Here is a 56,080-nt window from a genome sequence, read left to right as displayed (position 1 = left end):
GTGATGCTGATCTTCTTCCTGCAGCCGATCGCCTTCGGTAGCTGGCTGCCACGCATCCCTGACGTACAGGCCAAACTTGAGCTTGGGCCCGCCGATCTCGCCATCGCGCTGCTCGGCATGCCAGTCGGCATCCTGATGACGCTGCCGTTTGCCGGGCGCTTCGTGTCGAAGGTCGGTGGACGTGCGACGATCATCTATGGTTTCGTGGTATTTCTGGCGGTCGTCTCGCTGCCGGTGTTTGCCGATAGCATCGAGATGTTGTTCGTGGCGCTGATGATTGTCGGCGTGGCACTGTCGACTCTTGAGCTTGGCCTCAATGTCGAGGCGGATCGTGCCGAAAAGACGACCAGACTGGTGATCATGAGCCGCTGCCACGGCTTCTGGAGCCTTGGGATCATGTTCGGCAGCCTGATCGGGGCGGGGGCCACGGCCATGCATCTCTCGGCGCAATGGTCGATCCCGATCGTGGCGCTGATCGTCCTGCCGCTGGCGTTGATCACCGCCGTGAAATTGCCGGCCGAGGAAAAGGCCGTTGCCGCTCCTTCCGCTGCGACACCGGCGGATACCCCGCGCAAGCTTCCAAGCCTTGCCTTGCTCGGCATCTGCGCCTTCACTTTCGGCATCACCATGACAGAGGGCGCGATTGCCGATTGGTCAGCGGTTTATCTCAAGGACGTGCTTTTGGCGGGCGGTGCGGCCACGGGGCTGGGCTACTCGGTGTTTGCGTGCCTGGTGGCGACCGGCCGTTTCGCCGGGGACACGATGAAGGCCCGGTTCGGCGCGGTGGCGATTGCGCGTGGCTGCGGCTGCGCGGCGCTGGTCGGGCTGCTGGTCGTGTTGCTGGCGCCAAGCACATTTATGGCACTGGTCGGATTTGGATGCATCGGGATCGGCGTCTCGGTCGGTTTTCCGCTTGCGGTGACCGCCTCGGCTGGTCTAACGGATCGACCTGCGGCGGCAAGCGTCGCCATCCTGTCGTTTATCGCCTTGCTCGGCTTCCTCGTCGGCCCGCCGTTGATCGGTTTCGTCGGCGAGTTCTGGGGGCTGCGGGCCGGGTTGGCGATCCTGCTGGTGCCGCTGGCGGCAAGCCTTGCGTTTACGGGCATGTTGACGCCACGGGCCGGTGCCGACAAGGCGAATATCTTGGCGGACGAAGCGGCCTGAACGCTGTGACGATTGGCTGTGGGTTTTGTTGATCGGCGGCAGTATCCGGCGGCGAATGTGCTACAGAGTGCTGTTGATTTCAGAAGGGATTTGGACTTGCAGGTTGGTATCGATATGGGATCGGCGTCGGGAGGCAATCCGGCCACGCTCGATATCGAGGAGCTGCTGGCGACCCGCCTTCTGGTGCAGGGCAATTCCGGCTCGGGCAAGTCGCATCTGCTGCGACGCCTGCTGGAACAATCCGCCCAGTGGGTGCAGCAGGTGATCATCGATCCCGAAGGCGACTTCGTGACGCTGAGTGACAAGTTCGGCCATGTTGTCGTCGATGGCGAGCGCACCGAGGCAGAGCTGGCCGGCATCGCCAACCGCATTCGCCAGCACCGGGTCTCCTGCGTGCTGACCCTTGAAGGTCTTGAGGTCGAGCAGCAGATGCGTGCTGCCGCAGCCTTCCTCAACGGCATGTTCGATGCCGATCGTGAGTTCTGGTATCCGGTTCTTGTTGTGGTCGATGAAGCGCAGATGTTTGCGCCGTCCGTCGCTGGCGAGGTTTCCGACGATGCCCGCAAGATGTCGCTCGGCGCGATGACCAACCTGATGTGCCGCGGCCGTAAGCGTGGACTGGCGGGCGTGATTGCCACCCAGCGTCTCGCCAAGCTTGCCAAGAACGTTGCGGCAGAGGCCTCCAACTTCCTGATGGGCCGCACCTTTCTCGATATCGACATGGCACGCGCTGCCGACCTTCTGGGCATGGACCGCCGCCAGGCCGAAATGTTCCGTGACCTGAAGCGCGGCAATTTCGTTGCGCTCGGCCCGGCCTTGTCGCGTCGTCCGCTGCCGATCCAGATCGGCAATGTCGAGACTTCGGCGCGCTCGTCGAGCCCGAAGCTGATGCCGCTGCCGGATTCGCCTCAGGATGTCGAAGACCTGATTTTCACACCGGATCCGGAAGAGTTCCAGCGGCCGTTGACGCGCCGCGCAGCACCGGCGCCACGCCCGACGACGGATATTCTGGCCGAGCTTGCCCGCTCGACGCCTGCCGCTTCCGCACCTCAGCCGCCCGAAGGCCGCGTTAGCCAGCCGGAGATGTCGGCGGAGGATCGCGAGGAAAGACTGTCGGCCGTGCTCCACGAGATCCTCGGAGATTCTGGCTCGGGCTTCCGCACGGATTCGGTGCTCTACCAGGAGTTCCTCGTTCGCCTGCGCATGCGCCGTGTGCCGGGATCGCCAATGTCGTTGCCGGAGTTTCGGCGCAGGGTGGCGGTGTCGCGCTCCGGCGTCGATGCGGCAACGGCCGAGACCGAAGTGTGGGCGACGGCGCTATCGCTGTCGTCAGGCGTCACCGATGATCTGCAGGGTGTGTTCCTGATGCTGGCCAAGGCTGCCGTCTGCGGCGAGCCATGCCCGTCCGATGCCCGTATCGCCCGGGCCTACGGCACGCACTCCGCACGTCGTGCCCGGCGTCTGCTCGGCTATTTCGAGGAGCACGGCACCGTCGTCGTGCACACGGATTTCTCCGGCAAGCGCATCGTCGCTTTCCCCGACATGAACTGCCAGACGGCGCCCGGTGATGCCAATGCGCCGGATGTGGAAGAGCTGCGCTCCGCCGCTGAATGATCGGCCTGCCGTTTTATATCTTCTGTCAGTGAGATGATTGTTGGACTGCAGCTTTCTTGGTGTGTTGCCTTCGCATGCACACGAAAGGGTTGCTGTTGTCACATGCCGTTCATCTCGGTGGTGGATAAGGCGCGCATGCCCTCAAGGGCGTACGCTTTGTCAAAAGGAGATGTCAGCCATGTCATACAAAATCCGTCGCCACGTGTCTCAGGCGCTTGCTGCAGCCTTGCTCGCAACCGTTGCCATTCAGCCTGTCGCTGCTGCTGATACGGCTGTGAAGCTGCTGGAACGCGGTGCCAGCCAGGAGCTGAGCGTGCCTGGCGGTGCCCGTCGTATCTCCGGCGACATCACCGAAGCCTATCGCGCTGCGATCGTCGATGGTCGCCCGAAAAACGTCATCCTTCTGATCGGCGACGGCATGGGTGATTCCGAAATCACCATCGCGCGCAACTATGCCGTCGGCGCCGGCCAGTATTTCAAGGGCATCGACGCTTTGCCGGTGACCGGCCAGTACACGCACTACTCGCTCGACAAGAAGACCGGCAAGCCGACCTATGTGACGGACTCGGCCGCATCGGGCACCGCCTGGGCAACCGGCGTGAAGAGCTATAACGGCGCGATCGGCGTCGATATCCGCGAAGAGGCGCACGAAACGCTGCTGGAAAAGGCCAAGGCTGCCGGTCTCGGCACCGGCAACGTATCGACCGCCGAACTTCAGGACGCGACGCCGGCGGTACAGATCGCCCATGTGACGCAACGCAAGTGCTACGGCCCGGAAGCAACGTCGGAAAAGTGCGCCAGCAATGCGCTCGAGAACGGCGGCAAGGGTTCAATCACCGAACAGCTGATCAACGCGCGTGCCGACGTAACGCTCGGTGGCGGTGCCAAGAGCTTCGGCGAGACGGCCAAGGCCGGCGATTGGAAGGGCAAGACGCTGCGGGCGCAGGCCGAGGAGCGCGGCTTCAAGCTGGTGTCCAACCTCGATGAGCTTCAGGCAGTGAAGGAAGCCGGCGACAGCGCCCCGGTGCTGGGTCTCTTCGCAGAAGGCAATATGCCGGTGCGTTGGGAAGGTCCGAAGGCCAGCCACTACGGCAATATCGAAAAGGAACCTGTGGTCTGCAAGCCGAACGAGAAGCGGACGGCCGCGACGCCGACCCTGGCGCAGATGACTTCCAAGGCGATCGAATTGTTGCGCACCAACGAGAAGGGCTTCTTCCTTCAGGTCGAAGGCGCGTCGATCGACAAGCAGGACCATGCGGCCAACCCATGCGGCCAGATCGGCGAGACTGTCGATCTCGACGAAGCCGTGCAGGCAGCGCTGGCGTTCGCGCAGGAAGCTGGCGATACACTCGTCATCGTCACTGCCGACCATGCTCATGCCAGCCAGATCGTCGATGCCGACACCAAGGCTCCTGGCCTGACGGAAGCGCTGATGACCAAGGACGGCTCCGTCATGGCGGTCAGCTACGGCAACTCCGACGATGCCGATGACCAGGGTCACACCGGCTCGCAGCTGCGTATCGCCGCCTACGGCCCGCGTGCGGCCAATGTCAGCGGCCTGACCGACCAGACCGACCTGTTCTACACGATCAGCGACGCGCTCGGCCTGAAGACCCAGAAGCTGGGCATGAAATAAGTCCGGGCAGGGCTTTTAAATCGAGCGGTCTTGCCGGTGCGGCCTTGGATTGTGATTGACATTCCAGTGGCTTCCCCCTAAACACCGCGCCAGCACGGGGCAGCAATGTCCCGTGTTTCATTTGACATGTCCCGTGGATCTTCCAGTTCGCGAAACCGGAAAATCCTGTCGGGCCTCCCAAAAAGGGGCCAAAGGAGGGCGTGTTTCCTTCGAGCAGTTTGGAAACAAACTGCCGTAACATTCTGAAAGGAAATACGATGAGCAAGCGCGAATCGTCCAAGTACAAAATTGACCGCCGTATGGGCGAGAACATCTGGGGTCGTCCTAAGTCCCCGGTGAACCGCCGCGAATACGGCCCGGGCCAGCACGGTCAGCGCCGCAAGGGCAAGCTTTCGGACTTCGGTGTGCAGCTGCGCGCCAAGCAGAAGCTCAAGGGTTACTACGGTGACCTGCGCGAGAAGCAGTTCCGCGCGATCTTCGCTGAAGCCGACCGCCGCAAGGGCGACACTTCGGAAAACCTCATCGGTCTTCTGGAATCCCGCCTGGATGCGATCGTTTACCGCGCCAAGTTCGTCCCGACCGTTTTCGCTGCACGCCAGTTCGTCAACCACGGCCACGTGACTGTGAACGGCGTCCGCGTCAACATCGGTTCTTACCGCTGCAAGGCTGGCGACGTCATCGAAGTTCGTCAGAAGTCGAAGCAGCTGGTTACGGTCCTCGAAGCCGTCAGCCTGGCTGAACGCGACGTTCCCGACTACATCGAAGTCGATCATCACAAGATGGTTGCGACCTTCGCTCGTGTACCGACTCTTGCTGACGTTCCTTTTGCCGTCATCATGGAACCGCATCTGGTGGTCGAATTCTATTCGCGTTAATCGCGAGGCGTTTTCGCATACGGAAAGGCCGCCTCTTGGGGCGGCTTTTTTGTTATCTGGAGAGAAGCAATGGTCGATTTGCAGGCAGTCCTAGACGACATCTACGCTGAACTTCAGCCGAGAATCGGCGAGGGAAGGGTGGCCGATTATATTCCCGAGCTTGCCAAGGTCGATCCGAAGCAGTTCGGGCTGACGATCGCCACCGTCGATGGCAAGGTCCACAGCGTTGGCGATACCGCCGTGCCATTCTCGATCCAGAGCATTTCCAAAATGTTCATGCTGACGCTAGCGCTCGGCAAGGTCGGCGAGCAGCTGTGGAAGCGCGTTGGACGTGAGCCTTCCGGCTCCGCCTTCAATTCGATCGTGCAGCTGGAGCAGGAATCCGGCATTCCGCGCAATCCGTTCATCAATGCCGGGGCCATTGCCGTGACCGACGTCGTCATGTCAGGTCATGCGCCGCGCGAGGCGATCGGGGAACTGTTGCGCTTCGTGCGCTATCTCGCCGACGATGATACGGTGACGATCGACGGCAAGGTGGCGAAGTCCGAGACACGGACGGGTTTCCGCAATTCGGCACTTGCCAATTTCATGAAATCCTACGGCAATCTCGATCATCCGGTCGAGCATGTGCTGGGTGTGTATTTCCACCAGTGCGCCCTGTCGATGACCACCGAGCAACTGGCCAAGGCCGGTCTGTTCCTGGCGGCGCGCGGCAGCAATCCGGTGGCCGGCCTCTCGGTTGTTTCACCGAAGCGGGCGCGGCGTATCAATGCGCTGATGCTGACCTGCGGCCATTACGACGGCTCCGGCGATTTCGCCTATCACGTCGGTCTTCCCGGCAAGAGCGGCGTCGGTGGCGGCATCTTCGCGGTGGCACCCGGCATTGCCTCGATGGCGGTCTGGTCGCCGGGGCTGAACAAGGTCGGCAATTCGCAACTCGGCGCCGTGGCGCTGGAGATGCTGGCGGCGCGTACGGGATGGTCGGTTTTCGGCGATTGACGCTGTGTTGCATCGCGGCTTTCTGCTAAGCAGAGCCGGGATATCGATTGGATGAGACATGAATATCGCTGCGAACATTTCCGGCAACATTGCCGACGAGCTGGAAGCGCCTGAGATCGAAGGCGGTATCGCGCATGCATTGTTTGCCGATGCGCCAAGCTCGGTCTCGTTCAACAAGCTGCGCAAGCGGCTGCTGCGGCAGATGCGCCAGGCGTTTGACGATTTCGGCATGCTGAAGGGCCAGAAGCGGTGGCTGATCGGCGTCTCGGGCGGCAAGGATTCCTACGGCTTGCTGGCGCTGCTGCTCGACCTGCAATGGCGCGGCCTGCTGCCGGTTGAACTCATCGCCTGCAACCTCGACCAGGGCCAGCCGAATTTTCCGAAGCATATCCTGCCTGAGTACCTGACGAAGGTCGGCGTCAGGCACCGGATCGAATATCGCGACACCTATTCGATCGTGAAGGAGAAGGTACCGGCTGGCGGAACCTACTGCTCTCTCTGTTCGCGCCTGCGCCGTGGCAATCTCTATCGGATCGCCCGCGAAGAAGGCTGCGATGCACTGGTGCTCGGGCACCACCGCGAAGATATCCTCGAAACCTTCTTCATGAACTTCTTCCATGGCGGCCGTCTGGCCTCGATGCCGGCGAAGCTGTTGAACGATGAGGGCGACCTGATGGTGCTGCGGCCGCTCGCCTACTGCGCCGAGGACGACATGGCGAAGTTCGCCGCTGCCATGCAGTTTCCGATCATCCCGTGCGACCTCTGCGGCTCGCAGGACGGCCTGCAGCGCAATGCGATGAAGGATATGCTTGCCGATATCGAACGGCGCATGCCGGGCCGCAAGGACACGATGCTCAGGGCGCTTTCGCATGTGAACCCGTCGCATCTGCTCGACCCCAAGCTTTTCGACTTCGCCGGCCTGATGGCGGGAGAGGCTGTCTCGAAGACTGGGTGATCGGCGTATTAAAACGCGCCGCGATCTTTCGGATTTGCTTTTTGCGCTTTAGGTTCTGGTCCTGACGCATGTCGTCATCGCAGAACTGCGACGCAGTTTTGCGCGACGTGCTCTGTGGCGCAAAGAAGGACAAAACCATGGCTTCCAAGATAGATGTAACGACGCTTGCCGATCTCCTGAGGCGTGCGGCGAAGGCAGAGATTTTGCCGCGATTCCGCCGGCTCGGCAGTGACGATGTGCGCGCCAAGAGTGAGGCAACCGATCTGGTGACCGAAGCGGATCTGCAAGCCGAGCGGATGATCAAGGCCGAGGTTGCAACGCTTTGGCCGGATGCGCTGTTCATCGGCGAAGAATCGGTAGCCGCCGACCCGGCGCTGCTCGACAAGCTCGAGGGTTCCGAGCTTTCGATCATCGTCGATCCAGTCGATGGCACCTTCAATTTCGCATCGGGTATTCCAGCCTTCGGCGTCATGGCCTCGGTCGTCGCCAATGGCGAGACGATGGCCGGTATCATCTACGATCCGATGGGCGATGATTGGGTGATGGCAGAGAAGGGCGCGGGCGCATGGCTGAAGCGGCCGAGCGGCGAGGCGGAGCGGCTGTCGGTGGCAAAGCCGGTGGCGCTTGACGAGATGGTCGGCATGGCCTCGACAGGCTTCCTGGCGAAGGACAAGCGGGTAGAGGTGCTTGCCAACCTCGCCAAGGTTCGCTTCATCTGCAACTACCGTTGCGCCGCGCACGAACATCGCGCCTTTGCCGGCGGCCATGTCCATTACCTGATGTACAATAAGCTGATGCCCTGGGATCACCTCGGCGGCACGCTGATCTGCGTCGAGGCTGGCGGCCACGCGGCGCGCTTCGATGGCTCACCCTACCTGCCGCACCACGTCGATGGCGGATTGCTGATCGCGCCCGACAAGGAGAGCTGGGAACTGCTGAGGCGCGAGGTGTTTACGGTCTGAGCCATTTGAAAGCCCGCCGAGTTCATCAACGCGGCGGGCTTGTTTATCAGAAGTGTCCGGCACCTGGATCGAGCTCGGGATCGTCGCCCGGGTGGGTGAAGAGCTTGCCGCCTTCGGCCCAGAGAGTGGCGATGATGCTGACCAGGCCGAACAGCGCAAAGCCGCCGAACAGTGGCTGTACCGTGCCGTTGAACAACTGGCCGACGGCGCCGCCGAGAATGGCGCCGAAGGTGGTGGAGACGAAGCCGGTGATCGAGGTGGCGGTGCCGGCGAGATTGCCCATCGGCTCCAGGCTGATGGCCGTGAAGTTGGTGGCGATGACGGCGAACATCATCAGGAGGATGGTGAAGAGCACGTATGCGAAGGCGAAATCGGGCTTGCCGCCCAGCGCCTTGAAGAAGCCGATGGCCGAGACGATGGTGAACAGGATCATCGCCACGTGCGAGATGCGGCGCATGCCGAACTTGCGGACGAAAAAGCCGTTGGCGAAGTTGGCAATGGCGATGCCGCCGGCGGTCGCCGCAAAGGCGATCGGCAGCCAGTCGCCGAGGCCGTAGACCTCACCGAAGACCTGCTGGACGGAGATCACATAGGCGCTGATGACAGCCGTGAACATGGTCAGGCCGATCATGTAGCCGCAGGTGATCTTGTTGGTCAGAACGGTCTTGAAGCCGGAGGCGACGTTACCGAAAGAAAGCGGAATGCGCTCTTCCTTCGGCAGCGATTCCTTGAGGCGAAGCGCTGCCCAGACGAAGAGAATGGCACCGACGATGCCAAGCAGGATGAAGATCCAGTGCCAGTTGGCATAGGTGATGATCAGCTGGCCGACGGACGGTGCAATGATCGGAACGATCATGAAGACGATCATGACATAAGACATGACACGGGCCATTTCGCGACCGCCGAAGCAGTCGCGGACGATCGCCATGGTGGTGATGCGGACAGCCGCACCGCCGAGGCCCTGGACGAAGCGCATGACCAGCAGCATCTCGAAGCTGCCGGTGGCAGCGGCTGCGAACATGGCCAGCACGTAGACAGCAAGGCCGCCGAGCAGGATGTTGCGGCGTCCGAAGGTGTCGGAGAGGCTGCCGAAGACGATCTGCGACACGCCGAAGCCGAGGAAGAAGACGGCGATGACCAACTGCGTATCATTGCCGTTGACGACGCCGAGCGATTGGCCGATCGCGGGCAGCGATGGCAGCATGCTGTCGATTGCCATCGCGACGCTTGCCGTCATGATGGCGATGGTGACGACGAATTCGAGGAAGCCCATGCCGATACGGCTTGACCCCTGGTTTTCGGTGTGCGGCTTATGTGGCGGCGTCATAGTCGTGTCCTGAAATGTGAGATCGTCTCAATCGGTCAAGCGTCTGCTCAAACTGCCGGGTTGTGCGGCTGAAACAGGCGCCCCTTTTCGGCAATCAGCACGAAGACCAGCCCGATGATCGATACGGTGAAATAGCCGGCAACCATCGGCAGCGCCGTTCCGTTGAAGGCCTGGCCAATGCCGGCGCCGATCAACGCACCGCCGACCGTGCTCATGAAACCGAGCACAGAGGACGCGGTTCCGGCTACGTGACCGAGCGGCTCCATGGCGAGCGAGTTGAAGTTCGAACCGATCCAGCCGAACTGGAACATCGCCAGACCGAAGAAGCCGATGAAGAACGGGAAGGGCATCGGGTGCGGGCCGAACACCAGCGCAATGAGCCAGATGGTGTTGATGGCGATGAAACCGAGCAGGGCACCATGCGACAGGCGACGCATGCCGAACTTGCCGACCAGACGCGAATTCAGGAAGGACGACATCGACATGAAGACGGCCACGCCGGCAAAGGCGAAGGGGAAGTATACGCCGAGATCGTAGATGCCGACATAGATCTGCTGCGCCGAGTTGATGAAGCCGAACAGCGAGCCGAAGATGAAGGTGCTGGCGATCGTGTAGCAAAGCGCGATGCGGTTGGTCAGGACCAGCTTGAAACCGCCGAGAATGGACGTGGCGGTGAACGGCCGGACGTTTTCCGGGCGCAAGGTTTCAGGCAGGCGGATATAGGCCCATCCGGCAATGATCGCAGCCATCACGGCAATGAACACGAAGATCAGGTGCCAGCTGCCGAACAGCATGATGATCTGGCCGCTGCCGGGCGCAATGACCGGCACGATCATGAACACCATCATGATCAGCGACATGACTTCCGCCATCTGGCGTCCGCCGTAGACATCACGAACGATGGAGATGGTGATGACGCGGGTGGCTGCAGAGCCGAGGCCCTGGACGAAACGCAGGATCAGCAGGCCCTCGAAGGTTGGCACCAGCGCGCTGCCAAGTGCCGAACATATGTAGATGCCGATGCCGATGAGCAGCGGTATGCGCCGGCCGAAGCGGTCGGACAGTGGACCGTAAAAGAGCTGGGCCATGCCGAAGCCGAGGAGATAGGTCGAAACGACGAACTGGCGGTGGTTTTCGCTTTCGACGTTGAGGCTGGCGCCAATCTGCTGCAGTGCTGGCAGCATGATATCGATGGCAAGCGAGTTGATCGCCATCAGGAAGGCGGCCAGCGCAATGAACTCACCCTTGCCCATGGGCACTCGGCCCGCGTGCGCAGCTTGTGATGAATCTGTCACAATCTAATTCCCAAAAACAGGCCAAGGCGCTGTTCAACACAGCGCCTCGGACTCAAAATACAGAGATGGAAACCGGGCGGACGCCCGGTGACCGGTCAGGTCAAGCGGCGCCGCGAACGGTTACGCCGTTTTCCTGCAGGTGCTGCTGCAACTCACCAGCCTGGAACATTTCCTTGATGATGTCGCAGCCGCCGATGAATTCACCCTTCACGTAGAGCTGGGGAATGGTCGGCCAATTCGAATAATCCTTGATGCCCTGGCGGATTTCGGAATCAGCGAGCACGTTGACGCTCTTGTAGTCGACACCGACGTAATCGAGAATCTGCACGACCTGGCCGGAGAACCCACACTGTGGAAACTGCGGCGTGCCCTTCATGAAGAGGACGACGTCGTTGGTCTTGATTTCGTTGTCGATGAATTCGTTGATACCGCTCATGGGACCTAATCCTTTCAACAGGCGAGTTAAAGGCCCGCCGTTTCAATCGTTAAGCTTAGATAGCATGTGACGAATGGAATTCCAGCAGGTGGGTTCAAAAAAAGGCAGGTCGCTGGTCGCGATGCCTGTTGTTGTTGCTTATCCGTTACGGATGAGACGGGCTTGCTTGTTTGCATGCGGTAAAAGCGTTGCAAAACTGGCTTGCCGAATCGTGTCGCACAGGTCCGGCCAAGAAAAATGCCCGGCTGAAAGGCCGGGCATATTGTGTCGCGATCACTCCGGCGCGGACGTTTGCAGCGCGAGTGCATGCAGGACGCCGCCCATGTTGCCCTTCAGAGCGTCGTAGACCATCTTGTGCTGCTGCACGCGGGTCTTGCCGCGGAAAGCTTCCGCGACGACTTCGGCAGCGTAGTGGTCACCATCGCCGGCCAGGTCGCGGATGACGACCTTGGCACCTGGGATGCCAGCCTTGATCATGTCTTCGATGTCACCGGGTTTCATAGCCATGATCGATTACTCCTTGCGCATCATTCGGCGGCCGCGAGCGTGCCGCGGCCTTCCATGAAATCAGGGAACCATGATTCATGGGCGTGGCGCAATTGCTGAATCGGCAGTGCCAGCAGATCATCGATGACCAGGCTTTCGCCCTCTACGGTGCCGAGACGGCGGAACGGAATGCCGGCACCTTCGGCATTGGCGCACACGAACGACGCAACGTCGGCGGGTACGGTGATCACGTAACGTGCCTGGTCTTCGCCGAACAGCAGCGCATGGGCCGGACCCTTGCCTTCGCCGAGATCGATCTTCAGGCCCTTGCCCGAGGACATCACCATTTCGGCGAGTGCCAGAGCAAGACCGCCCGACGAGATGTCGTGGCAGGCGGTTGCCTGGCCGTTGCGGATCACCGAGCGCACGAAGTCGCCGTTGCGGCGTTCGGCAAACAGATCGACTTCAGGGGCCGGGCCATCGGAAGAGCCGAGGATGTCGCGAAGATAGATCGACGAACCGAGATGGCTGCCGTCGGTGCCGATCATGATGACCTTGTCGCCATTGGCAGCACTGCCGATACGCGCCATCTTCTTCCAGTCGCCGAGCAGGCCGACGCCGGCGATGGTCGGGGTGGGCAGGATGGCGACGCCGTTGGTCTCGTTATAAAGCGAGACGTTGCCGGAGACGATCGGGAAATCAAGTGCACGGCAGGCTTCGCCGATGCCCTTCACGGCCTGCACCAGCTGGCCCATGATCTCGGGCTTCTCTGGATTGCCGAAGTTGAGGTTGTCGGTGGCGGCCAGCGGCTCGGCGCCTGTCGCGGTGATGTTGCGCCAGCATTCGGCCACAGCCTGCTTGCCACCTTCGAACGGATCGGCCTCGACATAGCGTGGCGTCACGTCGGACGAGAAGGCCAGCGCCTTGGTCGGGTGGGTTTCGACGCGAACGACGCCGGCGTCGCCGCCGGGCAGCTGCAAGGAGTTGCCCTGGATCAGCGTATCATACTGTTCGTAGACCCAGCGACGGCTTGATTCGTTCGGCGAGCCGACCAGCTTGAGCAGCGTCTGGCCGTAGTTTTCAGGCGCAGCAACGAGGTTGGCCGGCAGCGGTGCGCGCTTGTCGGCTTCGCGCCAGGGGCGGTCATACTCCGGTGCCTGGTCGCCGAGATCCTTGATGGGCAGGTTGGCGACTTCGACGCCTTGATGCACGCAACGGAAGCGCAGATCGTCGGTGGTCTTGCCGACGATTGCAAAATCGAGGCCCCACTTGACGAAGATTGCCTTGGCGACGGCTTCCTTGGCCGGTTCGAGGACCATGAGCATGCGCTCCTGGCTTTCGGACAGCATCATTTCATAGGCGGTCATCTCGTCTTCGCGCACAGGCACGGTGTCGAGGTCGAGCAGGATGCCGAGGTCGCCCTTGGCGCCCATTTCGACAGCAGAGCAGGTGAGGCCGGCAGCACCCATGTCCTGGATGGCGATGACGGCACCGGTCTGCATCAGCTCGAGGCAGGCTTCGAGCAGGCACTTTTCGGTGAAGGGGTCGCCGACCTGCACGGTCGGGCGCTTTTCTTCGATCGATCCGTCGAATTCCGCAGAGGCCATGGTCGCACCACCGACGCCGTCGCGACCGGTCTTGGCGCCGAGATAGACGACGGGAAGGCCGACGCCCTTGGCTTCGGAGAGGAAGATGCCGTCGGACTTGGCGAGACCTGCAGCAAAGGCGTTGACCAGGATGTTGCCGTTGTAGCGGGCGTCGAACTCGACTTCGCCGCCAACAGTCGGGACACCGAAGGAGTTGCCGTAGCCGCCGACGCCGGAGACGACGCCGGAAACGAGGTGGCGGGTCTTCGGGTGATCAGGGGCGCCGAAGCGCAGGGCGTTCATTGCGGCGATCGGGCGCGCACCCATGGTGAAGACGTCGCGCAGGATGCCGCCAACGCCTGTGGCAGCGCCCTGATAGGGCTCGATGTAGGACGGGTGGTTGTGGCTTTCCATCTTGAAGACGACAACGTCACCATCATCGATATCGACGACACCGGCATTTTCACCGGGGCCCTGGATGACGCGGGCGCCGGTGGTCGGCAGGGTGCGGAGCCATTTCTTCGAGGACTTGTAGGAGCAGTGCTCGTTCCACATGGCCGAGAAGATACCGAGTTCGGTAAATGTCGGCTCACGGCCGATCAGATCCAGTATCCGCTGGTATTCGTCCGGCTTCAGGCCGTGGGAGGCGATCAATTCTGGAGTGATCGGGCGGGTGTTGGAAATGGTCATGAGCTCTGCGAAGTCCCTGCCGTTGCGCGATTTCGGTGTCTTTAGCCTAAGTGAATGAAACGCGCGACAGGAAAATGCCCGCTGTTCACAGAGAGCGGGCATTCGACGATCATATAAGCAAAGCTAGAACTTGTAGCCGAGCTGGATGCCCGCACGGGTCATGCCGCTGTTCGGGCCGTCGCAGAGGTTGGCATGCGAGGAATGGGCGACTTGCGCCATGACATTCCAATGCTGATCGAAGCGGTAGCCGGCGCCGACATATTCATGAAACAGGAAACGACAGCCGAGCTCCGGCCCTTCATCGGTGTAGCCGAGATTGCCATTGTGCCAGACGCCGCCGAAGCCGGCTTCGGCGAAAATCTTCTCGTTGAAATTCACCGTCCAGGCAAAGCCGCCGAATATCTGCGTTGCTTCGCCAGAGGTGCCGATCGACGTGCCGATATTCAGCCGGGGCCGGGCAAGTTGCTGTTTCCAGTCCGTGGCGGCATCGTGGTCGAACGGATCGAAGAATACCGTCACCTCAGGAAAGACACCGTCTTCCTTGCTATGGCCACTCTGAATGGAGGCTGATGCGCCGAAGCGCAATTCATCGAAGATTTTGTCATCTGCATGGGCTGCGGTCGGCAGGAGCGATGCGTTTGAAATTACTGCCGCGATGATGGCACCGCGATACACAGATGCCGATTTCATAATGTTCATTGCCATGCGCTGCCCTTGGTAACGGCACAAATCACCGTTCGCTTATCAAGGGGTAGCATTCAATTTGAGTCGGTAAAGCAAACTGTTGTTCAAAACGTCAGAATTTAGAGACTGCTGCCAATCTGCAACAATCTCAGATCTCGCCGTCGTATCCGGCCCCGCCGCTTTCAAGCAGACGTCGCAAGGTCATCAGACCTGCAACGAGTTCGTCGCGGCTTTTTGGCGACGAGAAGGAGACCCGCACGCGGTGGTAGACCTTGTCGGTGCGGGCCGCCTTGAACTCGTCCTCGTCGTCGATCAGCACGCCATCCCTGAAGGCAGCGTTCTTGAACGTGCCTGAGAGCCACGGGTCGGGCAGCTTCAACCAGAGGAAGGGCACGTGCGGATGCGAGATGAAGTCGAAGCCCTGGAGCGTTTCACGCGCCAGGCGTTCGCGGCTGGCAAGTTCGGTGATGCTGGTCTCGCGGATCTCATGGGCCTGGCCACTCTCGACCAGACGGGCGCAGGTTTCCGCAAGGATGAAAGGCAGCCCGCCGGTGATCATCTTGTGAGTCACCTTGATACGTTGCGCAAAATGCGGCGGGCAGGCGACCCAGCCGCCGCGAATACCAGCGGCAACCGATTTCGACAGGCCGCTGATCAGGAAGGTGCGATCGGGGGCGAGCGAGGCGAGCAGCGGGTTTTCGTCGCCGGTCATACCGCCGTAGAGATCGTCCTCGATCAACCAGACGCCGTGGCGCCGTGCGATTTCGGCGACCCTGGCCCGGCGCTCGTGCGGCATGGTGGCCAGTGTCGGATTATGGGCCGTCGGCATCAGGAAGGCGAGTTTCGGGTGCTGCTGCTGGCAAAGCCGCTCGAAATCATCCGGGATGATGCCATCCTCATCCGAATCGACGGTGATCGTCCGGCGCCCAAGGATGCGGGCGCTGCGGCTGACCTGCGTGTAACTGAGATTCTCGAAAACGATCTTGTCGCCCGGCGACGATATCGCCGATATCACCGCGATGGCGGCCGCATGCGCGCCAAGCGTCGGCACGATGTTTTCGGCATCTGGCGCCCAGCCGTTGCGTGAAAGCCAGCGACGACCGGCCTGATACCAGTTTGCCGGAAAGACGCGCGAATAGGACGATATTTCCGAAAGGTGCTGTTCGCCGATATCGGCAAGGACCTGTCCGATCACCTTGCCCTGGCCGAGATCGGGCGCTGCCGTGGTGTCGAAGCGGATCTTGTTGGCGGGTGCATCGATTGTCCTGGTCCCGCCCAGGGCAATTGTCAGCGGGTCCGGTTGATTGCCGGGTGCGGTCTCGGCGCGATCCAGCACGTAGGTGCCGCGCCCGACTTCACCGGCGACAAGACCGCGTTCATGCACCAGCGCATAGGCGCGGCCGATTGTGCCGATTGTCACGCCGATGTCGTAAGCCAGATTGCGCTGCGGCGGCAGCTTGCTCCCAGCCGGTAATGCGCCGCTCGATATCGCGGTTTCGATATCATCGGCGAGACGGAGATAAACCGGGCCGGAGCCGCGCGTGAGATCAGGGAGCCAATTTGTCATGATGACAATTTTCTAGATTGTCACCCTTTGTCTGTCAAGACTATCAGGGAAATGCACACAATCAGCGATTGGATAGAGACGTGTCTGCCGTACCAGAAATCAGAGAAGACAATGCATTTCACCAGCTGACGGAGCAATTCCGGATTGCCTCAAAGCCGGCGGCGCGGTTGAGCACAATGAAGCGTCTTGGTCAGCTTTGGACAATGTTGATGATCTGGCAGCAGAAGCGCGCAGGTCGACGTGCGCTCCGCGATCTGACGGATAATGAACTGCTCGACATCGGCGTCAGCCGTGCCGAGGCCGGCAAGGAAATCGCCAAGTCGTTCTTCTGGGATTGAAGCGCAGGCAGGCAAAGAGCGGCTTAGCTGCAGCTCTTGTTGCCGCCGGCCCAGCGGATCACGTCCTGAGCGATGCGCGGCTTTGCGGGCGTGTCCATCATCGGACCGAAGGCGTCGAGCTTGGACGGATTGCCCTCGGCCTGGACGACCAGCAGCGGCCGGCTTTCCGGGCTGCCCTTGTGGACGACCAGAATGCGCGGGCGGCCGGAGAATGAGTTGAGCTCCGGTGCCAGCTTGTAGGCGGCAAACGTCGCATCGCCCGACTTGAACCAGCAATTGCTGGCAGCCACCGCGACGCGTTCCATGGTCGAGAGCGCGCTACGATCCTGCGTCGGGGCAGGCGTCTTCGATTGGCACGAGGCGGCCAGTGCCGCGGTAGCGGCAATGGCGAGAACATGTGTCAGGGACAGGCGAGGGCGCATCGATCTTGCTCCGGTGGACCAGATGAATGGCCTCTTACGCGTCTAAGGTTAAGCAGCGATTACGTCGAGCGCCGAAGCGAACAAGGCGCGGCCGTCGGAACCGCCGTGCGCGGCCTCGATGAGGTTCTCCGGATGTGGCATCATGCCGAGCACATTGCCGCCTTCGTTCATGACCGCAGCAATGTCGTTCATCGAGCCGTTCGGGTTTGTGCCCTCGGCGTAGCGGAACACCACCTGGCCGTTGCCCTCGATCTTTGCCAGCGTCTCTGTGTCGGCGAAATAGTTGCCGTCGTGATGGGCGATCGGGCAGCGGATGATCTGGCCTTTGGCATATGCCTTGGTGAAATCGGTCTCGGCGTTGACGACTTCGAGCTTGATCTCGCGGCAGACGAACTTCAGCGATGCATTGCGCATCAGCGCGCCCGGCAGAAGACCGGCTTCGACGAGGATCTGGAAGCCGTTGCAGACGCCCAGAACCTTCACGCCCTTGTTGGCCTTCTCGATGATCGCCTGCATGACGGGCATGCGAGCAGCGATCGCACCACAGCGCAGATAATCTCCGTAGGAGAAACCACCCGGGATGACGATCAGATCGACATCGGGAATATCGGTCTCCGTCTGCCAGATCGTCACCGGTGCCTGACCGGAGATCTTGGTGAGAGCAGCGATCATGTCACGATCGCGGTTAAGACCCGGAAGTTGAACGACGGCGGATTTCATGGGTGTGGTTCAAACCTTGCTTGTGCTTCTGCGAGTTCTCGAAGTTCGAGACGGTTTTCGATGCGTTCGAGGCGCTCGTCGATTTGGTGGATAAGCATATAAAGATTGCTGATATCGCCCTGGTGGGCGAGGAGCAGCAATCGTATCGAATTAACCTCATTTCGCAGATCGCGTGCCGCGGTATCTGCCTTGTCTGCGCGCTGGTGAAAGCGACGCAAGAGTTCGTGAATGAGCTCCTGCGTAATCTCAGCCAACGATGACCTCAAGCGCCTCAAGACGGTTACCAAAAAACTTCCTTTTCAGGAGCTCCGTCTTGGACCGCTCGTCTGCGAGCTCGCGGTTCATTTCCTTCATGAAGGAAACGATGTCCTGAAGCCCTTCCAGATTTTCTTCTAGCTTCTGATCGAGCTTTAGAAGATCGTCATAAAGTATCTGATTTGTCACCTCAGTCATCGGACAGTCTCCGCAACCGCTAGTCGAGAGAAATAGTATAATTCTCGATCACGGTATTTGCGAGGAGTTTTTCGCACATGGCCTTGATGTCACCTTCGGCCTTGGCCTTGTCGGTGCCTTCAATCTCGACGTCGAACACCTTGCCCTGGCGGACATGGCCGACACCTTCGAAGCCGAGGGCGCCGAGCGCGCCTTCGATTGCCTTGCCCTGCGGATCGAGAACGCCGTTTTTCAGCGTGACGGTTACACGAGCCTTGATCACTTTGTCTTCCCTGTCTTCTTAGCGAATGTCTTATTGGCCGAATATGTTACTTGACGAGCACCGGGCCGGTGCCGCGCACAGGCTCGTTCTCGTTGATGATGCCGAGGCGGCGCGCCACTTCCGAGTAGGCTTCGAGAAGCCCGCCGAGGTCGCGACGGAACCGGTCCTTGTCCATCTTCTCCTGGGTGTCGATGTCCCAGAGACGGCAGCTATCCGGCGAGATCTCGTCGGCCAGCACGATGCGCATCATGTCGCCTTCATAAAGGCGACCGCATTCGATCTTGAAATCGACGAGCTGGATGCCGACGCCGAGGAACAGGCCGGTCATGAAATCGTTGACGCGGATCGCCAGCGCCATGATGTCGTCGAGTTCTGCGGGGTTGGCCCAGCCGAAAGCGGTGATGTGCTCTTCTGAAACCATCGGGTCTTCGAGCGCGTCGGACTTGTAATAGAATTCGATGATCGAGCGCGGCAGGACCACGCCTTCGTCGATGCCCAGGCGCTTCGACAGCGAGCCGGCAGCGACGTTGCGCACGACGATCTCAAGCGGGATCATCTCGACTTCGCGGATCAACTGCTCGCGCATGTTGAGGCGGCGGATGAAGTGCGTCGGGATGCCGATCTTGTTCAGATGGTTGAAGATGAACTCGCAGATGCGGTTGTTCAGAACGCCCTTGCCATCAATGACTTCGTGCTTCTTCTTGTTGAAGGCGGTGGCATCGTCCTTGAAGAACTGGATCAGCGTGCCTGGCTCGGGTCCCTCATACAGAATCTTGGCCTTGCCCTCGTAAATACGGCGGCGACGGTTCATTGCGATTATTCTCTTGTCGTTGGCGCTCTTGGGATTAGCGCGAGTGGATCGATCTCGTGGCGTCCCCTTAAAGGAAAAGCGAGGGTTTCACAATCCGCCTGTCACTCCTTCCCCGGATTCCGGTCTCCGGATGGCCGCTAAGAGAATCGAAGGTTCTGAAGGGTCAGTTTACAGCGTTTTGAGCATTCGCGAAACGACCGGTCGTTGCTGCCCGCGTTTTGCAATGATTTATTTGGACGCCGATGCCTTGGCCGGCTTGCCCGAGATTGGGTGATGGCCCTGGGTCGCTGGAGCAACCTGGCGCCAGCTGGCGGCCCGCACGAAAGCCGGGATCTGCATGGCCGGCATGGGGCGGGCGAGCGCATAGCCCTGCAACACGTCGCATCCGAGATCACGGAGAATCCGGGCGTGTTCCATGGTTTCGACGCCTTCGGCTGTCACCATGATGCTGAGTGAGCGTCCGATATCGATGATCGAGCGCACCAGCTTGCGCTGCTCGGCTGATGTCGGCAGCATGCGGATCAGTTCGCGATCGATCTTCAATGTCTTGGGGCTGAGCCTCAGCAGGCTGACGATCGACGCGTGTCCGGTGCCGAAGTCGTCGATCTCGATATCGATGCCCAGCCGCCGGAATTGCCGTAGATTGGCAATGGCGGCGTCGTCGCAATCGTCGAGCGAAATCGATTCCAGCAGCTCGAAGGCGATCGTGCCGGGTACGATCTTCAGTGCCCGCAGTTTCTTGCCGAGGTTCGGATCATCCAGTCTCCGGGAGGAGACATTGACGGCGATCTTCGGAATGACGATACCTTCGCTCTCCCACTTGGCGCGATCGATCAGCGCCTGCTCGAGGATGACGCCGTCGATCGTGGCGACGACGTTGATGTCCTCGGCGATTGCCAGAAACCGATCCGGCGTCAGCAGGCCGTGTTCACGATGCTGCCAGCGGGCGAGGGTTTCTACGCCGGTGATATCGAGCGTGCGCGCATCGAACTGGGGTTGATAGAAGGGAACGAACTCGTTGCGCTCCAGGCCGATCAGGATATCATCGGCCAAGCGCTTGCTGGCGATCACCTGGCGGCGCGCGTCCTTGGAAAAGAATTCATGGCGGTTGCGGCCGCCGCTCTTGGCGCGGTAGAGCGCGATATCGGCATTGAGCAGAAGCTGCTTCCCATCGAGCATCGGGCCGCTGTCGGTGGCGATGCCGACGCTGGCTCCGAAGCGGCAATCATGATGCTCGAAGCGTATCGGTCGGCCAAGCTCACGAACGATCCGCTCGGCAAGGTTGGCTATCTTTTTCGGCGTGATCTCCACAGTGCAAAGCACAACGAATTCGTCGCCGCCGATACGGGCGACGAAATCGCCGGGCCGGACGTTTTCGGTCAGCACCGTTGCAGCATGCTTCAGCATGGCGTCACCGGCGCGGTGGCCCAGTGTGTCGTTGATCTGCTTGAACCGGTCCAGGTCGATATGCAGGACAGCGAGGGACTGGTCGGCATTGCGGGACTTCGCGGAATATTCCTCGAGTTTGCGATCGAGATAGCGTCGGTTCGGCAGCCCGGTCAGGAAATCGTGCAATGCCAGGTGTTCGATGCTTTCCTTGGCGGCTTCAAGCTCGATGTTGCGGGCTTCGGCGAGATCCTTCGCCCGTTGAAGCTCCGCATTCAGCATCACCTCTTCGGTGACGTCCCAGTTCGCACCGATCAGCTTGCGGTGGCCATTGCCGTCGATAAAGAAAGCCGCCTTGGCGCGAATGACACGTTCGGCGCCATCGCCGCGGATGATCCGGAATTCGTGGTGGAAACCGGTTTGTCGCGCGATATTCTCCGCCACCGTGGCATTGACCCGGTCGCGATCGTCAGGATGGAGAGCCTCGGTCCACACATCGGCAATGGCGGCCCGCACGGTATCCTTTATTCCATAGATGGTGAGCAGGCGCGCATCCCACTCGACGGTTCCCGCATCAAGGTCGGATTCGAACACGCCGATGCCTGAGATATCGAGCGCAAGGTCGAGACGCCGGGACATATGTGCAAGGCGTTCCTCCGCCTCCTTGCGTGCGGTAATATCGGTGTCTGTGCCGACGAGCCTCAACGGAACGCCGTCCGCGTCCCATTCGACGCAGGCGCCGCGGCACTCGATCCAGATCCAGTGACCGTTCTTGTGGCGCTCGCGATACTCGAAGATCTGGTAATTCTGATCGCCGGCGTTCTGGCGATCGATCGCCTTGCCCACGAACTCCCGATCGTCAGGATGGATCAGTGCAATCCAGGCGTCGTAGTCGCCATCTGCCTCTTCGTCGGGTGCCATGCCGCGCATGGCTTTCCAGGTGTCGGAGTAAAACCGGGTGCCAAGGCGCAGATTATGGTCCCATACCCCAAGGCCGGAACCGACGAGCGCGTAGTTCCAGCGGCTTTCGCGCTCGACAAGGCCTGCTGCCTGTCCATCGATAGTGTCAGCGGAAACGATTGACGCGCCACCGCTGCTCGAACCGGATGTTTGCTCAGGCTTCTTCTGGTCCAATGCTCGCACTCGCTCGTCTGGCGTGTATCAGTGTGCTTTTATTGGATTAAATAGACCTTAATATCAGAGCAAAGGTGCCGGTCTGTCCAGTTCTCTCGCGGATGTCATTTGCCATGCGGTCCCGACAACGGCAAAATAAAGCGCTCAGGCATTTTTCCGCCCTATATAAGCGGCGTGGAGGAAAAGCCATGGCTCAGGATTGGCCGATGTTCATCATGCAATGCATCGTTCTCGCAGGCTTGGCGAGCGTGTTCTTGGTGCGCGGGGAGGGCGATTAGCGCGGCGACATTGGCCGTGGCCAGGGCCGGCCGAAAACTATGGCTTCAGGCGGCTTATAAACTGCGCAAACACCATCGTACCTTCCGGCCAGGGACCGTGGCCGGAATCCGCGTTGATGTGGCCGGACTCTCCCGCATCGACCAACAGCGATCCCCAACTTGCGGCGATGTCGTCAGCATGCTCGTAGGTGCCGAACGGATCATTGCGGCTGGCGACGGTAACGGTCGGAAACGGCAGCGGATCGCGTGGGTAAGGCCCGAATGTCATCAAATGCTTCGGACGGATATCGGGGTTGGCAACATCCGGCGGCGCCACCAGAAAGGCGCCGGCGATCGTGTTGCGAAACTGCGGGATTGCATGAAGCACCGAGGGAACGCCGAGCGAGTGCGCAACCAGCACCACCGGGCGCGTCGATTTGTTGACCTCTTCGGCAATTCTTGCGGCCCAGTCATCGCGCACGGGCTTGGACCACTCGGCCTGCTCGACGCGGCGCGCGGTGCTGAGTTTCGCCTCCCATCGGCTCTGCCAGTGGTCGGGACCGGAATTGGTGTAACCGGGGATAATGAGGATATCGGCGTCTGAAGCTTTCATGGTGCCGCCGATGTGAGAAAGCTTGATCGCAATGTCAAGGGAAAGCAGGACAGAACTGCCGATTTTTGTTATGGTTGACGTACTGCCGGTCGCGTTCGATGTCGGCGTCGCCGATGCTATCGCCGCTGGCCTGACTGGCTGAGGAGGAGAAAGCCATGACGGCATTTCACGTCATGTCCGGTGCGAGCGATGTCTATTCGCGTCCGGTCATCAACAGAATTGGCATTTCCGATGTGTTCGACGCGCTGCGGCTCGGCATGACCGACTTCAGGGAAAAGCCGTCGCATTACGTGTTCCTCTGTCTGATGTATCCGATCGCGGGTATCGTCCTTGCCGTTGCTACATCGAGCGCGAACCTGCTGCCGATCATCTTTCCGCTTGTATCCGGGTTTGCCCTGCTGGGGCCGCTCGCGGCAATCGGCCTCTACGAGATCAGCCGGCGCCGCGAGACCGGCCTGGATACGTCGTGGACCCATGCGCTCGGGGTCACCCGGTCGCCATCATTTCCATCGATCGTCACCGGTGGCCTGATGTTGTTCGCATTTTTCGTGGTCTGGCTGGTGGCAGCGCAAACGCTTTACATGAACGTGTTCGGCGAGGTGTTTCCGCTTACGATTTCGGACTTTACCTCCGAGGTGTTCGGCACGTCTCAGGGTATGCAATTGATCCTGTGGGGCAACCTGCTGGGGTTCGGCTTCGCGATCATCGTGCTGGCGACGACGGTCGTCACCTTTCCGATCCTGCTTGACCGGGATATCGGTCTGGTTGCCGCCATGGAGACATCGCTGCGGGCGACAATTGCCAATCCGGTGCCGGTGTTTTTCTGGGGGCTGATCGTTGCGGTATCGCTTGCGGTGGCGACGGTCCCGCTTTTCATCGGACTTGCCCTTGCCATTCCGATCCTCGGCCACTCGACCTGGCATCTCTATCGGAAGCTGGTTGCGCCACCAATCGTCTGATGCGTTACGTTGAACACGGAACACAATGCCTTTCTCAGAGTTTGACTGGTGCGAGCTTTGAGGGAGGCAATCATGGCTGACGCGCAGCACATCTTCACCCGTTTTGCGACCAAGGCGTCTGAGTGGGCGGGAAAACCCGCTGCGTTCGTCGCTGCGTTCGTGCTTGTTGTCGTCTGGGCTCTGACCGGCCCGGTGTTCGATTATTCAGAGACGTGGCAGCTGGTGATCAACACCGGCACCACGATCATCACCTTCCTCATGGTGTTCGTGCTCCAGAACGCCCAGACGCGCGACACCCGCGCCATCCAGGCCAAACTCGACGAACTGATCCTTACGAGCCATGCCGAGAACCGCTTCATCGGCATCGAAAATCTGGATGAGGAGGATCTCAAGCGTCTTGATCGGCTGGTTGCCAAGGCGGCGAGCGGTGGCCGCGAGGCCAAGAAGGCGGCGGCTGAGGCTGCGCCGAAGTCAACGAAGACGGCGACGGCCGTCCGCAAGAATATCGGCGCGGCAAAGGCGCCGAAAGACAAACGAAAAACGGCGCCTCGAAAGGCGCCGTCGAAGAGTTGATCGCAACCGATCAGGCCCAAGTCAAGGCCAAGTCAGGCGTTGCCGAACACCCGCTTGAAGATGGTGTCGACGTGCTTGGTGTGGTAGCCGAGGTCGAACTTCTCACGGATGTCCTCTTCCGACAATGCTGCGCGCACTTCGGCATCGGCCAGCAGTTCGGTGAGGAAGTCGGCACCCTTTTCCCAGACCTTCATGGCATTGCGCTGCACCAGACGGTAGCTGTCCTCGCGCGAAACGCCGACCTGCGTCAGCGCCAGCAGGACACGCTGGCTCATGATCAGGCCCTTGAACTGGTTCATGTTTCTCAACATGTTCTCGGGATAGATCACCAGCTTCTCGATGACGCCTGCCAGACGATTGAGGGCGAAGTCCAGCGTGATCGTCGTATCTGGACCGATGGTCCTTTCGACGCTCGAATGGCTGATGTCGCGCTCGTGCCAGAGAGCCACGTTCTCCATGGCGGGCACAACCGACATGCGCACCAGACGGGCAAGGCCCGTCAGGTTTTCGGTCAGCACCGGGTTGCGCTTGTGCGGCATGGCCGACGAGCCCTTCTGGCCGGGCGAGAAGAACTCTTCGGCTTCCAGGACTTCGGTGCGCTGCATGTGGCGGATTTCGATCGCGACGTTTTCGATCGACGAGGCGATGACGCCGAGCGTGGCGAAGAACATCGCGTGACGGTCGCGCGGGATGACCTGGGTCGAGATCGGTTCGGCGGCAAGGCCGAGCTGCTCGCAGACATATTCCTCGACATGCGGATCGATGTTGGCAAACGTGCCGACAGCACCCGAGATCGCGCCGGTGGCGATTTCGGCGCGGGCCGCGATCAGACGGTCACGGTTGCGGTTCATCTCGGCATAGAAGCGGGCGAAGGTCAGGCCCATCGTCGTCGGCTCGGCGTGGATGCCGTGGCTGCGGCCGATGCGGACGGTATCCTTGTGTTCGAAGGCGCGGGTCTTCAGCGCGGTAAGAACGCGGTCCATGTCGGCGAGCAGAAGGTCGGCGGCGCGCACCAGCTGGATGTTGAAGGTGGTGTCGAGCACATCAGAGGAGGTCATGCCCTGGTGTACGAACCGGCTGTCCGGACCGATGAATTCTGCGAGGTGCGTCAGGAAGGCGATGACGTCATGCTTGGTGACGGCTTCGATCTCATCGATGCGGGCGACGTTGAATTCCGCAGCCGAACCCTTTTCCCAGATGGTCTTGGCGGATTCCTGCGGAATGACGCCGAGATTGGCGAGCGCGGTGCAGGCATGGGCCTCGATCTCGAACCAGATGCGGAACTTGGTTTCGGGCGACCAGATGGCAACCATTTCGGGTCGGGAGTAGCGCGGGATCATGGCTTCCTGCTTTCGTTCTAAAAGGAATGTTGGCGCCCGTGTAGCAAAGACGCGCGGCAATCTCAACGCATGCGTTTGGCAAGTACAAAACTCGTGGCCAGCAGGCAGAGGAAACCGAGCGGAAAGAACAGCGGCAAACCGAGCACGGCGAACTGATAGACCGAGCTTGCACCGGTGAAGACGAGCTGGAAAAACCAGGTCAGCGAGCCGGTCGAAGCATGCCAGCGCGAATAGAAGATCCGGTAGTCCATCGCAAACAGAAATGCCGTCATCAGGATAGTGCAGGCCGATAGCGATACGAAGAAGGCGGCAAATCGCGTCTCGATCGCTCGCCGATGTGCGAGGAAACGCCCGAGCAGCAGGATGAAGGGCCAGGCAAGCAGACCGCCGCCGAAGTAGAGGATGGCGAGATCACCGATGTGGCTGGTCTGCATGCCGTTGCGGAGATAGACGGCCGCCATTGCCGAGACCAGCATCAGGGCGCCCCACAATAGCGCACCGATGATGAGATCGGGGTAGGGCGGATACGCCGCCTTCAGCCGTTCGCCCATCAGCGATGCGCGGTTGTCGGCATTACTTGGACTGGCCTTCGGCGGCAGTGCGGAGTGCTGTTATCGCCGACGTGTAGGCTTCGACCGAACCGCCCTTGAAGATTGCCGAGCCGGCGACCAGAACGTTTGCCCCTGCCTTGCCGATCATCGCTGCCGTCTCGATCGTCACGCCGCCATCGACTTCGAGATCGATCGGTCGGTCACCGATCAGCGACTTGGCGGCGGCGATCTTGTCGGCCATGGCGGGAATGAACTTCTGTCCACCAAAGCCCGGATTGACCGACATGATCAGCATCAGGTCGATATCATCCAGCACGTTTTCGAAAACGGACAGTGGCGTTGCCGGATTGAGGGTGACGCCGACCTTCTTGCCGAGATGGCGGACGGTCTGCAGCGAGCGGTGCAGATGCGGGCCGGCTTCGGCGTGGATGGTGATGCGGTCGCAGCCGGCCTTGGCGAAGGCTTCCAGATAATCATCGACGGGAGCGATCATCAGGTGGCAATCGAAGGTGGCGTCGGTGTAGGAGCGCAGCGACTTGATGACGTCGGGGCCGAAGGAAATGTTCGGGACGAAGTGACCATCCATGACATCGAGGTGGATCCAGTCGGCGCCGGCGGCGGTGACGTCGCGAACCTCCTGGCCAAGCTTGGCGAAGTCGGCGGCCAGCACTGATGGCGCGATGCGAATGGGCTGGGTCATTGTCTCTCTCCGTTGAAGGCGCCTGAAGCGTGCAGGCGTTATTGCGCCGGCTCGTCCGCGGGTACGAATGCCCCGGAGCGCCATTGCATCAGCTGGTATGGGTTGTCGGCCAGTTCATGGCCACCGTCGAAGGTGATCTTGCCAATCGCCGTGTCGAAGGGCATTCCGCCGAGGTGCTGGGCAACGGGCCTGTCGTCTGCCGCGGCGGCCTGCGCAGCCTTGATTGATATCTCGACGGCTGCATAGGCCGGCAGCACGTAACCTTCAGGTTCTATTGACGCGGCGCGCAGACCGGTTGAAGCAGAAGAGGCCTCGGCACGCGTGGTATACTCGGGAAGTGTCACCGCAAGCACGCCGTCAGCGAGCGCCAGAGGCTGATCTGCGGCGCGCATGGCATCACCGCCAAGCAGGACGAGCGGGATCTTCTCGCTCCTGGCATCGCGGGCGATGATGGCGACGTCGCTGCGATCACCACCGATGAAAACCTTGGTGGCGCCGGCTCTCTTTAGCCGACGAACAAGCGCGATCTGCTGGTCCTGGCCGGGACGATAGGTATCGGTAAAGACTGGCTTCAGCCCCTGGGCCTCGAGCGCGTTGCGCACAGCCTCCGTCAGTTCGCGGCCATGGATGGTTCCATCCTCGACGAGCGCGATCGGATCGGAGGCCCAGTCGCGCAGGATCACCTCGATGACTTTTGCCGCTTCGGCGCCGTCGGAGGGTGCCAGACGGAAGAGCGGCCAATTGTTCTTGAGCGCATCCTCCATCAGAATGCGCGAACGCACGGCGATGGTGATGGCGGGGATATTGGCATCCTTGAGCTTTGGCAATGCGCCGTCCAAGGTTTCGCTGCAGAGGAACCCGACCGCCACCTGCACCTTGGCGGCAATCAGCGCGTCGGCAACTGCGGCACCGGTATTTTCCTCACAGGGCTCGTTGACTGTGACGACGGTGTCGCCGTCCTGGCGGATCTTGGCCTCGGCACCTGCACGGATCTGCGCGCCGAGAGCGGCGAAGCTGCCCGCCTGCGGCGCGACGACGCCAATCGTCACGCCGGCTGCATGGCATTCTCCGGCTGCCAGAAGCAGCAGCGGTAGAAAACCCAAGCCACGCGAGATAGTCATGAAGGATGCACGCCCCTACTGTTTATCCTGCTCTTTTATCCGTCCGGCATGGATCGTCAAAGAAAAACGCACCGATCGGCCGCTTTTCGCCCGGAGTTTGTAGAAAAGGTAACTGATCACCTTCATAGTGAGACGAAATACGAGCCGGCTTTGTCGGATGGAGTTAAATCTTGTTGAGCAAGCAACCGATCGATCCGAGCCTTTACAGAGATGCGATGAGCCGCTTCGGCGGTCACGTCCAACTGGTGACGACGGCATTGGGTGAGCAGCGGCGTGGCGTGACGATTACGGCCGCTTGTTCGGTATCCGATAGCCCGGCCACCGTTCTGGTTTGCCTGAACAACAGCAATCCGAAAAATGAAATCTTCTTCCGAAGCGGCGTGTTCGCGCTGAATACGCTGGGGGCTCATCATCAGGCCCTGGCGGATGCCTTTTCCGGTCGGACGAAGGTGGAGAATGACGACCGTTTCGCAACCGGAAAATTCGACAAGCTGGTGACCGGTGCACCCGTGCTGCTTGATGCCCTGGCGTCCTTTGATTGCCGGGTGACTGAAATCAAGGAGATGACCACGCACCACGTCATTTTCGGCGAGGTCGTGGCTGTGCGCTTCGACGAGGCAAGGCCGGCGCTTCTCTATATGAACCGCGATTATCACACGCTGTAATGTGTGCGCGAACGAAAGACCTGCGGTGTCGGAGCCATGCCGCTGCGGCTACATCGCTTTCGTTGATCGTGGCGGTTCAGCAAGACGAAATTTCGAGACGGCGAAGGACAGTGCGTGATGGTGGGTTCTCTGGACGGCGATCCGCTGGCAACGGCAGAGGCGTGGAATGGGGCTGGCCGTGACGTGGCGATCGCCACGGTTGTCGAGACGTGGGGCTCGGCACCGCGACCGGTCGGTAGTCATCTGGTGATCGATGGCGACGGAAATTTCGAAGGGTCGGTTTCGGGCGGATGTGTCGAAGCCGCGGTGATCGCTGAAGCGCTCGACGTGATTGCCGGTGGCGAGGCGAAAATGCTGGAATTCGGCGTGGCCGACGAGACGGCCTGGCGGGTCGGGCTTTCCTGTGGTGGGCGGATTCGCGTTTATGTGGAGAGGCTCGGCTGATGGACACAGCAACTCTCAGCCGGCTCAACACTGCGCGTCGCAGTCGCAAGGCGGTGGCGCTTCTGACCGATCTGGATAACGGCGAGGGCATCGTGGTGCTCGAAGGGGATGGCGTTGCAGTTTCTCTGCAGCAGGACGTTGATGCCGCCTTTCGGTCCGGCAAATCCGGCGCCATCGATGCCGATGGTCGGCGCTATTTCATCAATGTGTACATGCCGCCGACGCAGATCGTCATCATTGGCGCTGTTCATATCAGCCAGGTGCTTGCGCCGATGGCGCGGCTGGCCGGCTTCGATATCAGGATCATCGATCCACGTACCGCCTTTGCGACGCCGGATCGGTTCGTCGGCACCGAGCTGGTTGCAGATTGGCCGGTGGATGTGCTGAAGGCACTGCCGCTGGATGCCTATACCGCGCTGGTGGCAGTGACACATGATCCGAAGATCGATGATTTTCCGCTCGCCGAGGCATTGCGGGTTGGATGTTTCTATGTCGGCGCCCTTGGCAGCCGCAAGACGCATGCGACACGGCTGGAACGGCTTGCCGGCCAAGGCATCGACCGCGCACAGCTGGAGACGATCCGTGCGCCGATCGGCCTTGCCATCGGTGCGGCAAATCCAGCAGAAATTGCCGCATCCATTCTGGCTGAAATCATCCAGGCACTGCGGTCTCGATCATTGTCGTCGGCGAAGGGTGACGCCGCTTCGTTTTGAGAGACGCGCGGCGACGAGATTGGGAGGCGGATATTCGCAGTCTGGTCGCGCTATGACTTGATCCCGGCTGCGGCGGCGAGAATGATAGCGTGGTTGATACGACAGGCACGGGTCCGGGAATTGCTGATGGAGATCGAGACACGACCACGCCCCTGCGGAGCGCCGAACAATGGCGCGACCGTCGCATGCGTCATCCTTGCGGCGGGCCGCGCCAGCCGCATGGGAGAGGGCGGGCCACACAAGCTGCTTGCGGAATTCGATGGTGTCCCTCTCATCCGGCGCTGCGCGCTTGCAGCCCTGGCCAGCGGCGTGGCAGCCGTGGCTGTGGTGACGGGATACCGGCGCTCGGATATCGAAGCGGCGCTTGAAGGTTTGCACCTCGCTTGCGTACACAACGAACACTACGCCTCCGGCATGGCGTCCTCGCTCATCGCTGGATTTTCGGCAGAACCGGCAATCCACGCGGATGGGATCATGGTCATGCTTGCCGATATGCCGGCCGTATCGACTGCTGACCTTGACGCGTTGCTGGCTGCATTCCGCCAATCTGGCGGCGAGGCGATCGTCCGGGCGGTTTGCGGCGGCAAGCGCGGCAATCCGGTCATTCTGCCGCGCGCTCTTTATGGCGCAGTGCGGCGGCTGGAAGGCGATGTCGGGGCGCGATATGTTATTGAAGAGTCGGGCATGCCGGTGGTCGGCGTGGATATCGGCGTCGGCGCTCATCTGGATGTCGATACGCCGGATGCCGTGATTGCAGCCGGTGGCATATTGAAGGGATAGGTCGATGGATGCAACGGAAATTGAGGACATGTTTCAAGGGCTCGGCCCCGTGACCGTCAAGCGGATGTTCGGTGGCAAGGGCATCTACCATCTCGGCCGCATCATCGCGCTCGAGTTCCGAGGCGATATGCTGCTGAAGGCCGACGAGGTCAGTTCGCCGGAATTCGCGGACGCCGGTGCCAGCCAGTGGACCTATGAGGGCAAGAGCGGCAAGCCGGTGAAGATGCCCTATTGGTCGATCCCTGACGATGCCTACGACGATCCCGACCTGATGGCGCGATGGGTGAGGCTTGCCTACGAAGCGGCGCTCAGGGCGGAGTAGGCCGGCATCGATCCGGGTTCAGCCAACGCTTTGATGCGTCAGGCGAATTGTTCTGATGTCAGGTATGAAATGGCCGCCTGCGCGAAGGCCGAGAGCGGCTCTGGCAGCTCGTTGCGGCTGTACCAGCCAAAGGCCGAAAGCTTGTCCGGCTCCACCAGGCTCGGCTCGCCCGCGACTTCTTCAGCGATGTAGAGCAGGGAAATCCAGTGCTGCTGGTCGGCTTCACTGATCACTTCCGTCGGACCAAGAAGGGTAATCCGGCCGATCTCGAGGCCGCTCTCTTCTTCGGCCTCGCGGCGTGCTGCCTGCTCGGCCGGTTCCATATGATCGACCTTGCCGCCCACAATGCTCCAGTGGCCGGCTTCAGGCGCGCGCACGCGCTTGTAGAGCAGGAGCTTGCGGTCCCGCAGGATGACCAGGCCTACACCGAGGCCGGGAAAATCGATGCCGGGACTGCCCATCGCTTAGATCTTGGCGCCTGCCGTGATCAGCATGAAGGCGGGGATGTCGTCGCCGAAACCAACTGGTGTCGGGCCGTCATCGTGATCGCGGTAGCGGCGACGCTCGCGATTGTCGTCGTTGGCCGGATAAGGGCGGCTGTTGCGCGCGTTGTTATGCGGCTTGTTGTTTTCTGCTTTGCGCTCTTGCTTCACGCTCTCGACCCTTGCTGGTGCGGCTGGTACTGGTACCGGTGCTGCTGCTACTTCGATCGTCTCGACGACATTATCCTCGATGGCGATTTCAGATTTATGACCTGAACGGCTTCTGCCGCGGCCACGGTCCTTGTCGCGCTCGCGACCACCATCTCGACCCTTGCGGCGCGAGCGGTCGTCATCGCGGCCTGGTTCAGCCGGCGGCAACGCGGAGAGATCGCCATTGTGCCATTCGACCTTCTCACCGATCAGCTTTTCGATCGCGTCGGTGTGTTTCTGGTCGCGGCTGGTGACGAGTGTAAATGCAGCGCCTGCGCGGCCTGCGCGGCCGGTACGGCCGATGCGGTGCACGTAATCCTCAGCGTGGATCGGTACATCGAAGTTGAAGACGTGGCTGACATCGGGAATGTCGAGGCCACGGGCAGCGACGTCGGAGGCTACCAATAGCTGGAGCTGGCCGTCGCGGAAGCTTTGGAGCATGGTGGTGCGCGAACGCTGGTCCATGTCACCGTGCAGCGCGCCGACGGAGAAGCCGTGACGTTCCAGCGAACGGAACAGGTCGGCCACGTCCTTCTTGCGGTTGCAGAAGATGATGGCGTTCTTCAGTTCGTCCTGCGAGCGAACCAGATCACGAAGCGTAGAGCGCTTCTCGTAGTCCTTGCCGTGCGAAGCGATGAAGCGCTGCGTGATGGTCTTCGACGCAGAAGCGGGCTTTGCCACTTCGATGCGTTCGGGATTCTGCAGGAACCGGTCGGCCAGCTTCTGGATTTCCGGCGGCATTGTTGCCGAGAAGAACAGCGTCTGGCGGGTGAACGGGATCATCTTGGCGACGCGTTCGATATCGGGAATGAAGCCCATGTCGAGCATGCGGTCGGCTTCGTCGATGACAAAGATCTCGACGCCGCTCATCAAAAGCTTGCCGCGCTCGAAATGGTCGAGCAGGCGGCCGGGGGTGCAGATCAGAACGTCTGCGCCACGCTCAAGCTTGCGATCCTGCTCTTCGAACGAGACGCCGCCAATCAGCAGTGCCACGTTGAGGCGATGGTTCTTGCCGTATTTCTCGAAGTTCTCGGCCACCTGAGCGGCGAGTTCGCGGGTCGGCTCAAGGATCAGCGTGCGCGGCATACGAGCGCGGGCGCGGCCCTTTTCCAGCAGCGACAGCATCGGCAGAACGAAGGAGGCGGTTTTGCCCGTGCCCGTCTGTGCAATGCCGCAAATATCGCGGCGCTGCAGCGCAAACGGAATCGCGCCAGCCTGAATAGGTGTTGGCACCGTGTAGCCCGCGTCTGTGACAGCGGAAAGCACTTTTTGGCTCAAGCCAAGATCAGCAAATGTCGTCAAAGGGAAAACTGTTTCCGTTCCGGTTCGGCCGGACTCAGGCTTGAGTCGGCGTGATTGCATGCCGCAATGCAGCGCCACATAGGCTGAAACGGTTGAGAAGTCAAGGAAGCGGCGTGTTCTCAGGTGGAGTGAGGTAAAAGTCCCGTTAGTGCAATCGCTCAGTTTATATAGCTGGCAAGCTTGGTGCCGGCGCTGATGAAATAGATTGGATCGACGGCGCGTCCATTCTGGCGAACCTCATAGTGCAAATGGGTGCCGGTGGAACGACCTGTGCTTCCAGCCAGGCCGATGGTGTCCTGCCGATCGACCGTGTCGCCGACCTTAACCAGGATCTCCGACATGTGGCCGTAGCGCGTCGAGATGCCGTTCCCATGATCGACCTCGACCATATTGCCGTAACCGCCGGTCCAGCCGGCGGTGATGACTTTTCCAGGGGCTGTCGGGTGAACCTTTTCGCCGGGAGCAAAACGGAAATCGACGCCCGCGTGCAGTGCCAGGCGACCGAGGAAGGGGTCGCGGCGGTTGCCGAAGGGGCTGGTGATTTCCTTGCCGATGGCCGGATTTTGAAAGGGAAGCGAGGCTGCCGTGCTCCGCACCGTCTCAAGCCGTGTCAGCGCGGTGTCCAGTTGTGCCAGCGAGTTGTCGAAGTCGTCACCCGCTTCGGGCTCGACGAAGGGGCCGCCGACCGCGCTGTCGTCGTTCGACTTGGCGCTTGCGGATTCGGCCGGTACGCGGATCTGGAAGCGTGTGAGCACGCCGGAGATCGTGTCGGAAGCATCGCTGGCGTCTGATGTCAGTTGGCTGACCCGATCGCGCTGGCGCTGTTCGACGCCTTTCAGCGACAGGGTGACCTTGGAAAAGACGCGGTCGGCTCTGTCGCCGATGGTTTCGCGGGCGGGAACGTCAGACAGCGTCGTATTGTCGGGCGTCACCTCGGCCGGGGCCACATTGCTGGCGAGTTGTGTCTCGATGGCCTGCATGGCGGCCGGCAGTTCGGCACGCTTGCCTTTTGCGTCCGGCGCATAGGCAGAAGCCGGGGCTTCATTCTTTTCGTTGAGACCAGAGTTTTCGGCGCGATCCAGCAGTTGGCCGAGCTTGCCACGGCGTGAGGTGAGCGCCTGTTGCTGCTCCATCAACTTGTCGACCTTGTCTTCGACGACCTGCTGATCGAGCAGTTGACGGGAGGTGACACGATCGACCTGGGCGCGCAGTGCTGCAATTCGATCTTCGTAATCGTGCTGCATGCGCGCCTGGCGGGCCATGGTCGCGCCGATCAGGTCATCGCGCAGCACGAGATAGGAGGTTGCAAGCAGGTAGCCGATGGCGAAAACGCCGACGAAGCAGAAGGCAATGGCGGCCATCCATGGCCTGACGGTCAGGTGACGGACCTGATCGCCGCTGGCAAGGATCAGGATATGCTCCTGCTTTTGCTTGCCGAATACGCGGTTCTGCTGTGTGTGCGTCACGGAGAATCTCCCAACTGACGGACCTGCCTCAATTGGCTTGATTACACACTGTTAAGGTTAATAAATTCTTAGATTGGCGTTGACGCAAGGGTGGTTGAGCCTGGCTGGAAGGGGCGTTGATCCACAAAGCGACAGTCTCCAACCCTGAACCGGCATGTTGGTTTCCAGCGCATCAATCCCGTGGTCCAGAGAAGCGGTGCGGATCGCATTGACCGCACCGCCTGAGAGTGTCGGTAAGGTTGACCGACGTTCAGAGAGACAGGTTCCGGGCGGCGGCAAGCACGGCTTCGGCATGACCGGGCACTTTGACCTTCTGCCAGATGGTGCCGACCGTTCCGTCCGGGCGAACCAGAAAGGTGGTGCGTTCCAAGCCCATATAGCTGCGGCCATACATGCTTTTCTGTTTCCAGACGCCGTAGGCTTCGAGCGTGGTCTTTTCCTCATCGGCCACGAGTGCAACAGCAAGCTTATGCTTTTTGATGAAGCGATCGTGGCACGCTGCGGAGTCCGGCGACATGCCGATAACCACAGCGCCCACCTTTGCGAACTCGTCTGCGAGAGCGGTGAAAGCCAGTGCTTCGGTCGTGCAGCCCGATGTGTCGTCCTTGGGATAAAAGAACAGGACCAATGCCTTGCCGCGGAAATCGGCCAATTTCACGCGTCCGCCGCCATCTCGGGGTAGATCGAAGTCGGGTGCGCTGGAGCCGATGGTGATATCCGCCATGGGTGAAACCTTTCTTTTGCCGGGTTTGTGGATAAGACGTGATTTGCCAGATATATATGGGACAAATCGGTATCCAGCCAGTCTGGTCCACCACAAGCTAGGGAGTTAGGCGAGGCGCATGTCGGCGATCCGCGGCGAGAAGATCAGATTCCGCAAGAAAGATATCGTCGCACTGCACGACCTTCCCTCTGCGCGCACCGAAGATCCAATGATCGTGCATTGCCCGCCGGCGCGTTCGCGTACGCGGCGCACGGTCAGCATGGCTGGCGGTTGCCTGGGTGTTCTGCTTTTCATCATCGGTGCCATCATCTTCACCATCGAAAGCGGCATCTTCGACGAGCCGTTGTCGCGGCAGGCACAGTCGGCGCTGAATTCGGCCATCGGGCCACGCTATCGCGCGGAAGTCGGCTCGACGGTGGTTCGCTTCACCTCGAACATGCGACTGGCGCTTGAGGCGCGCGACGTCAATGTGATCGACGAAAAGAGCGGTCAGCATATGTCGACGACTGGCTCGATGCGGATGGCGCTTGACCCGCTGCAGCTGTTTCGCGGCCGTATTGCGATTGCGCAGGTGGAGGCGCAGGACATTGCGCTCGACCCGGCACTACTGCCTTCCGGCAAACCGCTTAAACTGGACGACCTGCGCATAGACGAGATTCCGGCTGCGATGGAAGCGGCTTTCGACCAGTTGGACGTCCTCGACGGTTTCGTCGAGCGTGGGGGGACAAAATCGATCAAGCTCGAGGGCATCGACATCAAGCTGGCCGATACCGCAAACGGGCCGCTGTCCATGGTCGTCAACAGTCTGGTGTTTTCCAGGAATGCCCAGAATGCGCTGCAGCTTGACGGCGAGATTGCGATCAACGGCGAGATGACGACGCTCAGTGTTTCGACCGAAAAGATGGACGGGCGCACGGCGCGGCTGACCGGCCAATTGCTCGGTGCCGATCTGGCGCCATTCACGCTGAAGCGCAACCCGCTCGGCGAGATCCGCCAGGGTGTGGATGGACGTGCCGACCTGCTGATCTCGGCGGTTCGCAGCGGCGATACCTCGAAGCCGTCGCTTGCTGCCACCGTCAACCTGCAGCCGGGCCTGCTCTATATGGATGCGGACGAGCAGGAAATGAGCGGCGGCCGAATCAATCTCGCCTATGATTTCTCCAAGCAATCGCTTGAGATTGCCCATTCCCAGGTTCAGTTCGGTGCAACGAAGGTTCCATTCAATGGTGCGGTGATCGATCTGGACAAGATCGATGCCGCCGCCGACAAGGGTTTCGGGATCGATCTTCTGGTCAGCGGCGGTACGGCTGCCTCGACAATTTCGGGCGAGCAGCCGCTTCCCTTTGATATTCAGGCGACTGGACGCTATTCCGTCGCGGGGCGCGAGCTGCAATTTCCCAATATTGCCGTGTCCAGCCCCGGTGGATCGCTTTACGGTTCGCTGCATGTGCGTTTTGGCGACCGTTCTCCCGAGATCAGCTTTTCCGGGCAGTCGCAACAGTTGCAGACGACGGCCGTCAAGCAGCTCTGGCCATTCTGGATGGCAACGAAGGGGCGCGAATGGGTGGAGCGCAACCTGTTTGGCGGTACGGTCACCAATGCATCGCTCGCCGTCTTCATTCCGTTCGGGCGGCTGGATGAGGCCATCGGCAAAGGGTTGAAGCTGGATGAAAAGCAGATCCAGGTCGCTTTCGATATCGCCGGCACACGCATGAACGTGACAGGCGATATCCCGCCGATCCGGGACACCAATGCTCACTTCGAATTGGCTGGCCCTCGGGCGACCATCGCGATCAAGAGCGGCAAGTCGTTCTTTGCATCGGGCCGCACGGTGGATGTGGGTGAGGGTACCTTCATTCTGCCCGCAACCTACGACAAGCCGCTGATGGCGGAAATCGATCTGCCTGTCTCGGGCGCAGCCGATGCGATTGGTGAGTTGCTGACCTACAAGCCGATCCAGGTGCTGCAGCGGGCCGGGTTCGTTCCCGAGGACTTCAGCGGCAAGGTGACGGCGTCCGTACAGGCACGCATCGGCCTGATCGCTTCGCAAAATCCGCCGCCAGCTGACTGGAAGGCAACGCTGCAGCTGCAGGACGTGGATGTTGCCAAGCCGATATCGGGTCGGAAGATCACCGGGCTGAATGGGGTTCTCACTGCCGATCCCAAGCAGGTGCACCTCGACGGCAAGGGCAATATCGACGGCGTGGCGGCAACGATCAAGCTCACGGAACCGACGGACCGGTCGTCCGACGCCCAACCGCAGCAATCCGTCACCGCGACGCTGACCAACGATCAGCGCGAGAAAATCCTGCCGGGTTTGTCGGACATCATCGACGGCACGATCAGTGTCGAACTCAACCGCATCGACAAGGATCGGCAGTCCGTCTCGCTTGACCTGGGGAAGGCGCGGCTGGATTTGCCATGGATCGGCTGGTCCAAGGGAAGCGGCATCGGCGCGACGGCGGATTTCGAGATTTCCGGGCCAGATGACAATCTGCAGATCAAGAACTTTGTGCTGAAGGGCGATGGTTTCGGCGCCAGCGGTTCGCTGGCTCTGAGCAAGGGCAATCTCCAGAAAGCGGATTTCGACAGCGTCAAGCTGTCGTCGGTCGATAGCTTTGCCGTTTCGATCAGGCGCAGCAAGGGCGGCATGGATGTGTCGGTATCCGGAAGCAGCGCCGATGTTCGACCGATCCTGGCGGGGATCAAATCCGGCAGCGGCGACAAGGGCGACAGTGCCAGCAAGGGCGGCAGCAGCATTTCTCTCAAGGCCAAGCTGGACACGGTCGTCGGCTTCAACGACGAGAAGCTGCAGAACATCCAGGCGAGCTATGTTGCCCAGGGAAGCCGTATTCAATCGTTGAACCTCTCCGGCGTGACGGGCAGCGGCGAAGCCATTGTGGCGCAAACACAGGGCGGCGGCGTGATCAACATCACCAGCGGCGATGCCGGTGCTGTGTCGCGGTTCGCCGACCTATACCAGCACATGCGCGGCGGGCTGCTCAATCTGGCCATCCGGCTTGGCGCGGGCGGCGATTGGGACGGCTCGATCGATGTCCGCCGCTTCTCGATCGTCAACGAACAGCGTCTGCACTCGATCGTCTCGACGCCGGTGGGGCAGGAGCAGCGAAGCCTGAACTCTGCGGTCAAGCGTGATATCGATACATCCGCCCAACGCTTTCAGCGCGGCTTTGCCCGTATCGTATCGAAGGATGGCGTTGTCAGCATCGAAAACGGTGTGGTGCGCGGCGACCAGGTCGGTGCTGTTTTCCAGGGCACGCTGCGGGATGTGCGCGGCAACATGGACATGACCGGGACGTTCATGCCCGCCTATGGGCTGAACCGGCTGTTTGCCGAATTGCCGATCATCGGCATCCTTCTCGGCAACGGCACCGATCGCGGGCTGATCGGCATTACCTTCAAGCTGACGGGCAAACTCGATGCACCGAACCTCACGATCAATCCGCTGTCGATCATTGCGCCAGGTGTGTTCCGCAACATCTTCGAGTTTCAGTAGGCACAAAAAAGCCGGCGCGATGGCCGGCTTTTTCGTCCTGTCCTATGGCGCTGCTCAGGCGGCGCGACGGATGAGGATATGCTTCTTCTTGCCGAGCGACAGCTTGATCACCCCATCGGCGGTGATCTCGCCGCTGCCGATCAGCTTGCGCTCGTCGCTGACAGTTTCGTCGTTGATGCGCACGGCACCCCCCTGCACGTGACGCCGGGCTTCGCCGTTGGTGGTCGCAAGGCCGGCGCGGACGATCAGCGCCAGGAGGCCGATGCCGGCGTCGAGTTCGGAAGCCGGGACATCGACCGACGGCAGGTTGTCGGCGAGCGCGCCTTCCTCGAAGGTCTTGCGGGCCGTTTCGGCCGCCTGTTCGGCGGCTGCGCGACCGTGAAGGATCGAGGTCACTTCGGTGGCGAGGATCTTCTTGACGTCGTTGATTTCGGAGCCGGCGAGCGCCGAGAGGCGACCGACTTCGTCCATCGGTAGCGTCGTGTAGAGCTTCAGGAAGCGCGAGACGTCGGCGTCTTCGGTGTTGCGCCAGTACTGCCAGAAATCATAGGCGGAGAGCATGTCGGCATTCAGCCATACGGCACCCGTTGCCGACTTGCCCATCTTGGCGCCCGACGATGTGGTCAGCAGCGGTGAGGTCAGCGCGTAGAGCTGCTGCGTCCCCATGCGGTGACCGAGATCGATGCCGTTGATGATGTTGCCCCACTGATCCGAACCGCCCATCTGCAGGCGGCAATCGTAACGCTTGGCCAGTTCGACGAAGTCGTAGGCCTGCAGGATCATGTAGTTGAACTCAAGGAACGAGAGCGACTGCTCACGATCGAGGCGCGTCTTAACGCTGTCGAAGGCGAGCATGCGGTTGACCGAGAAGTGCCGGCCGACATCGCGCAGGAATTCGAGGTAGTTGATCGACCGCAGCCATTCGGCATTGTTGATCATCAACGCGTCCTTCGGACCTTCGCCGTAGCTGAGGTAGTTCGAGAACACCTGCTTGATCGAGGCGATGTTGCTCTCGATGGTGTCAACCGTCATGAGCTGGCGAGCTTCGTCCTTGAATGAGGGATCGCCGACCATACCGGTGCCGCCGCCCATCAGCGAGATCGCGCGGTGACCGGTTGCCTGCAGCCAGTGCAGCATCATGATCTGGATCAGCGAGCCGGCGTGCAGGCTGGGTGCCGTCGGGTCGAAGCCGATATAGGCCGTCACGGTTTCCTTGGCGAGCAGGGCGTCGAGGCCGGATTCATCGGAGACCTGATGAATGAAGCCACGCTCTTTCAGCGTGCGGAGGAAATCGGATTTGAACTCGGACATGACCTTTTGACTCTCGATCAGGATTTTCGGAATGGCTATTGTTGAAGCGTCGCGGCGCGTTTAGCACTGTTTTCTCGAACAGTCACCATTTGGTTGATTTGTCACTTTGTTGTTGGATATCCGAGGGGCCATGGGCAGCGTAAGAACGGCAATCGGTCTGATGAGCGGCACGTCGATGGACGGCATCGATGCGGCGCTGCTGCATACGGATGGCGAGCGGATCATCCGGCGTGGTCCGTTTCTCTATGTTCCCTATGACGACGACCTGCGCAGCCGCTGGAAGGCGGCGCTGCAGACGGCCAAGGCGGTGGTCGAGCGGGGCGACCGGCCGGGAGACCTTGCCGATACCGAGCGGGTGCTGACGCTTTGCCATGCGGCCGTGGTCAAATCTTTTCTGGCGCGCAACGGTCTTTCGCCCGAGGACATCGATTTGATCGGTTTTCACGGGCAGACGGTGCTGCATCGGCCGGATGCAGGCGTGACGGTGCAGATTGGCGACGGGCCGTTGCTGGCGGCGGAGACCGGTATCGATGTGGTCTACGACATGCGCGCCAACGACATGGCGCATGGCGGGCAGGGTGCGCCGCTGATCCCGGTCTACCACGCAGCGCTGTCGGCTAACCTGCCGAAGGGTTTTGCGGCACCAGTCGTCTTCGTCAATATCGGCGGCATTTCCAATCTGACTTTCGTCGGCAGCGATGGCACGCTGTCTGCTTTCGACAGCGGGCCGGGCAACATGCTGATCGACCAATGGATCGAGGCGCATACGGGACGTGCATACGACCGCAATGGTGAGACCGCCAGCCGTGGCAAGGTGGTGCCCGATCTGGTGCGGCGCTATCTCGACAGTCCATTCTTCTCGGGCAATGTGCGGCGCTCGCTCGACCGCAGCGATTTCGTGCCGCCCGTTAAGGGCGAGGTCTCGCTCGAAGATGGTGCAAGGACGCTGGCGCACCTGACGGCGGCGTCGATCCTGAAGCTTGCGGATCATCTGCCGCAACCGCCGAAGACCTATGTGGTCTGCGGTGGCGGGCGGCTCAATCCTGTCATCATGCAGGAGTTTTCGGAGTTGGCTGCGGCGAAGGGTGCGCGGGTTGTGTCGGCAGAGGCCGGCGGTTTCGACGGTGGTGCTATGGAGGCGGAAGCCTGGGCCTATCTGGCTGTGCGCTCGGTCGAGGGATTGCCGTTGACGTTTCCCGGCACGACAGGGGTTGGCGCGGCGGTTAGCGGTGGTGTGCTGGCGAGGAAGCCATGACCGGTCCTGATCGGTAGCTCACCCCACATTTATAACGTCGGATCAGCTTTGACGAGTAGTTCCAGCGCCTGGTCGATTTCGCCGTGTCCGCGCCCGGCCATTGTTTCGAACGTCTGGCGGGCCTCAAAATCGCGGACCATCCGCGCCGTCATTTCGCCGAGCAGATCATCAACGGTTTTTCCGCTTTCGTTTGCCATGTCGGCGATCTTCTTTTCGACGTCAGGTGAAACCTGAAAACTCAGCACGGTCATGAGTTCTGCTCTTCGAGAAATAGTTCAGGCGTCAGAATCCGCAAATCCGGAAACCGCAACTCCTGTCGGCGAAAATCGCGCTCATTGTACGTCACGATTGTAGCGTTGTTTGCGGCGACAGCCAATTCGAAAACGTGATTGTCGGCTTCGTCAGGCAGATTGGGGCGCCACAGGAAGAAAACATCCTGCCATCGGCAGCAGGAGACGAAGGCACGGAGGAGAATCTGGCGTTCTTCCGAATTCAAGCGTGCGGCTTTGAAAAGGTCTTCACGGTTGAGCACATCGAGGTATTCGAGCAACAATGACGCGCCGATAACAGGCTAGGCTTTTTCCGTCAGGCAGGCCTCCAGCAGGCGGGAGGCTGGGCCGTTGCCGATACATGCGCTGACCAGCACATTGGTATCGACAACGATGTTCATCCTTAGCGAATCCGCTTGGCAGCCGGTTCCGGCACCAGTTCGCCGTTGAGGCGCCGGTCGAGGTAGTCCTCGCATTCGCCCATCAGCGTGTCGACCTGGCCGTTGAAGAAGTGGTTGGCGCCGGGGATGACCTTGTGGGTGATCAGGATGCCCTTCTGGGTCTTCAGCTTCTCAACCAGACCGTTGACGTCCTTCTCAGGCGCCACCTTGTCGGCGTCGCCGTTGATGATCAGACCGGAAGACGGGCATGGCGCCAGGAAGGAGAAGTCGTAGGTGTTCGGCTGCGGGGCGATCGACATGAAACCTTCGATCTCCGGGCGGCGCATCAAAAGCTGCATGCCGATCCACGAGCCGAAGGAATAGCCGGCGACCCAACAGGTCTTCGAATCAGGGTGTAGGCTCTGGACCCAGTCGAGCGCCGATGCCGCATCCGAAAGCTCGCCGGCGCCGTGGTCGAATTCACCCTGGCTGCGGCCGATGCTGCGGAAGTTGAAGCGCAATGTCGTGAACCCACGCTTCTGGAACATGTAGAAGAGCTGGTAGACGATCTGGTTGTTCATCGTGCCGCCGAACTGGGGGTGCGGGTGCAGGATGAGAGCAATCGGCGCGCTCTTTTCCTTGGAGGGCTGGTAGCGGCCTTCAAGGCGGCCTGCGGGGCCGTTGAAAATGACTTCGGGCATCGGTACTCCGGCTTTTATTTCTCGCGTTCGGGCTGCGCAGACTTGACGGATGTTGTCAGCTTTTCTAAAACGCAGTTTAGAACAATTCGAAACTTGCATGGCAATCCACGCATTGTGGGATGTGTCATAAGGCAAGCCCGGCTGACTTTTCAAGGAAAATGAGCCGAACTGCCTCGCAAGGATTAAGCGCAGGACGAAAAGATCATGGCGCCGCCACGTCTTTATCTCGATTGGAACGCGACAGCGCCGCTGCATCCAGCAGCGCGCGAGGCGGTTCTGCGCGCCATGGACCTGTTCGGCAATCCGAGTTCGGTGCATGGCGAAGGCCGTGCCGTGCGCGCTGCCATCGAAGGCGCGCGCCGCCAGGTTGCTGCACTCACCGGTGCCGATCCAGCGCATGTGATCTTTACCAGTGGCGCGACCGAGGCTGCCAACATGGTGCTGACGCCCGATTTCCGCATGGGCCGCACGCCGATGGCGATCGGCCATCTCTATTATTCGGCGATCGAGCATCCGGCCGTTCGCGAGGGCGGGCGGTTTGCCAAGGACCAGACGAGCGAGATTGCGGTGACCTCTGCCGGGATCGTCGATCTCGATTCGTTGCAATCGCTGCTCAGCGCTCACGACAAGTCGGCCGGTTTGCCTGTCGTTGCGGTGATGCTTGTCAATAACGAGACCGGTGTCGTTCAGCCGATCTCTGATGTCGCCAAGATCGTGCAGGCGCATGGCGGCTTGCTGGTGGTCGATGCGGTTCAGGCCGCGGGCCGGCTGAAGCTTGATATCCATGCCTTGGGCGCCGATTTCATGATCGTCTCCTCGCACAAGATCGGCGGCCCGAAGGGCGCCGGCGCTCTGGTGTCGCGCGGCGAGGTTCTGATGCCGCGGGCGCTGATCCACGGCGGCGGCCAGGAAAAGGGTCACCGGTCGGGGACCGAGAATTCGCTGGCCGTGATCGGCTTTGGTGCGGCGGCTGAGGCTGCTGTTGAAGAGCATGACAAACGCAACGGCAGGATTTCGCAGCTGCGCGAGCGGCTGGAGGCCGGGATGTCTGCTGCAGCGCCCGATGTGATCATCTATGGCGCAGGACAGACACGTGTCTCGAACACGACATTCTTCACGCTGCCGGGGCTCAAGGCCGAGACCGGGCAGATCGCCTTCGATCTCGAAGGTGTGGCGTTGTCGGCAGGCGCTGCCTGTTCGTCGGGAAAAGTCGGCGAGAGTCATGTGCTGGTCGCCATGGGACACGATCCCAAGCTCGGGGCTCTGAGAATTTCGCTCGGCTTTTCGACGACGGAAGACGATATCGCCAAGGCGATTGCCACATTTGCGAAAATAGCCGCCCGGCGAAAGCCGGCCGGAGAGGCGGCCTGACTGCCTAACAAATTTGCGAAAACGCAAATTTCCGCTTGCCATTCGGGCTGAAAAGTCCCCTTTGGCCACCTACATAAGGGGCAACCCATATTGCCCGAACGACAAGCTGCCGGACCTTTTATCCGGCGAGATTGGAGAACGACATGCCAGCCGTCCAGGAAACGGTCGATCGCGTCAAGGAAATCGACGTCGATCAGTACAAATACGGTTTCGAGACGATCATCGAAATGGACAAGGCGCCCAAGGGCCTGTCCGAAGACATCATCCGTTTCATTTCTGCCAAGAAGCAGGAGCCGGAATGGATGCTCGAATGGCGCATGGAAGCGTATCACCGCTGGCTGACGCTCGAGGAGCCGAACTGGGCGCGTGTCGATTATCCGAAGATCGATTTCAACGACATCTATTACTACGCAGCACCGAAGAGCACGCCGGGTCCGAAGTCGCTCGACGAGGTCGATCCGGAGCTGCTGAAGGTCTATGAGAAGCTCGGCATTCCGCTGCGCGAGCAGGAAATCCTGGCCGGCGTCGAACGTCCTCGGATTGCCGTCGATGCGGTGTTCGACAGTGTCTCCGTCGTCACGACGTTCAAGGAAGAACTGAAGAAGGCCGGCGTGATCTTCATGTCGATCTCCGAAGCCGTTCGCGAGCATCCCGAACTGGTGAAGAAGTATCTCGGCACCGTGGTTCCGACCAGCGACAACTATTATGCGACGCTGAATTCGGCTGTGTTCACCGACGGTTCGTTCGTGTTCATTCCGAAGGGCGTTCGCTGCCCGATGGAGCTGTCCACCTACTTCCGTATCAACGAGAAGGGCACCGGCCAGTTCGAGCGCACGCTGATCATCGCCGAAGAAGGCGCCTACGTCTCCTACCTCGAAGGCTGCACGGCGCCGCAGCGCGACGAAAATCAGCTGCATGCCGCTGTCGTCGAGCTGGTGGCTCTCGATGATGCCGAGATCAAGTATTCGACGGTGCAGAACTGGTATCCGGGCGATGCGAACGGCAAGGGCGGCATCTACAACTTCGTGACAAAGCGCGGCGACTGCCGTGGCGACCGGTCGAAGATTTCGTGGACGCAGGTCGAAACCGGTTCGGCTATCACCTGGAAGTACCCGTCCTGCATCCTGCGCGGCGACGACAGCCGCGGCGAGTTCTACTCGATCGCCGTGTCGAACGGCCACCAGCAGATCGATTCGGGCACAAAGATGATCCATCTGGGCAAGAACACGTCGAGCCGCATCGTCTCCAAGGGTATCGCTGCCGGCGTGTCGCAGAACACCTATCGCGGCCAGGTTTCGGCCCACCGAAAGGCGTCGAACGCGCGCAACTTCACGCAGTGCGATTCGCTGTTGATCGGCGACAAGTGCGGCGCGCATACGGTGCCCTACATCGAGGCGAAGAATTCGACCGCGCAGTTCGAGCACGAAGCGACGACCTCGAAGATTTCCGAGGACCAGCTGTTCTACTGCCTGCAGCGCGGCATCCCGACCGAAGCGGCGATCGCCCTGATCGTCAACGGCTTCGTCAAGGAAGTCCTGCAGGAACTGCCGATGGAGTTTGCGATCGAAGCGCAAAAGCTGATCAGCATCTCGCTGGAAGGTAGCGTCGGGTAACACGGTTTCGTCGTTCTCCGGTTTGTCCGGAGGATGATGGCATGGTGGCGACGTGCGGGGATGGGAATTGTCCGGACCTGTCGTGATCATGGTTGCACCCATGAATGTTGCGGACTGCGAGACGTGCTTAGATCCTCGGGACAAGCCCTGGGATGACGACGGAGTAGGTGGCGGATTGGTGGTGACTGTTGGCTGGAGCGGATCTGGCTCAGGTCCAACGTCATCCCAGGGCTTGTCCCGAGGATCTGCCGTCGCAAACCGGGGTTTGGACGGTCGTGGTTGTGCCCTTGGGCGTTGCGGGCTGTGAGACGTGCATAGATCCTCGGGACAGGCCCGAGGATGACGACGGAGAAGGTCGTGGATTTGGTGGTGACGGTTGGCTGGAGCGGATCTGGCTCAGGTCCAACGTCATCCTCGGGCTCGTCCCGAGGATCTGCTGTGGCCAACCGGGGTTTGGACGGTCGTGGTTGCGCCATTGAGCGTTGCGGGCTGCGAGACGTGTTCAGATCCTCGGGACAAGCCCGAGGATGACGACGGAGAAGGTCGTGGATTGGTGGTGACGGTTGACTGGGGCGGTCTGGCTCAGGTCCAACGTCGTCCTCGGGCTCGTCCCGAGGATCTGCTGTCGCCAACTGGGGTTTGGACGGTCGTGGTTGTGCCCTTGGGCGTTGCGGACTGCGAGACGTGCTTAGATCCTCGGGACAAGCCTGAGGATGACGACGGAGTAGGATGGCGGATTGGTGGTGACGGTTGGCTCGGGCATCTGGCTCAGGTCCAACGTCATCCTCGGGCTCGTCCCGAGGATCTGCTGTCGCCAACCGGGGTTTGGACGGTCGTGGTTGCCTCCATGAGCGTTGCGGGCTGCGAGACGTGATCAGATCCTCGGGACAAGCCCTGGGATGACGACGGAGAAGGTGGCGGATTGGTGGTGACGGTTGGCTGGTGCGGATCTGGCTCAGGTCCAACGTCATCCTCGGGCTCGTCCCGAGGATCTGCTGTCGCCAACCGGGATTTGTACGGTCGTGGTTGTGCCCTTGGGCGTTGCGGGCTGTGACACGTGCTTAGATCCTCGGGACAAGCCCCGAGGATGACGACGGAGAAGGTGGCGGATTGGTGGTGACGGTTGGCTGGAGCGGATCTGGCTCAGGTCCAACGTCATCCTCGGGCTCGTCCCGAGGATCTGCCGTCGCCAACCGGGGTTTGGACGGTCGTGGTTGTGCCCTTGGGCGTTGCGGACTGTGAGACGTGCAGATCCTCGGGGCAAGCCCTGGGATGACGAAGGAGAAGGATAGGATCGACCGTAGCGGGATGTAGGGATGAGTGGGTTCGTCTACATGATGTCCGATAAACCGCGTGGCGTGATCTACACCGGTGTCACCAGCGATCTGCATGATCGCAGCTGGGAACATCGCAATGAAGTGCATGAAGGGTTTACGCAGAAGTACAAGGCGAAGAACCTCGTCTGGTTCGAGACCCATCCCAACATCGTCTTGGCGATACAGCGGGAAAAGTCTTTGAAGCGCTATCTGCGTGAATGGAAGATCAGGCTTGTGGAGAGCTTGAACCCAAGCTGGGTCGATCTCTACGAACGGATCGACGATATCGAGAATGCCTATCGGCCACATCCGCAGACGCAACAGTGGTCGGATTACAATTGAAGTCCTCCCCGGGACAAACCCTGGGATGACGGATCGAGCTAAGAGGCGGCCCTTGAAACCGCTGTATGAACAGGAACAATAGAATGCTTGAGATCAAGAACCTGCACGCCCGCATCGCCGAAGACGGCACCGAGATCATTCGTGGTCTGAACCTGACCGTGAAGGCCGGCGAAGTTGCGGCCATCATGGGGCCGAACGGCTCCGGCAAGTCGACGCTGTCCTACATTCTCTCCGGCCGCAGCGACTATGAGGTCACCGAGGGCGAGATCCTCTATAACGGCGAGAGCATTCTCGATCTGGATCCGGCCGAGCGTGCCGCCAAGGGCATCTTCCTGGCCTTCCAGTATCCGGTCGAAATTCCGGGTGTTGCCACCATGCAGTTTCTCAAGGTGGCGATGAACGAGCAGCGCAAGGCGCGTGGCGAAGAAGAACTGAAGACGCCTGATTTCATGCGCCTGGTGAAAGAATCCGCTGCCAAGCTGCAGATCAACACCGAGATGCTGAAGCGTCCGCTCAATGTCGGTTTCTCCGGCGGCGAAAAGAAGCGTGCCGAGATCCTGCAGATGGCGCTGCTGGAACCGAAGCTGTGCATCCTCGACGAGACTGACTCGGGCCTCGACATCGACGCGCTGAAGATCGTGGCCGACGGCGTCAATGCGCTGCGCTCGCCGGATCGCGCCGTGATCGTCATCACCCACTACCAGCGCCTGCTCGACTACATCGTGCCGGATACCGTCCACGTTCTCTACAAGGGCCAGGTCATCAAGTCGGGCGACAAGACGCTGGCGCATGAACTGGAAGCCAATGGCTACGCCGACATCATCGGGGCGGCAGCCTGATTTTAGGCGGAAAGGACTGGTCGCATGAACATGCAGACGACTAACCGCCTGACCGCCGCGGAAGCGGCGCTGATCGAGGCATTCAACAACGAGATCGGCGATCTGCCCGGCGACGGCGCAGTGATTGCCATCCGTGACCGCTTGCTCGACGACCTGAAGACCTCGGGCCTGCCGACACGCCGTGTCGAGGCCTGGCATTATACCGATCTGAAGACGCTGCTGCGTGCCGTGCCTGTTCAGGCGGGTGATGCCGGTTCCGATGCCCGCGATCCGCTGGTCGAGGGTGCAACGGTTCTGTCGGTCATTCAGGGACGTCCCGACCACAAGGCGCGGGCCGGCGATCTGGTGCTGTCGAGCTATGCCGAAGAACTGTCGAACGGTTCGGCCGCGGCGGGCCTCGGCGCGCTCGACAAGGATGATGCGGTTGGTCGCATCAATGGCAGCTTCGTGCGCGACGGTTATGTGATCGACGTGCCTGCCGGAACCGGGCTGGAAGAGCCGCTGGAAATCCAGTTCGTTCATGCCGGCGGCCAGACGCATACGCGGCTTCCTGTCACCTTCGGCGCTGCCGTCAAGGCGACCGTGATCGAGCATCACCTCTCGGTGACCGGCGATGCAGCCCTTGTCTCGCATGTCAGCGACATCACGCTGGGAGACGGTGCCGAGCTCACCTGGATCATCGTCCAGCAGCAGGGTGCGGACGACACGCATCTCGGCCAGATCCGCGTCGATCTCGGCACGGATGCCAAGCTGAAGCTGTTCGTCATCAATGCCGGCGGCAAGCTGGTGCGCCAGGAACTGCACATCAAGGTGACCGGCGAGGGCGCCGATCTGACGCTGCGCGGCATCAACCTGCTCGGCGGCGAGACGCATACCGACGTCACCATGGTGCTCGGCCACAACGTGCCGAACACCGGCTCGACCGAGATCATCCGCAACGTCGTGTTCGACCGCGCCAAGGGTGTGTTCCAGGGCATGATCCGGGTGGCACCCGATGCGCAGAAGACCGACGCGAAGATGGCGTGCAACACGCTGCTCATGTCCGACGATGCCGAGTTCTCGGTGAAGCCGGAACTCGAGATCTTCGCCGACGACGTTCAGTGCGGGCATGGCGCAACGGTGGCCGATATCGATCGCAACCATCTCTACTACCTGATGGCGCGCGGTATCCCGGAGAACAAGGCGCGGGCCATGCTGGTCAATGCCTTCGTCGCCGAGATCGTCGAGGAACTGGACAATGAAGCCATCGTCGAGGCGCTGGAAGGCGTCATTTCGACCTGGCTCGAAAAGCACGCCTGATCGGATCTGATGATGGACAAGATAGTGCCTGTGACCGCCTATGACGTCGAAGCCGTTCGCAAGGATTTTCCGATCCTTGCGAAGCAGGTCTATGGCAAGCCGCTGGTCTATCTCGACAACGGTGCCTCGGCGCAGAAGCCGCAGGTGGTGATCGATGCCATCAGCCATGCCTATTCCGATGAATATGCCAATGTGCATCGCGGCCTGCACTTCCTGTCGAATGCCGCAACCGAAGCCTATGAAGGAGCGCGAGAAAAGGTGCGCCGCTTCCTGAATGCGCCTTCGGTCGACGAGATCGTCTTCACCAAATCCTCGACCGAGGCGATCAACACGGTCGCCTACGGCTGGGGCATGCCCAATATCGGCGAAGGCGACGAGATCGTCGTGTCGATCATGGAGCACCACTCGAATATCGTGCCGTGGCATTTCATCCGTGAGCGGCAGGGTGCCAAGCTGGTCTGGGTTCCCGTCGATGACGACGGCGCCTTTCATATCGAAGCCTTCGAGGCGAGCCTGACCGAGCGCACCAAGCTGGTGGCGATCACGCAGATGTCGAATGCGCTGGGCACGGTCGTTCCGGTCAAGGAGATCTGCCGGATTGCGCATGAGCGCGGAATTCCGGTGCTGGTCGATGGTTCGCAGGGCGCCGTCCATATGCCTGTCGACGTGCAGGATATCGATTGCGATTGGTATGTGATGACCGGCCACAAGCTCTACGGTCCCTCGGGGATCGGCGTGCTCTACGGCAAGAAGGATCGGCTGGCCTCGATGCGGCCGTTCCAGGGCGGCGGCGAGATGATCTTCGACGTCACCGAGGAAGCCGTCACCTATAACGAGCCGCCGCATCGCTTCGAGGCCGGTACGCCGCCGATCGTCCAGGCGATCGGGCTTGGCTATGCGCTGGATTACATGGAAAAGATCGGCCGCGAGGCGATTTCGCGGCATGAGGCGGATCTGGCGACCTATGCTGCCGAGCGGCTGCGCGAGGTCAATTCGCTCAGGGTGATCGGCAATGCGCCCGGCAAGGGCGGGATATTCTCGTTCGAGCTGGCCGGGCTGCATGCCCATGACGTCTCGACGGTGATCGACCGCCGTGGGGTGGCTGTCCGGGCCGGCACGCATTGCGCCATGCCGCTCTTGAAACGCTTCGGCGTCACCTCCACATGCCGTGCATCCTTCGGCATGTACAATACCCGCGCCGAGGTCGATGCGCTCGCCGATGCGCTTGATTATGCGCGCAAGTTTTTTGCTTAAGGAGTGTCCCGCATGAGCCTGGATGATAGCGAACAGAAGATCGACGTGCGCGACGGGATCGTGCATTCCAGCATTCCGGCCGACGAGCTGGCGCGCCTCAGCGACGACGTCATCATGGCGCTTAAGACGGTCTACGATCCGGAAATTCCGGCCGATATCTTCGAGCTCGGGCTGATCTACAAGATCGACATCGAAGACGACCGGATGGTGAAGATCATGATGACGTTGACGGCACCCGGCTGCCCGGTGGCCGGCGAGATGCCGGGCTGGGTCGAGAATGCGGTCAGTTCCGTCGAGGGCGTTTCGGGCGTCGAGGTTGGCATGACCTTCGATCCGCCGTGGACGCCGGACCGGATGTCGGAAGAGGCGCAGGTGGCGGTCGGCTGGTATTGATATCGACGATGCGCTAGGCTGACTGCGCCTAACGGAGGTTTTGCCATGCCGCCACTGGAGACGTTGCGTATCGAGGTTTCGGCCGAGGTGAGCGAAATCATCGAGGAGGCGGTCGGCTCTGGTCAGTTCGCCTCTGCAAGCGAGATGGTCTCCTCCGCCCTTGTCGATTGGAAGACTTCGCGACTTGGTCACGGCTATACCGCCGAGGAACTCAGGCAGTTCGTAGACGAAGCCGAAGCGAGCGGCGAGCCGATCGACGGCAAGACGGCTATGCGGAAAATCCAGAGCGAACTTGAGGACTATATCGCACGGCGCGCAACGCGATGAGCTTGTGCTGCGCCCGCGGGCGATAGCCGATATTGGCGCGATTGCCACCTACATAGCCGATCGCAATCCGGGTGCCGCCCGAAAGTGGGCGGGATCGATAATCGACGCGTTCGAATTGCTTGGCGATTATCCGACACTTGGGCACCTCAGGGACGATGTCAGACCGGGCGTGAGAGTTTATCCTAAAGGGAACTATCTTATTCTCTTTCGGCGCAGCGGGGATGATGCTGTCATCCTTCGCGTCATTCACGCCGCCCGGGACCGGCCCAGACATAGCCGATGAATTCTGGCGGTTGATCGAACCGCTGCGAGCGACTACATATTCGTATAACGAAGCGCCGGACCTTGAACCCGGTCGTGGAAGGAGATTGAGCCGATGGGCTTTGCCGTGATGAGCATGACCGAGACTGCCGCCGAGCGGGTAAAGGCGATCGTCGAGAATTCCGGGGCGGATGCCATGGGGATTCGCGTCGGGATCAAGAAGGGCGGTTGCGCGGGGATGGAGTATACCATCGACCTGGTCAGCGAGCCGAACGCCAAGGATGACCTGATCGAACGCGATGGCGCCAGGGTGTGGATCGAGCCGTCGGCGGTTCTCTATCTGCTTGGCACCGAGATGGGTTTCGAGCAGACGACGCTGCGCTCCGGTTTCACCTTCACCAATCCGAACCAGACGTCGGCCTGCGGCTGCGGCGAATCGGTCGAGCTGAAGCCTGCCGATCTTGCGGCGCTGGCTGCTCGTGGCGATGCCGTGGTCCCGGCGCACTGATTGCCACATCCTTTCGAATTCTATCGCAGGCCGCCGTTTCCGGCGGCCTTTTTCGTTGCGATGGCCGTCGAAGCGATTAGAGAGCTTCTGACGGTCGGGCCCGGTGCCCGTGGACGAGGGATAGACTGACGCATGCTGCTGCTGTTCCTGAAGGGCGCTCTCCTGGGTGTCATCATCACCGCGCCGCTCGGGCCGATCGGCATGCTGTGCATCAACCGGACGCTGGAGCGCGGCTTTCTCGCCGGCTTCTCGTGCGGCTTCGGCACGGCAGTGGGGGATGCCAGCTATGCGCTGGTGGCCGTCACCGGCATCGCCGTCTTTGCCGAAACGATGTCGATGGCGACGCTGCCATTGGCGATCGGCGGCGGGCTGCTGCTGCTCTTCCTCGGCTATCGCGGGTTGACGCATCATCCGGTCGAGGCTGCCGATATCAGCGCAGGCGGGTTGCTGGCGACCACGGTTGCGACCTTCCTTTTGACGATCTCCAATCCGGCGACCATCCTGTCTTTCGGCGCGCTGTTTGCCGGCTTCGGGCTGATGGACGAGACGCGGCGGTTCAGTTCGGCAGCGATTGTCGGCGGCGTGTTCCTGGGCTCGCTGGCCTGGTGGTTCTGCCTCAGCGGTGCGGTCAATCTGGCGCGCAACCGGCTGCCTGCGAATTTCACCACGAAGGTCGTGAGGGGCACCGGTTTCCTTCTCGTCGTCTTCGGTCTGGTGGCGCTCGGTTCGGCGGCCTATACGCTGCTGAAATAGAAGCAGTAGGCGGACGGATACCAGGGATCGCATGCAAAGCCACCGGGCGGGCAAAACCCTCCGGTCGATCGGCATGATGAGGACGGGGCGCCAGAGGCTGCCTGATAAATGTTTGTTATGGTGACACCCTCCGGCGTCCCGTTCGGCGGTCTGCGGTCGTTTCAGTTCCTTTTTGCGGGTTTCGGCATCTTTGACAGAGATATGCTCGCGGGCTTGTTGCTGTTGTTGCGCTTTCGCTGCCCGGGCATCCCGAAGGGCCGTCTTGTCTCGGCGCGGTGACGGATCTCCACGGACCTGTCGTCCGCGGCACCTTCGCACCGTTCCGGCACAGCCTTTCAGCTGTTGCCGTTCGGCCAGTCGCCGTCCCCTATGTGCCGAGGCGCGTGGTATCGGCATCGCCGACCTTTGCGCCCGCACGCCGGCATTGCCGCCGGCAGGACCATTCCACGACGCCTTCCGTTTCACCTTGCGTTACAGGTTTCCCGAAAGCGCCGGTCCCGCCTCGCCGGCAACGCTACCGGTGTATCCGAAAGCGGGACGGGCCGAGTGTCGCACCGGCGCGAGATACGGGGGCGAAAAAACGTACAGGACGCTGATTTTGCTGGGTTTTGACAGTCGTTTCTTCCAACCGCCGCCGTTTGCCAAGACACTCCGGCCCGATATTGCAACTCATATCCAGACTACACGCCAGAAGGGAAGTTTCCGGGTCGTGATGTCCCAGTATTCGCAGCTTCATCTTCGTTTTCCGGATGGGATATGCCCAAAACCGACCGGTATTTCTCCAACCTGCGTTGTACTTCGGTTCCGGTGATTGGATGTACTATAGTTTTTGATGGGTAAATGAGATCATTAGAAATTAGTCCGATGTTAACTGCGCCGCTGGATATCCATTGATCGATACTTCGCTCATTAGGAGGCTGAATTGTTTTCGATTCGCAATGTTTTGATCGCCGTTGTTCTTGTGATTTCTGCCGGGCTGGCCGCTCTGGTTTCCAGCAAGCTGCTGAATTCCTACACAACCTATGCCACGAACGGGCAGGTGGCCGCCAATGCACAGCTCGACAAGGCATTGTTCAAGGCACTGCTCGCCTTCCGCAGCGAACGCGGCGACAGCGTTACCTCTCTTGGCCTGTCTGCTGCCGATGGCGCGGGAAGCATCGAGAGCGTGCGCAAGCAGCGGGCTGTCGTCGATGGCGCGTTGGCACAGGCGAAGGCGGTTTCGGCCGGCCTCAGCAACAAGGCTCTGGCGCCGATCCTTTCCGATCTGGATGCCGGTTACAGTGCGCTCCTTTCGCTACGGTCATCGATCGATGCTGAGCTGTCGAAGCCTGTCGATCAGCGCGATGGGGCCATTGCGCAGCGCATGCTGACATCCGGCAACGAGTTCCTGGCCAAGCTGGAAACCACCTCGGCTGCAACCGAAGCCGAAATACGCACGCTCGACAATTCGCTGATGGACCTGGTGCAGCTGCGCTACTTCGCATGGTCGGCACGCGCTGCCGGCGGTTCGGCGACCGTGGCCATCAATGGCGCGATCTCCGGCAACCGCGCGCTGCAGCCGAAGGAAGCCTCCGACCTGGCTGCCGGCGATGTCCGCATCGCATTTGCCTGGGCAGCGACCAAGATACTGGCCGAACATCCTTCTGTTCCCGAGACCATCAAGAGCGCCTTCGCAACGGCGCAGAGCAGCTATTTTTCCGGTCCCTTCGCTGAAAAGCGCGCCGGCATCCTGGCTGATCTGACCAACGGCCGGCCATCGTCCCTGGGCATCGACCAGTGGCGCACGGAAGCAACGGCGGCACTCGGCACCATCGGCAACGTTGCCTCGCTGGCCATGGATGCGCTGGCGGCGAAAGCCGATGCGACCCGCGAAACGGCACTCGCAACGCTTCTGTTCTACAGCGTCCTGCTGCTGGCGACCGCTGCGGTGACGATTGCCGCCTTCGTGATCGTGGTCTTCCGGGTCGTTCGTCCGATCGGACGGTTGACGACGACGATGCGGGTTCTGTCCGAGGGTCACACCAATATTCTGGTGCCTTATGCGGACCGCACCGACGAAATCGGCAATATGGCGGCATCCGTCGAGGTGTTCCGCCTGGCAGCGATCCGCAACAACCAGCTCGAGGCTGACGCCGAAACCAACCGCCAGAAGGCCGAGCGCGAGCGTATCGAAGTACAGCGCCGCGCCGAGGAAGAGGCGGAAATCCGCCTGACCCAGGCAACCGGCGCCCTTGCCTCCGGCCTCAAGCTGCTCGCCGCCGGCGACATGACCTGCGAGCTCGACAAGGAGTTCGCCCCGCAGTTCGAAGCCCTTCGTCAGGACTTCAACACCTCCGTGATCCAGCTTCGCAAGGCGCTGGTGGGTGTCGGCAGCGCGGTCGATATGGTCCGCAACGGCAGTGCCGAAATCTCCGGCGCCTCCGACGATCTGGCCAAGCGCACCGAACAGCAGGCGGCGTCACTCGAAGAGACGGCGGCGGCACTGGAAGAAATCACCGCAAACGTCGTGTCGACATCGAAGCGCACGGGCGAGGCCAGAGACGTGGTGCGTGAGACACGCAGCCGCGCCGAGCAATCCGGTGGCGTCGTGCGCAATGCGGTCGAAGCCATGCGCAGGATCGAAGATTCCGCCCAGCAGATCAGCAAGATCATAGGCGTCATCGACGAAATCGCCTTCCAGACGAACCTGCTGGCGCTCAACGCCGGTGTCGAGGCAGCGCGTGCCGGTGAAGCCGGCAAGGGCTTTGCGGTCGTCGCCCAGGAAGTGCGTGAACTGGCACAACGCTCTGCCAATGCCGCAAAGGAGATCAAGGGCCTGATCGGCAACTCTGCCATTGCTGTGTCCGAAGGCGTCAAGCTCGTCAACGAGACCGGCGAAGGGCTGACGGCGATCGAACAGCTGGTACAGCACGTCAACACCCACATGGATGCGATCGCCACCGCCGCACAGGAACAGTCCGTCGGTCTCGGCGAGGTCAACACCGCGATCAACCACATGGACCATGCCACGCAGAAGAACGCTGCAATGGTCGAGGAGATGAATGCAGCCGGCGCCGGACTGGCGCAGGAAAGCAACAATCTCAGCTCGCTGATCGGCGCCTTCCAGCTTGGTGGTCGCAGCGGACAGCTGCGCGAGGTGGCACGGCGGATGGCCGAACCGGCAGCGCCGGCGTCGTCGCCGGCACGGGCGCCACGCGCCGCTGCACCGGCCTATGCCAGCCACGGCAATGCGGCCGTTGCCAACAAGGATTGGGAGGAGTTCTGAGGAACACCGCTCCCGTCTCTCCTGCAAACCGCCCGGACCTCGGTTCGGGCGGTTTTCGTTTGCGCGCAGAGCGGGTGGGCGG

Annotated in this window: 57 protein-coding genes (1 of these 57 cut by a window edge); 29 read left to right on the top strand and 28 right to left on the bottom strand. The window is 60.9% G+C overall.

What is annotated here, in order from left to right; translation table 11 throughout:
* The 7 genes from GVL52_RS24625 to GVL52_RS24595 all read left to right on the top strand — a co-directional run.
* On the top strand, positions 1-1,164 hold the 3' portion of the coding sequence (locus GVL52_RS24625; protein ID WP_160011973.1) for an MFS transporter. 18 nt of this gene lie to the left of the window's left edge; 1,164 of the gene's 1,182 nt are visible here — the last part of the coding sequence; the start codon falls outside the window, past its left edge; its stop codon occupies positions 1,162-1,164.
* Between the two features lie 96 nt (positions 1,165-1,260).
* Entirely contained in the window at positions 1,261-2,778 is a 1,518-nt protein-coding gene (locus GVL52_RS24620; RefSeq protein ID WP_160011971.1) for an ATP-binding protein, read from the top strand.
* Between the two features lie 178 nt (positions 2,779-2,956).
* On the top strand, positions 2,957-4,414 hold the full coding sequence (gene phoA, locus GVL52_RS24615; RefSeq protein WP_160011969.1) for an alkaline phosphatase: 1,458 nt from the start codon (positions 2,957-2,959) through the stop codon (positions 4,412-4,414).
* 257 nt (positions 4,415-4,671) lie between these two features.
* A complete protein-coding gene (gene rpsD, locus GVL52_RS24610; protein ID WP_160011967.1) occupies positions 4,672-5,289 on the top strand; it encodes a 30S ribosomal protein S4 in 618 nt (205 codons plus the stop codon).
* A 69-nt stretch (positions 5,290-5,358) separates the two neighbouring features.
* Positions 5,359-6,288: a glutaminase gene (locus GVL52_RS24605; protein WP_160011965.1), complete on the top strand. Its 930-nt coding sequence runs from the start codon at positions 5,359-5,361 to the stop codon at positions 6,286-6,288.
* A 58-nt stretch (positions 6,289-6,346) separates the two neighbouring features.
* A complete protein-coding gene (gene ttcA, locus GVL52_RS24600; protein WP_160011963.1) occupies positions 6,347-7,243 on the top strand; it encodes a tRNA 2-thiocytidine(32) synthetase TtcA in 897 nt (298 codons plus the stop codon).
* 137 nt (positions 7,244-7,380) lie between these two features.
* Positions 7,381-8,205, top strand: a complete 825-nt coding sequence (locus GVL52_RS24595) for an inositol monophosphatase family protein (RefSeq protein ID WP_160011961.1) — start codon at positions 7,381-7,383, stop codon at positions 8,203-8,205.
* 46 nt (positions 8,206-8,251) lie between these two features.
* Here the strand turns inward: GVL52_RS24595 and GVL52_RS24590 are convergent, their stop codons facing one another.
* The 7 genes from GVL52_RS24590 to GVL52_RS24560 form a co-directional block, all read right to left on the bottom strand.
* Positions 8,252-9,532, bottom strand: a complete 1,281-nt coding sequence (locus tag GVL52_RS24590; RefSeq protein WP_160011959.1) for a multidrug effflux MFS transporter — start codon at positions 9,530-9,532, stop codon at positions 8,252-8,254.
* 47 nt (positions 9,533-9,579) lie between these two features.
* Positions 9,580-10,785, bottom strand: a complete 1,206-nt coding sequence (locus GVL52_RS24585; protein WP_160011957.1) for a multidrug effflux MFS transporter — start codon at positions 10,783-10,785, stop codon at positions 9,580-9,582.
* Between the two features lie 142 nt (positions 10,786-10,927).
* Positions 10,928-11,263, bottom strand: a complete 336-nt coding sequence (grxD, locus tag GVL52_RS24580; protein WP_160011955.1) for a Grx4 family monothiol glutaredoxin — start codon at positions 11,261-11,263, stop codon at positions 10,928-10,930.
* Between the two features lie 273 nt (positions 11,264-11,536).
* Positions 11,537-11,770, bottom strand: coding sequence for a BolA/IbaG family iron-sulfur metabolism protein (locus tag GVL52_RS24575; protein ID WP_160011953.1), 234 nt, complete (start codon positions 11,768-11,770; stop codon positions 11,537-11,539).
* Positions 11,771-11,790: 20 nt separating this feature from the next.
* Entirely contained in the window at positions 11,791-14,025 is a 2,235-nt protein-coding gene (gene purL / locus GVL52_RS24570) for a phosphoribosylformylglycinamidine synthase subunit PurL (protein WP_160011951.1), read from the bottom strand.
* A 123-nt stretch (positions 14,026-14,148) separates the two neighbouring features.
* Positions 14,149-14,730 carry an acyloxyacyl hydrolase gene (locus tag GVL52_RS24565; RefSeq protein ID WP_244619270.1) on the bottom strand — a complete coding sequence of 194 codons (582 nt, stop codon included), beginning with the start codon at positions 14,728-14,730 and terminating at the stop codon, positions 14,149-14,151.
* Between the two features lie 127 nt (positions 14,731-14,857).
* A complete protein-coding gene (locus GVL52_RS24560; protein WP_160011949.1) occupies positions 14,858-16,276 on the bottom strand; it encodes a PLP-dependent aminotransferase family protein in 1,419 nt (472 codons plus the stop codon).
* Between the two features lie 209 nt (positions 16,277-16,485).
* On the opposite strand from GVL52_RS24560, the gene GVL52_RS24555 reads away from it, so the two are divergent.
* Positions 16,486-16,614, top strand: coding sequence for a DUF1127 domain-containing protein (locus GVL52_RS24555; RefSeq protein ID WP_244619269.1), 129 nt, complete (start codon positions 16,486-16,488; stop codon positions 16,612-16,614).
* Positions 16,615-16,637: 23 nt separating this feature from the next.
* Here the strand turns inward: GVL52_RS24555 and GVL52_RS24550 are convergent, their stop codons facing one another.
* The 8 genes from GVL52_RS24550 to GVL52_RS24515 form a co-directional block, all read right to left on the bottom strand.
* Complete coding sequence (locus tag GVL52_RS24550) at positions 16,638-17,036, bottom strand: hypothetical protein (RefSeq protein WP_160011947.1); 399 nt, start codon at positions 17,034-17,036, stop codon at positions 16,638-16,640.
* Between the two features lie 48 nt (positions 17,037-17,084).
* Positions 17,085-17,756 (bottom strand): phosphoribosylformylglycinamidine synthase subunit PurQ, encoded by a 672-nt coding sequence (gene purQ, locus GVL52_RS24545; RefSeq protein WP_160011945.1) that lies wholly within the window; start codon positions 17,754-17,756, stop codon positions 17,085-17,087.
* The gene (locus GVL52_RS24540) at positions 17,753-18,010 is read right to left on the bottom strand and encodes a hypothetical protein (RefSeq protein ID WP_160011943.1); all 258 of its coding nucleotides are present in this window, start codon (positions 18,008-18,010) and stop codon (positions 17,753-17,755) included. The genes purQ and GVL52_RS24540 overlap by 4 nt, the downstream gene beginning before the upstream one ends.
* A complete protein-coding gene (locus GVL52_RS24535; RefSeq protein ID WP_160011941.1) occupies positions 18,003-18,209 on the bottom strand; it encodes a hypothetical protein in 207 nt (68 codons plus the stop codon). Before GVL52_RS24535 ends, GVL52_RS24540 begins: the two co-directional genes overlap by 8 nt.
* 19 nt (positions 18,210-18,228) lie before the next feature.
* Positions 18,229-18,471, bottom strand: coding sequence for a phosphoribosylformylglycinamidine synthase subunit PurS (gene purS, locus GVL52_RS24530; protein ID WP_160011939.1), 243 nt, complete (start codon positions 18,469-18,471; stop codon positions 18,229-18,231).
* Positions 18,472-18,517: 46 nt separating this feature from the next.
* Positions 18,518-19,282, bottom strand: coding sequence for a phosphoribosylaminoimidazolesuccinocarboxamide synthase (purC, locus tag GVL52_RS24525; protein ID WP_160011937.1), 765 nt, complete (start codon positions 19,280-19,282; stop codon positions 18,518-18,520).
* 228 nt (positions 19,283-19,510) lie between these two features.
* Entirely contained in the window at positions 19,511-21,748 is a 2,238-nt protein-coding gene (locus GVL52_RS24520) for an EAL domain-containing protein (protein WP_244619271.1), read from the bottom strand.
* A 369-nt stretch (positions 21,749-22,117) separates the two neighbouring features.
* Positions 22,118-22,672: an alpha/beta hydrolase gene (locus tag GVL52_RS24515; RefSeq protein WP_160011933.1), complete on the bottom strand. Its 555-nt coding sequence runs from the start codon at positions 22,670-22,672 to the stop codon at positions 22,118-22,120.
* 155 nt (positions 22,673-22,827) lie between these two features.
* Between GVL52_RS24515 and GVL52_RS24510 the strand changes: the two genes are divergently transcribed.
* Positions 22,828-23,631 (top strand): DUF2189 domain-containing protein, encoded by an 804-nt coding sequence (locus GVL52_RS24510; RefSeq protein ID WP_160011931.1) that lies wholly within the window; start codon positions 22,828-22,830, stop codon positions 23,629-23,631.
* A gap of 72 nt (positions 23,632-23,703) precedes the next feature.
* On the top strand, positions 23,704-24,204 hold the full coding sequence (locus GVL52_RS24505; protein ID WP_160011929.1) for a low affinity iron permease family protein: 501 nt from the start codon (positions 23,704-23,706) through the stop codon (positions 24,202-24,204).
* Between the two features lie 32 nt (positions 24,205-24,236).
* Here GVL52_RS24505 and purB read toward each other — a convergent pair whose 3' ends face one another.
* The 4 genes from purB to GVL52_RS24485 form a co-directional block, all read right to left on the bottom strand.
* Positions 24,237-25,544, bottom strand: a complete 1,308-nt coding sequence (gene purB, locus GVL52_RS24500; RefSeq protein WP_160011927.1) for an adenylosuccinate lyase — start codon at positions 25,542-25,544, stop codon at positions 24,237-24,239.
* Positions 25,545-25,606: 62 nt separating this feature from the next.
* A complete protein-coding gene (locus GVL52_RS24495; RefSeq protein WP_200847891.1) occupies positions 25,607-26,095 on the bottom strand; it encodes a hypothetical protein in 489 nt (162 codons plus the stop codon).
* A 22-nt stretch (positions 26,096-26,117) separates the two neighbouring features.
* Positions 26,118-26,795, bottom strand: coding sequence for a ribulose-phosphate 3-epimerase (gene rpe, locus GVL52_RS24490; protein WP_160011925.1), 678 nt, complete (start codon positions 26,793-26,795; stop codon positions 26,118-26,120).
* Positions 26,796-26,833: 38 nt separating this feature from the next.
* Positions 26,834-27,916, bottom strand: coding sequence for a branched-chain amino acid ABC transporter substrate-binding protein (locus tag GVL52_RS24485; RefSeq protein ID WP_160011923.1), 1,083 nt, complete (start codon positions 27,914-27,916; stop codon positions 26,834-26,836).
* Between the two features lie 170 nt (positions 27,917-28,086).
* On the opposite strand from GVL52_RS24485, the gene GVL52_RS24480 reads away from it, so the two are divergent.
* From GVL52_RS24480 to GVL52_RS24460, 5 genes are all read left to right on the top strand, one after another.
* A complete protein-coding gene (locus tag GVL52_RS24480; protein ID WP_160011921.1) occupies positions 28,087-28,581 on the top strand; it encodes a flavin reductase in 495 nt (164 codons plus the stop codon).
* 117 nt (positions 28,582-28,698) lie between these two features.
* Positions 28,699-29,025 carry an XdhC family protein gene (locus tag GVL52_RS24475; protein ID WP_160011919.1) on the top strand — a complete coding sequence of 109 codons (327 nt, stop codon included), beginning with the start codon at positions 28,699-28,701 and terminating at the stop codon, positions 29,023-29,025.
* Positions 29,025-29,738, top strand: a complete 714-nt coding sequence (locus GVL52_RS24470; RefSeq protein WP_160011917.1) for an XdhC family protein — start codon at positions 29,025-29,027, stop codon at positions 29,736-29,738. The genes GVL52_RS24475 and GVL52_RS24470 overlap by 1 nt, the downstream gene beginning before the upstream one ends.
* 126 nt (positions 29,739-29,864) lie before the next feature.
* Positions 29,865-30,518 (top strand): NTP transferase domain-containing protein, encoded by a 654-nt coding sequence (locus tag GVL52_RS24465; protein ID WP_160011915.1) that lies wholly within the window; start codon positions 29,865-29,867, stop codon positions 30,516-30,518.
* Positions 30,519-30,522: 4 nt separating this feature from the next.
* A complete protein-coding gene (locus GVL52_RS24460) occupies positions 30,523-30,840 on the top strand; it encodes a TfoX/Sxy family protein (RefSeq protein ID WP_160011914.1) in 318 nt (105 codons plus the stop codon).
* Positions 30,841-30,878: 38 nt separating this feature from the next.
* On the opposite strand, the gene GVL52_RS24455 is transcribed toward GVL52_RS24460, so the two are convergent.
* The 4 genes from GVL52_RS24455 to GVL52_RS24440 form a co-directional block, all read right to left on the bottom strand.
* Entirely contained in the window at positions 30,879-31,301 is a 423-nt protein-coding gene (locus GVL52_RS24455) for an NUDIX domain-containing protein (protein WP_160011913.1), read from the bottom strand.
* A gap of 3 nt (positions 31,302-31,304) precedes the next feature.
* Positions 31,305-32,834, bottom strand: a complete 1,530-nt coding sequence (locus tag GVL52_RS24450) for a DEAD/DEAH box helicase (protein WP_160011912.1) — start codon at positions 32,832-32,834, stop codon at positions 31,305-31,307.
* 158 nt (positions 32,835-32,992) lie between these two features.
* Positions 32,993-34,300 carry a M23 family metallopeptidase gene (locus GVL52_RS24445; RefSeq protein WP_160011911.1) on the bottom strand — a complete coding sequence of 436 codons (1,308 nt, stop codon included), beginning with the start codon at positions 34,298-34,300 and terminating at the stop codon, positions 32,993-32,995.
* A 250-nt stretch (positions 34,301-34,550) separates the two neighbouring features.
* Complete coding sequence (locus GVL52_RS24440) at positions 34,551-35,024, bottom strand: peroxiredoxin (protein ID WP_160011910.1); 474 nt, start codon at positions 35,022-35,024, stop codon at positions 34,551-34,553.
* 118 nt (positions 35,025-35,142) lie between these two features.
* Here GVL52_RS24440 and GVL52_RS24435 point away from each other — a divergent pair, with 118 nt between their 5' ends.
* Positions 35,143-38,541, top strand: a complete 3,399-nt coding sequence (locus tag GVL52_RS24435; RefSeq protein ID WP_160011909.1) for a DUF3971 domain-containing protein — start codon at positions 35,143-35,145, stop codon at positions 38,539-38,541.
* A gap of 54 nt (positions 38,542-38,595) precedes the next feature.
* Here the strand turns inward: GVL52_RS24435 and tyrS are convergent, their stop codons facing one another.
* Positions 38,596-39,852 (bottom strand): tyrosine--tRNA ligase, encoded by a 1,257-nt coding sequence (gene tyrS, locus GVL52_RS24430; RefSeq protein WP_160011908.1) that lies wholly within the window; start codon positions 39,850-39,852, stop codon positions 38,596-38,598.
* A 130-nt stretch (positions 39,853-39,982) separates the two neighbouring features.
* Here tyrS and GVL52_RS24425 point away from each other — a divergent pair, with 130 nt between their 5' ends.
* Positions 39,983-41,107 (top strand): anhydro-N-acetylmuramic acid kinase, encoded by a 1,125-nt coding sequence (locus GVL52_RS24425; RefSeq protein WP_160011907.1) that lies wholly within the window; start codon positions 39,983-39,985, stop codon positions 41,105-41,107.
* A 29-nt stretch (positions 41,108-41,136) separates the two neighbouring features.
* Here GVL52_RS24425 and GVL52_RS24420 read toward each other — a convergent pair whose 3' ends face one another.
* From GVL52_RS24420 to GVL52_RS24410, 4 genes are read right to left on the bottom strand one after another with little or no spacing between them, the layout of a single operon-like run.
* The gene (locus GVL52_RS24420) at positions 41,137-41,358 is read right to left on the bottom strand and encodes a hypothetical protein (RefSeq protein ID WP_160011906.1); all 222 of its coding nucleotides are present in this window, start codon (positions 41,356-41,358) and stop codon (positions 41,137-41,139) included.
* Positions 41,355-41,672 carry a putative toxin-antitoxin system toxin component, PIN family gene (locus GVL52_RS24415; RefSeq protein ID WP_280179116.1) on the bottom strand — a complete coding sequence of 106 codons (318 nt, stop codon included), beginning with the start codon at positions 41,670-41,672 and terminating at the stop codon, positions 41,355-41,357. The genes GVL52_RS24420 and GVL52_RS24415 overlap by 4 nt, the downstream gene beginning before the upstream one ends.
* Before the next feature lie 6 nt (positions 41,673-41,678).
* Positions 41,679-41,777 carry a PIN domain-containing protein gene (locus GVL52_RS30975; RefSeq protein ID WP_244619268.1) on the bottom strand — a complete coding sequence of 33 codons (99 nt, stop codon included), beginning with the start codon at positions 41,775-41,777 and terminating at the stop codon, positions 41,679-41,681.
* Between the two features lie 2 nt (positions 41,778-41,779).
* Entirely contained in the window at positions 41,780-42,457 is a 678-nt protein-coding gene (locus GVL52_RS24410; protein ID WP_160011904.1) for an alpha/beta hydrolase, read from the bottom strand.
* Positions 42,458-42,661: 204 nt separating this feature from the next.
* Between GVL52_RS24410 and GVL52_RS24405 the strand changes: the two genes are divergently transcribed.
* The 12 genes from GVL52_RS24405 to GVL52_RS24350 all read left to right on the top strand — a co-directional run bounded on the left by GVL52_RS24405 (position 42,662) and on the right by GVL52_RS24350 (position 55,998).
* Positions 42,662-43,828: a cysteine desulfurase family protein gene (locus tag GVL52_RS24405; protein ID WP_160011902.1), complete on the top strand. Its 1,167-nt coding sequence runs from the start codon at positions 42,662-42,664 to the stop codon at positions 43,826-43,828.
* Between the two features lie 143 nt (positions 43,829-43,971).
* Positions 43,972-45,441, top strand: a complete 1,470-nt coding sequence (sufB, locus tag GVL52_RS24400; protein WP_160011900.1) for a Fe-S cluster assembly protein SufB — start codon at positions 43,972-43,974, stop codon at positions 45,439-45,441.
* 1,316 nt (positions 45,442-46,757) lie between these two features.
* A complete protein-coding gene (locus GVL52_RS24395) occupies positions 46,758-47,099 on the top strand; it encodes a GIY-YIG nuclease family protein (protein ID WP_160011898.1) in 342 nt (113 codons plus the stop codon).
* Positions 47,100-47,182: 83 nt separating this feature from the next.
* Entirely contained in the window at positions 47,183-47,938 is a 756-nt protein-coding gene (sufC, locus tag GVL52_RS24390; protein ID WP_160011896.1) for a Fe-S cluster assembly ATPase SufC, read from the top strand.
* Positions 47,939-47,962: 24 nt separating this feature from the next.
* Entirely contained in the window at positions 47,963-49,237 is a 1,275-nt protein-coding gene (sufD, locus tag GVL52_RS24385; protein WP_160011894.1) for a Fe-S cluster assembly protein SufD, read from the top strand.
* A gap of 12 nt (positions 49,238-49,249) precedes the next feature.
* Positions 49,250-50,491: a cysteine desulfurase gene (locus GVL52_RS24380; protein WP_160011892.1), complete on the top strand. Its 1,242-nt coding sequence runs from the start codon at positions 49,250-49,252 to the stop codon at positions 50,489-50,491.
* Positions 50,492-50,503: 12 nt separating this feature from the next.
* Positions 50,504-50,884 carry an SUF system Fe-S cluster assembly protein gene (locus GVL52_RS24375; RefSeq protein ID WP_160011890.1) on the top strand — a complete coding sequence of 127 codons (381 nt, stop codon included), beginning with the start codon at positions 50,504-50,506 and terminating at the stop codon, positions 50,882-50,884.
* A 45-nt stretch (positions 50,885-50,929) separates the two neighbouring features.
* Positions 50,930-51,211, top strand: coding sequence for a type II toxin-antitoxin system ParD family antitoxin (locus tag GVL52_RS24370; RefSeq protein ID WP_160011888.1), 282 nt, complete (start codon positions 50,930-50,932; stop codon positions 51,209-51,211).
* Between the two features lie 4 nt (positions 51,212-51,215).
* Positions 51,216-51,494 carry a type II toxin-antitoxin system RelE/ParE family toxin gene (locus tag GVL52_RS31340; RefSeq protein ID WP_160011886.1) on the top strand — a complete coding sequence of 93 codons (279 nt, stop codon included), beginning with the start codon at positions 51,216-51,218 and terminating at the stop codon, positions 51,492-51,494.
* 93 nt (positions 51,495-51,587) lie between these two features.
* Entirely contained in the window at positions 51,588-51,980 is a 393-nt protein-coding gene (gene sufA, locus GVL52_RS24360) for a Fe-S cluster assembly scaffold SufA (protein ID WP_160011884.1), read from the top strand.
* A 132-nt stretch (positions 51,981-52,112) separates the two neighbouring features.
* A complete protein-coding gene (locus tag GVL52_RS24355; protein WP_160011882.1) occupies positions 52,113-52,733 on the top strand; it encodes a LysE family translocator in 621 nt (206 codons plus the stop codon).
* A 922-nt stretch (positions 52,734-53,655) separates the two neighbouring features.
* Positions 53,656-55,998 carry a methyl-accepting chemotaxis protein gene (locus GVL52_RS24350; protein WP_160011880.1) on the top strand — a complete coding sequence of 781 codons (2,343 nt, stop codon included), beginning with the start codon at positions 53,656-53,658 and terminating at the stop codon, positions 55,996-55,998.
* The last annotated feature ends 82 nt before the right edge of the window (positions 55,999-56,080 follow it).

This window comes from Rhizobium sp. 18055, assembly GCF_902706285.1.
GTDB lineage: Bacteria > Pseudomonadota > Alphaproteobacteria > Rhizobiales > Rhizobiaceae > Rhizobium.
This window is presented reverse-complemented; position numbering and strand designations above follow the sequence as displayed.

Excerpts from the sequence above, each read along its gene's own strand:
- phoA (WP_160011969.1), top strand. The coding sequence starts at position 2,957 with ATGTCATACAAAATCCGTCGCCACGTGTCTCAGGCGCTTGCTGCAGCC.
- rpsD (WP_160011967.1), top strand. The coding sequence starts at position 4,672 with ATGAGCAAGCGCGAATCGTCCAAGTACAAAATTGACCGCCGTATGGGC.
- GVL52_RS24605 (WP_160011965.1), top strand. The coding sequence starts at position 5,359 with ATGGTCGATTTGCAGGCAGTCCTAGACGACATCTACGCTGAACTTCAG.
- ttcA (WP_160011963.1), top strand. The coding sequence starts at position 6,347 with ATGAATATCGCTGCGAACATTTCCGGCAACATTGCCGACGAGCTGGAA.
- GVL52_RS24595 (WP_160011961.1), top strand. The coding sequence starts at position 7,381 with ATGGCTTCCAAGATAGATGTAACGACGCTTGCCGATCTCCTGAGGCGT.
- GVL52_RS24590 (WP_160011959.1), bottom strand. The coding sequence starts at position 9,532 with ATGACGCCGCCACATAAGCCGCACACCGAAAACCAGGGGTCAAGCCGT.
- GVL52_RS24585 (WP_160011957.1), bottom strand. The coding sequence starts at position 10,785 with ATGGGCAAGGGTGAGTTCATTGCGCTGGCCGCCTTCCTGATGGCGATC.
- grxD (WP_160011955.1), bottom strand. The coding sequence starts at position 11,263 with ATGAGCGGTATCAACGAATTCATCGACAACGAAATCAAGACCAACGAC.
- GVL52_RS24575 (WP_160011953.1), bottom strand. The coding sequence starts at position 11,770 with ATGGCTATGAAACCCGGTGACATCGAAGACATGATCAAGGCTGGCATC.
- purL (WP_160011951.1), bottom strand. The coding sequence starts at position 14,025 with ATGACCATTTCCAACACCCGCCCGATCACTCCAGAATTGATCGCCTCC.
- GVL52_RS24565 (WP_244619270.1), bottom strand. The coding sequence starts at position 14,730 with ATGGCAATGAACATTATGAAATCGGCATCTGTGTATCGCGGTGCCATC.
- GVL52_RS24560 (WP_160011949.1), bottom strand. The coding sequence starts at position 16,276 with ATGACAAATTGGCTCCCTGATCTCACGCGCGGCTCCGGCCCGGTTTAT.
- GVL52_RS24555 (WP_244619269.1), top strand. The coding sequence starts at position 16,486 with ATGATCTGGCAGCAGAAGCGCGCAGGTCGACGTGCGCTCCGCGATCTG.
- GVL52_RS24550 (WP_160011947.1), bottom strand. The coding sequence starts at position 17,036 with ATGCGCCCTCGCCTGTCCCTGACACATGTTCTCGCCATTGCCGCTACC.
- purQ (WP_160011945.1), bottom strand. The coding sequence starts at position 17,756 with ATGAAATCCGCCGTCGTTCAACTTCCGGGTCTTAACCGCGATCGTGAC.
- GVL52_RS24535 (WP_160011941.1), bottom strand. The coding sequence starts at position 18,209 with ATGACTGAGGTGACAAATCAGATACTTTATGACGATCTTCTAAAGCTC.
- purC (WP_160011937.1), bottom strand. The coding sequence starts at position 19,282 with ATGAACCGTCGCCGCCGTATTTACGAGGGCAAGGCCAAGATTCTGTAT.
- GVL52_RS24515 (WP_160011933.1), bottom strand. The coding sequence starts at position 22,672 with ATGAAAGCTTCAGACGCCGATATCCTCATTATCCCCGGTTACACCAAT.
- GVL52_RS24510 (WP_160011931.1), top strand. The coding sequence starts at position 22,828 with ATGACGGCATTTCACGTCATGTCCGGTGCGAGCGATGTCTATTCGCGT.
- GVL52_RS24505 (WP_160011929.1), top strand. The coding sequence starts at position 23,704 with ATGGCTGACGCGCAGCACATCTTCACCCGTTTTGCGACCAAGGCGTCT.
- purB (WP_160011927.1), bottom strand. The coding sequence starts at position 25,544 with ATGATCCCGCGCTACTCCCGACCCGAAATGGTTGCCATCTGGTCGCCC.
- GVL52_RS24495 (WP_200847891.1), bottom strand. The coding sequence starts at position 26,095 with ATGGGCGAACGGCTGAAGGCGGCGTATCCGCCCTACCCCGATCTCATC.
- rpe (WP_160011925.1), bottom strand. The coding sequence starts at position 26,795 with ATGACCCAGCCCATTCGCATCGCGCCATCAGTGCTGGCCGCCGACTTC.
- GVL52_RS24485 (WP_160011923.1), bottom strand. The coding sequence starts at position 27,916 with ATGACTATCTCGCGTGGCTTGGGTTTTCTACCGCTGCTGCTTCTGGCA.
- GVL52_RS24475 (WP_160011919.1), top strand. The coding sequence starts at position 28,699 with ATGGTGGGTTCTCTGGACGGCGATCCGCTGGCAACGGCAGAGGCGTGG.
- GVL52_RS24470 (WP_160011917.1), top strand. The coding sequence starts at position 29,025 with ATGGACACAGCAACTCTCAGCCGGCTCAACACTGCGCGTCGCAGTCGC.
- GVL52_RS24465 (WP_160011915.1), top strand. The coding sequence starts at position 29,865 with ATGGAGATCGAGACACGACCACGCCCCTGCGGAGCGCCGAACAATGGC.
- GVL52_RS24460 (WP_160011914.1), top strand. The coding sequence starts at position 30,523 with ATGGATGCAACGGAAATTGAGGACATGTTTCAAGGGCTCGGCCCCGTG.
- GVL52_RS24455 (WP_160011913.1), bottom strand. The coding sequence starts at position 31,301 with ATGGGCAGTCCCGGCATCGATTTTCCCGGCCTCGGTGTAGGCCTGGTC.
- GVL52_RS24440 (WP_160011910.1), bottom strand. The coding sequence starts at position 35,024 with ATGGCGGATATCACCATCGGCTCCAGCGCACCCGACTTCGATCTACCC.
- GVL52_RS24435 (WP_160011909.1), top strand. The coding sequence starts at position 35,143 with ATGTCGGCGATCCGCGGCGAGAAGATCAGATTCCGCAAGAAAGATATC.
- tyrS (WP_160011908.1), bottom strand. The coding sequence starts at position 39,852 with ATGTCCGAGTTCAAATCCGATTTCCTCCGCACGCTGAAAGAGCGTGGC.
- GVL52_RS24425 (WP_160011907.1), top strand. The coding sequence starts at position 39,983 with ATGGGCAGCGTAAGAACGGCAATCGGTCTGATGAGCGGCACGTCGATG.
- GVL52_RS24420 (WP_160011906.1), bottom strand. The coding sequence starts at position 41,358 with ATGACCGTGCTGAGTTTTCAGGTTTCACCTGACGTCGAAAAGAAGATC.
- GVL52_RS30975 (WP_244619268.1), bottom strand. The coding sequence starts at position 41,777 with ATGAACATCGTTGTCGATACCAATGTGCTGGTCAGCGCATGTATCGGC.
- GVL52_RS24410 (WP_160011904.1), bottom strand. The coding sequence starts at position 42,457 with ATGCCCGAAGTCATTTTCAACGGCCCCGCAGGCCGCCTTGAAGGCCGC.
- GVL52_RS24405 (WP_160011902.1), top strand. The coding sequence starts at position 42,662 with ATGGCGCCGCCACGTCTTTATCTCGATTGGAACGCGACAGCGCCGCTG.
- sufB (WP_160011900.1), top strand. The coding sequence starts at position 43,972 with ATGCCAGCCGTCCAGGAAACGGTCGATCGCGTCAAGGAAATCGACGTC.
- GVL52_RS24395 (WP_160011898.1), top strand. The coding sequence starts at position 46,758 with ATGAGTGGGTTCGTCTACATGATGTCCGATAAACCGCGTGGCGTGATC.
- sufC (WP_160011896.1), top strand. The coding sequence starts at position 47,183 with ATGCTTGAGATCAAGAACCTGCACGCCCGCATCGCCGAAGACGGCACC.
- sufD (WP_160011894.1), top strand. The coding sequence starts at position 47,963 with ATGAACATGCAGACGACTAACCGCCTGACCGCCGCGGAAGCGGCGCTG.
- GVL52_RS24380 (WP_160011892.1), top strand. The coding sequence starts at position 49,250 with ATGGACAAGATAGTGCCTGTGACCGCCTATGACGTCGAAGCCGTTCGC.
- GVL52_RS24375 (WP_160011890.1), top strand. The coding sequence starts at position 50,504 with ATGAGCCTGGATGATAGCGAACAGAAGATCGACGTGCGCGACGGGATC.
- GVL52_RS24370 (WP_160011888.1), top strand. The coding sequence starts at position 50,930 with ATGCCGCCACTGGAGACGTTGCGTATCGAGGTTTCGGCCGAGGTGAGC.
- sufA (WP_160011884.1), top strand. The coding sequence starts at position 51,588 with ATGGGCTTTGCCGTGATGAGCATGACCGAGACTGCCGCCGAGCGGGTA.
- GVL52_RS24355 (WP_160011882.1), top strand. The coding sequence starts at position 52,113 with ATGCTGCTGCTGTTCCTGAAGGGCGCTCTCCTGGGTGTCATCATCACC.